Origin of the sequence: Chelativorans sp. (assembly GCF_031180965.1) — a bacterium.
Taxonomy (GTDB): domain Bacteria; phylum Pseudomonadota; class Alphaproteobacteria; order Rhizobiales; family Rhizobiaceae; genus Chelativorans.
On the sequence record NZ_JAPSLH010000008.1, the window covers coordinates 111,892 to 156,660 of the forward strand.

A 44,769-nucleotide genomic window follows, 5' to 3' on the forward strand; every position below is an offset into this window, starting at 1 on the left:
ATCGGCCGCGCTTTCCGAAGCCTCTACGGATCGCAAGACTGCGGAAAACGAAATCCGCTTGCTCATGCGGGAGGTGGCGCATCGTGCGAAGAACCAGCTCACCGTGGTCTCCTCCATGGCGAAGCAGACGGCGCGCAGCTCGCGCTCGCTGCCGGCCTTCCTCGACTCCTTCCAGAAGCGCCTCTATGGGCTCGCGCGCTCGACCGATCTTCTGATTGCCGGCGGCGCAACCGGCGTCGAACTGCGCGAATTGCTGATGGCGCAGATAGAACCCTTCAGGCCCGAGGATTTGAAGCGGCTCGATATCTCCGGGCCTCCCTTCCGCCTGTCAAACCAGGCGGCACAGACTATTGGCCTTGCTGTTCATGAGCTCGCCACCAATGCCGCCAAATACGGCGCCTTTGCCTCGCGGACGGGGCGTCTTTCGGTCGACTGGGCAGTGGAAGGCGAGACGCTGGTGCTTACATGGCGCGAGCACCTGGCCCTGCTACGGCGCCGACCCGCCAAGCGGGGATTTGGCACGGAGATCATCGAGCGCATGCTGGGCGGCACGCTGGATGCGGAGATTTCGCGGACGTTCCATCGCGACGGGCTGGAATGTGTCTTCCGGATCCCGCTGAAGCGCCTCGTGCCCGAGCGGACGCATTCCCTCGCTTCGGTCTGATTCGCCTTTTATCTGGCAATCCCCTCCGGGATGCACTATATGCGCCCGATCATTGCGGTTTCGCGCGATGTGCGGGCCCTGGCTGGACGACATCCCGGCTATGGGCGGCTGTGCCCTCTATGTTGAAGAGAAAGGACACCCGATGTCGATTACTGCCGAGCGCAAGCAGGAGATCCTGAAGGAATTCGCCACCGCCAAGGGTGACACCGGTTCGCCGGAGGTCCAGGTGGCACTCCTCAGCGAGCGCATCAAAAACCTGACCGAGCATTTCAAGGGCCACCAGAAGGATAACCATTCCCGCCGTGGTCTGTTGAAGCTTGTTTCGCAGCGCCGCCGTCTGCTTGACTACGTCAAGCGGAAGGATGAGAGCCGCTACCAGACCCTCATCGAGAGGCTCGGGCTGCGTCGCTAGTTCTGGCGGCGGGCTCTCCAGGCGGGAGCCCGCCACCAGCATAGCGCCTGCTGAGCGGGCGCTTCGGCTCCGGACAGATCCGGATGCCGCCGATGGACAGGTCATGGGGCAGGATTGCAGGATGCTTGCGGGCCGCGAGAAGCGGCGCATTCCAAGCCTCCCGTTGTCTTGCCCATGGCTCGTCCTACAAAGAAGAGAAAGCGAATGCGCGCGGCACTGCCGCGCGGCCTTCGAGATTAGGACCAGACATGTTCAAGCAACACAAAGTGGAAATCGAATGGGGTGGGCGTCCGCTCATCCTGGAGACCGGCAAGATAGCGCGTCAGGCCGATGGCGCGGTGCTCGCCACCTATGGCGAGACGGTTGTGCTCGCCACAGTAGTCTCCGCCAAGGAGCCGAAGCCCGGCATCGACTTCTTCCCACTCACCGTCAACTACCAGGAAAAGAGCTTCGCTGCCGGCAAAATCCCCGGCGGCTACTTCAAGCGTGAAGGGCGCCCGAGCGAGAAGGAGACGCTCGTCTCCCGCCTCATCGACCGCCCGATCCGTCCCCTCTTCGTCGAGGGCTACAAGCACGACACGCAGGTGATCGTCACCGTCCTCCAGCACGATCTGGAGAATGATCCCGATATCGTCGCCATGGTCGCCGCCTCGGCCGCGCTCACCCTTTCCGGCGTCCCCTTCATGGGCCCGGTGGGTGCTGCCCGCGTCGGCTATATCGGCGGCGAATACGTCCTCAACCCGCATCTCGACGTGATGCCCGAGACCAAGCTCGACCTCGTCGTGGCGGGCACGCAGGACGCCGTCCTGATGGTGGAATCGGAAGCCCAGCAGCTTCCCGAGGACGTCATGCTCGGCGCCGTCATGTTCGGCCACAAGCATTTCCAGCCGGTCATTGATGCCATCATCAAGCTCGCGGAAGTGGCGGCCAAGGAACCCCGCGACTTCCTGCCCGAGGATCTTTCCGGCCTCGAAGCCGAGATGCTGAAGGTGGTGGAGGCCGACCTGCGCGAGGCCTACAAGATCATCAACAAGCAGGAGCGCTACGCTGCCGTTGACGCGGCGAAGGTCAAGGTCAAGGAGACGTTCCTCCCCGAAAGTGCCGAAGAGTACAAGTGGACGCCCGAGCAGGTCGCCACCGTGTTCAAGGCACTGCAGGCCAAGATCGTGCGCTGGAACATCCTCGACACCGGCAGCCGCATTGATGGTCGCGACCTGAAGACAGTCCGGCCGATCACCGCGGAAGTGGGCGTGCTTCCCCGCACGCACGGCTCTGCGCTTTTCACCCGAGGCGAGACGCAGGCGATCGTAGTTGCCACGTTGGGCACCGGCGAGGATGAGCAGTATGTCGACTCGCTCACCGGCACCTATAAAGAGACTTTCATGCTCCACTACAACTTCCCGCCCTATTCGGTGGGTGAGACGGGGCGCATGGGCTCTCCCGGCCGCCGTGAGATCGGTCACGGCAAGCTCGCCTGGCGGGCAGTTCATCCGCTGCTGCCAGCGCCGGATCAGTTTCCTTACACCGTCCGCGTCGTTTCCGAGATCACCGAGTCCAACGGCTCGTCCTCGATGGCGACGGTCTGCGGTACCTCGCTGGCGCTGATGGATGCGGGCGTCCCCCTGGCCAAGCCCGTTGCCGGTATTGCGATGGGCCTCATCAAGGAGGACGACCGCTTCGCCGTGCTGTCGGACATCCTCGGCGACGAGGATCACCTCGGCGACATGGACTTCAAGGTCGCGGGCACCGACGAGGGCGTGACCTCGCTGCAGATGGACATCAAGATCACCGGCATTACCGAAGAGATCATGAAGGTAGCGCTCGAGCAGGCCAAGGAAGGCCGGCTCCACATCCTCGACGAGATGTCCAAGGCCCTGTCCCAGAGCCGCAGCGAGCTCGGCGAGTTCGCCCCGCGCATTGAGGTCATGCACATCCCCACCGACAAGATCCGCGACGTGATCGGCACCGGCGGGAAGGTCATCCGCGAGATCGTGGAGAAGACCGGGGCCAAGATCAACATCGAGGACGACGGCACGGTGAAGATCGCTTCGTCCAATGCGAAGGAGATCGAGGCTGCCCGGAAGTGGATCCACTCCATCACCGCCGAGCCGGAAGTTGGCGAGATCTACGAAGGAACCGTGGTGAAGACCGCCGATTTTGGCGCGTTCGTGAACTTCTTTGGTCCGCGCGATGGCCTGGTGCACATCTCGCAACTCGCTCCCGAGCGCGTCCAGAAGACCACCGATGTGGTCAAGGAAGGCGACAAGGTCTTCGTCAAGCTGATGGGCTTTGACGAGCGCGGTAAGGTGCGGCTCTCGATGAAGGTCGTCGACCAGAAGACGGGCAAGGAAATCGTCCGCGAGAAGAAGGAAGAAAGCGAAGAGGTCGACAACTGATTTCTTCCGCCTGATGGCTTACATACGGGCGCGGCTATGCTGCGCCCGTTTTGCTTCCGCCTGGGATTCCCGCCCGTGAATGAAGCCCTTCCAACAATGCTTTTTCCGTTCGAACGAGGCCTCATCGAGATGCCGCGTTCCGGAGAGCGGCTTCTCCTCTTTGGCGCTTCCACAGGGCTGAGGCTGCCTTCCGAATTCCGGGCCGAGCTGAAGGTGGTGCAGGATTTCCGCCCCGATTTCCTGGCGCTTGAGAAAGCGGGTTTTACGGTGGCACCGTGGGCGGAGGGCCACGGCTTCGACACGGCGCTTCTCCTTCTCGGCCGTCATCGGCGTGAAAACGAGGCGCGTTTTGCCGAAGCGATCGAACGCGTTCGCCCAGGCGGCCTCATTCTCGCCGCTGGCACGAAGAGGAATGGCGCGCCGAGCTTCCGCAAGCGGATATCCGAGCTTCTGCCGATCGAGGATCACCTGTCCAAGCATCATGGGACGGCCTTCTGGTTGCGGCGCCCCGGCAGAGTGGAAGATGGCGTGCTTGCCTCGCTCTCAGCGCCTGCGCTGGCCTCTTCCGAGGGGTTCGAGACAGCCGCAGGCGGTTTTTCCGAAGGCGCGGTCGATCCGGGTTCAAGGCTTTTGGCGGAATGCCTGCCGCAGGATATCTCGGGCGAGGTGGCAGATTTTGCCGCCGGCTGGGGATACCTGTCGGTACAGGTTGCCCGGCGATTTCCGGTTTCGAGGGTGGATCTCTACGACGCGCACTACTCCTCAATCGAGGCTGCGCGCCGCAATCTTGCCAAGCATGCGCCAGGCGCAGGCTGCCGCTTCTTCTGGCACGATCTGCTGAGCGAGCCGGTTGCGCATCGCTATGATGTGATCGTTATGAATCCGCCCTTCCACCGCAGCCGTGCCGCGGAGCCGGATATCGGCCGCGCTATGATCGGGATAGCGGCGAAGACTCTGAAGCAGCGCGGTCGGCTTTTTCTTGTCGCCAATCGCGGCCTGCCTTACGAAGCGGTGATGCAAACCGCATTCGCGCGGCACGGGGAATTGCGCCGCGACGGGACCTACAAGGTCCTCTGGGGCCAGCAATAGCTATTTTGCCTTTGCCGCTTCGCGTTCGGCTTCGACCTTTTCGGAGGCTTCGCCCGAGCGCTTCAGCTCGTCCAGTGCTGGCATGGAAACGATGTTGTAACCCGAATCCACATAGTGGATTTCGCCCGTCACGCCGGATGAAAGGTCAGACAGAAGATAAAGGGCTGAGCCGCCGATCTCGTCGATGGTGACGGTGCGGCGCAGTGGTGAATTGCGCTGCTGATAGGAGAACATATGGCGGGCGTCGGAGATTCCCGCACCCGCCAGCGTGCGCACCGGGCCGGCGGAAATCGCATTCACGCGGATGGCGCGCGGGCCATAGTCGTTGGCGAGGTAGCGAACGCTCGCCTCAAGCCCGGCCTTGGCGACGCCCATGACGTTATAATTGGGCATGACGCGGGTGGAACCTGCATAGGTGAGCGTAAGCAAGCTGCCGCCATTCGGCATCATGGCTGCCGCCTTGCGCGCCACCTCCGTGAAGGAATAGCAGGAGATCACCATCGTGCGGATGAAGTTTTCCCGCGTCGTGTTGGCGTAGAGGCCCTTGAGCTCGTTCTTGTCGGAAAAGCCGATAGCGTGGACCAGGAAATCGAGCGAGCCCCATTCCGAGGCAAGCGTCTCGAAGACCTTGTCGATCGAGGCGCTGTCCTCCACGTCGCAGGGCAGGAGGAATTTCGAGCCGACCTGCTCGGCCAGCGGTTTGACGCGACGGCCGAACGCCTCGCCCTGATAGGTGAAGGCCATCTCGGCGCCATGGGCGGCGAGCTTCTTTGCAATCCCCCAGGCGATCGAGTGGTCGTTCGCGACGCCCATGACGACGCCGCGCCTGCCCTTCATCAGAGGTTCCATCTTCCGTCCCTCACCCCGCGTAGCGCTGAAACACCAGCGTCGCATTGGTGCCGCCGAAGCCGAAGGAATTCGACAGCACCGTGTCTATCTTTGCATTGTCGATGCGCTTGCGCACGATGGGCACGCCCTCGAACTCGGGATCGAGTTCGTCGATGTGAGCGCTTTCGCCGATGAAGCCTTCCTTGACCATCAGGAGCGAATAGATCGATTCCTGCACGCCGGCAGCGCCCAGCGAATGGCCGGTCAGGGACTTCGTGGAGGCGATATAGGGCATGTTGTCGCCGAAGACCTCGCGGATGGCGCCGACCTCGCGGGAATCGCCCACCTCGGTGGCCGTTCCGTGGGTGTTGACGTAGTCGACGCGCTCCTTCACGGTGGAGAGCGCAAGCCGCATGCAGCGCGCTGCCCCCTCGCCCGAGGGCGCGACCATGTCGTAGCCGTCTGACGTCGCGCCGTAGCCCACGACCTCACCATAGATGTTGGCGCCGCGCGCCTTGGCATGCTCCAGCTCCTCCAGGACCAGCACGCCGGCGCCGCCGGCGATGACGAAGCCGTCGCGGCGGGCGTCATAGGCGCGGGAGGCGACCGCCGGCGTCTCGTTGAACTTGGAGGACATGGCGCCCATGGCGTCGAAGAGGTTCGACATGGTCCAGTCGAGATCCTCGTGGCCGCCGGCGAAGACGATGTCCTGCTTGCCGAACTGGATGAGCTCGTAGGCATTGCCGATGCAGTGCGCCGAGGTGGAGCAGGCCGACGTAATCGTGTAGTTCACACCATGGATCTTGAACCAGGTGGCGAGTGTGGCCGACGCCGTGGAGGACATGGCCTTCGGCACGGCAAACGGGCCGATGCGCTTGGGCGAGCCCTTTTCGCGGGTCGTGTCGGCGGCGTCCACGATGGTGCGCGTCGACGGGCCGCCCGAGCCCATGATGATGCCCGTGCGCTCGTTTGTGATGTCTTTTTCTTCGAGGCCGGAGTCGGCGATCGCCTGCTCCATCGCCACATGGTTCCACGCGCCGCCCTTGGAGAGGAAGCGCAGGGCGCGCCTGTCTACGAACTCCGTGGGATCGAGCGTGGGCGCGCCCCAGACCTGGCAGCGGAAACCGTGTTCGGCGAAATCCGGCGAAAAGCTGATGCCTGACTTGGCCTCGCGCAGCGAGGCCGTTACTTCCTGAGCATTGTTGCCGATCGAGGACACGATGCCAAGGCCGGTGACTACGACGCGTCTCATATGGCTCTCCCTGGGGCTCAAGGCGGCCGCCCGCAATTTCCCTGGTGGATTTTGGTCAGCTTCCTAAGAGGCCGCGGCTTCCTGTTTGAAAAGACCGACACGCAGGTCGCCGGCCCTGTATATGGTCTCGCCGTCGGCTTTCAGCCAGCCGTCGCCGGTACCGAGCACGAGGCGGCCGCGCATAACGCGCTTGAAGTCGACGCCATACTCGACCTTCTTCACGCTAGGCGTGACCATGCCGCTGAACTTCACCTCGCCCGTTGAGATGGCGCGCCCCTTGCCGGGCTCGCCCAGCCAGCCAAGGAAGAAGCCCGTCATTTGCCACAGCGCATCCAGGCCGAGGCAGCCGGGCATCACGGGGTCGCCGATGAAGTGGCAAGGAAAGAACCAAAGATCGGGCTTGATGTCGAGCTCGGCGCGGATGAACCCTTTCCCGAACTCGCCGCCATCCGCGCTCACTTGAGTGATCCGGTCGAACATCAGCATGGGAGGTGCTGGAAGCTGCGCATTGCCGGGGCCGAATAGCTCGCCACGGGCACAGGCCAAAAGGTCTTCGTAGTCGTAGCTCGATTTCGTCTGCGCCATGTATTCCCATTCTCGTTCGCAGGCCGCCCGAGGGCCCATTGCCGATTTGGGGACTCTCCCTATCACAGCTTGTTTGGCGTAGGAAACAGCCCGCAGCAATTTCCCGATCATCGCCCCGCATGGGCGATCTCGCAGACGTTTTGCCGCTATTGATCGGCAAAACCCATCGGAATATATGTGAGACTGATAAATACGGCTCTACGCCGAGAAGAAAGTCGAAAGCGACAGGAAAGGGTTCCTTGACCGCTGCCCAGTTCAACGCTTCAGCGCTAGATTGTCGTGTGCGCGCGGCCGGACTTCGTCCGACGCGCCAGCGCATTGCGTTGGCGGAACTCCTGTTCAAGGCCGGCGATCGACACGTGTCGGCTGAGGAGCTGCACGAGGAAGCTTTGAGCGCCGGAGTGCGCGTCTCGCTCGCTACGGTCTACAACACCCTGCACCAGTTTACCGAGGCGGGCATGCTGCGCATCCTGCCCGTGGAAGGGTCGAAGACCTATTTCGACACCAATACCTCGGACCACCACCATTTCTTCCTGGAAGGGGAGAACCGGCTGATGGATATTCCCGAGGGGCCCGTGAGCGTCACCAATTTGCCCGCACCGCCGGAGGACATGGAAATCTCCCATGTAGACATCCTCGTGCGCCTTCGCCCTAAATCCAACCGGGTGCGCTGACCCGTCAGGCTGCCATCTGGTGCGGACGCGCGGCTAGTCCTGAACAGCTTCGCCGGGATAGACGCCCCAGAGGGAATCTTGGCGGATCCAGCCTTCATGGCCCGCGAAGGTCATCCGGCACCAGTCGCCATTGCACACGGTAACCTCGCCGATGACACCCGGCTCCAGCTGCGCCACCGCGCGAGCACCTTCATTGGGCTCCGCCATCAGCGGCAAGGCTGCCTTCCCCTTACCCTTCAGCCAGGGCGCTACGATGCCGGTCCGCTGGCCGGACAGGAGCGCCTGGTTGATCCAGCCTTCCGCCCCGTCCATATCTCGGACGCGGCGCCAGTTGTCATATTCCTGGATGATCTCCACAGGCAGCCCGGGCTTCAAATAGAGCCACTCGACGGCATATTGCGTTCCAGGCCCCACACGCATGTTGACGCGTCCTGATTTGAGGCTGACGAAGCGGGGCAGTGGAAGCCCGCTCGGCCCTCTCTTCAAGACCTGCGCGACGGCACCTTCCGTTTGTGTGTAAGAGGGGCTCGACGCCAGCAAGGCGCCAAGCAGCGAAAGAGCGAGCAAGCCACGGCTCTTCGTGAATGCAGGCATCTTCTTTCCCCACGTCCCGAACCTGCTGAAGGTTGCCGCGTCGGCGGCATCATCTTCGGCCATTCCGCTACGCCTCCATGCGGCGCATCGCGGTCTTTTTCTTTGTCTTCGCCACGCCTGCTTGTTAGACATCGCACCTGAGACTTCGAAGCAGGAAGGCGCCTCTTAATGTCGCTCTTCTTGGTTAACGAGGCCTCAACGCGGGGGAGGTATCGAACCAATGACCGGGCGGAAAAAACCTCTCGTCGTCATCACAAGAAAGCTGCCGGACCAGGTCGAAACGCGCATGCGCGAGCTGTTTGACGCCAGGCTCAATGTGGACGACCGCCGGCTCGCCCAGCCGGAACTGGTGGCGGCGGTCAAAGAGGCGGACGTGCTTGTGCCGACCATAACCGACCGCATCGACGCAGCCCTGCTCGCCCAGGCGGGCGAGCGGCTGAAGCTGATCGCTAATTACGGCAATGGAGTCGAGCATATCGACGTCGCCGCAGCGGCGGAGCGGGGCATCACCGTCACGAATACGCCCAATGTGCTCAATGAAGACACGGCTGACATGACGATGGCGCTGATCCTCGCGGTGCCGCGGCGCCTGGTGGAAGGCGCGGAGGTGCTGAAGCAGGACGGCAAATGGGCGGGGTGGTCGCCCACCTGGATGTTGGGACGGCGCATCTGGGGCAAGCGGCTCGGCATCGTCGGCATGGGCCGCATCGGAACGGCGGTGGCGCGCCGGGCCAAGGCCTTCGGCATTTCGATCCATTATCATAATCGCCGCCGCGTTGCGCCGATGATCGAGGACGAACTGGAAGCAACCTATTGGGATAGCCTGGACCAGATGCTCGCCCGCATGGACGTCATCTCCGTCAACTGTCCGTCGACGCCGGCCACTTTTCACCTGCTGTCGGCGCGCCGGCTCGCTCTCATGCAACCCTCCGCCTACATCGTGAATACGGCCCGCGGCGACATCGTCGACGAGGATGCCCTGATCCACATGATTGAGGAGGGAAAGCTTGCGGGCGCCGGTCTGGACGTCTTCGAGCACGAGCCTGCGGTCAACAAGAAGCTTCTCAAGCTGGCGGCCAAGGGCAATGTGGTCCTCCTGCCGCATATGGGCTCGGCCACGATGGAGGGCCGCATCGACATGGGCGAGAAGGTGATCATCAACATCCGCACCTTCTTCGACGGCCACCGGCCACCGGATCGCGTGCTCCCGCGCAGGGTGTAGGGCGCGCCGACCTGATGCATGCCCGTCGGCGGATCAGGGCAAAATGCCTAGTGCGCCTCTTCCCAATTGTCGGCCGCGCGTGCGTCCACCTTCAGCGGCACCGAAAGAGAGCGGGCCGGCCAGGCCGCGCCTTCCATTACCGTGCGGATCACCGGGATGGCGCGCTCCACAGCATCTTCCGGCGCCTCGAATACAAGCTCGTCGTGTACCTGCAGCAGCATCTGGACATCGCCGAGCCCCGAATCGGCGAGCGCCGCATCCATGCGCATCATGGCGCGGCGGATGATATCGGCGGCCGAACCCTGGATGGGCGCGTTGATGGAGGCGCGTTCGTTGAAGGCGCGGATGGAAGGGTTGGAGGAGCGGATCTCCGGGTAATGGGCGCGGCGGCCGAAGATGGTCTCGACATAGCCCTTTTCGCGGCAGAACGCTTTCGTCCGCTCCATATAGTCGCGGATTCCCGGAAACCGCTCGAAATACCGTTTGATATAGGCACCGGCCTCCTCGCGCGGAATGCTGAGCTGGTTCGCGAGGCCGAAGGCGGAGATGCCGTAGATGATGCCGAAATTGATCGCCTTGGCACGGCGGCGGACCTCCGCCGGCATGCCTTCGACCGGCACGCCGAACATCTCGGACGCCGTCATGGCATGGATGTCCACGCCCTCCGCAAAAGCCTTCTTGAGCTCCGGGATTTCTGCCACATGGGCAAGCACGCGCAGCTCGATCTGGCTGTAGTCGGCCGAAATCAGCTTCCGGCCGGGCGCGGCGATGAAGGCGGTGCGGATTTTCCTGCCTTCCGGCGTGCGCACGGGGATGTTCTGGAGGTTCGGCTCGGAGGAGGAGAGCCGCCCCGTCGTCGTGGAAGCCAACGAATAGGATGTGTGCACCCGTCCCGTATCGGGGTGGGTATAGCCGGGCAGCGCATCCGTGTAGGTGGATTTCAGTTTGGTGACCTGCCGCCAATCGACGATCTTACGCGGCAGTTCGTGACCTGCGGCAGCGAGTTCTTCAAGCACCTGCGCGGACGTGGACCATTGGCCCGACTTCGTCTTCGCCCCGCCCGGCAGGCCCATCCGGCCGAAAAGGATATCGCCCAGTTGCTTCGGCGAGCCGATAGTAAAACGCCCGCCGGCGAGCTCGTAGATCTCCTCCTCCATCCGCGCCGCCGTCTGCGCGAAATCGCCGGACATGCGGGAGAGGATCTGGCGGTCCACCATGATGCCGCGGTGCTCCATGCGGCAGATCACTGAGATCATCGGTCGCTCCAGCCGCTCATAGACGGAGACGAGGCCTTTTGCGGCCAACTGCGGCTTCAGCACCTTCCACAGGCGCAGCGCGATATCGGCATCCTCGGCGGCATAGATGGTGGCGCGCTCGAGATCGACCATGTCGAAGGTCACCTTGGAGCGTCCGGAGCCCGTCACCTCCTTGTAGGAAAGCGGGGTATGGCCGAGCCATCGCTCGGCCAGCGCGTCCATGCTATGTGCCTGCGTCCCCGCTTCAAGCACGTAGGAGATCAGCATGGTATCGTCATAGGGCGCGATCTCGATCCCATGCCGGTAGAGGAGCAGCCAGTCATATTTCAGGTTCTGGCCGATCTTCAGCACCGCAGGATCCTGGAGTGCCGGCCGCAGGACGCTGAGCGCCGCTTCCACCGCAATCTGGCCGTCCATCATCCCGCCGCCGAGCAGGTCTTCTTTCCCGTTCTTGTGCGACAGGGGCACATAAGCCGCGCGCCCGGGAGCAGTGGCGAGAGCGATTCCGCACAGTTCCGCCTGCATTGGATCGAGCGAGGTCGTCTCTGTATCGAGGGCTAGGATGCCCGTCTCGCGTGCTTCCGCTGCCCACTGGTTCAGCGTTTCCAGGTCTCGGATGCAGACATAGCGGGAGTGGTCGAATTTCTCGGCCGACGCCGCCTCGGCAATCTTGCGCGCGAATTTTTCCGGCGTCTCCGCCTCATCCGTGCGGTCGGGCGCTATCTCGCCCTCGGCGCCGGGCTCGCCGATGCCGGTTGCAGGAACCGTGAGATCGGGTCCGTGCGCCTCGGCCCCCGCCTGTACTGCCACGTAAGCGGACTCGATCGCTGACGGATCGGTTCCTGTCGCCTCCGCGACCCGGCGGGTGAGCGAGGAGAACTCCATCGCCTTCAGGAAGGCGATCAGCTTCGGTCCGTTGGGGGGATTAAGCGCCAGAGCATCGAGGCCGAGCTCGACCGGCACGTCATCCTTGAGGCGGACCAGTTCGCGCGAGATGCGGGCATTCTCCGCGTGCTGAAGCAGGTTTTCGCGTCGCTTGTCCTGCTTGATCTCATGCGCCCGGGCAAGCAGCGTATCGAGATCTCCATACTGCTCCAGAAGCTGAGCTGCCGTCTTCGGACCTATGCCTGGCACGCCCGGCACGTTGTCGATCGTGTCGCCGGTCAGCGCCTGCAGGTCGATCATCTTTTCGGGCGGAACGCCCCATTTCTCGATGACCTCGGGGACTTTGATCTCCTTGTCCTTCATCGGGTCGTACATGGCCACCGTGGGCCCGACGAGCTGCATCAGGTCCTTGTCCGAGGAGACGATGGTCGTATCGCCTCCCGCCTCGCAGGCAAGCCGCGCATAGGTGGCGATCAGATCGTCGGCCTCGTAGCCCTCCATCTCAATGCAGGGCAGGTCGAAGGCGCGCGTCGCCTCCCGGATCAGGCCGAATTGCGGAATGAGATCCTCTGGTGGCTGGGTCCGGTTGGCCTTGTATTCAGGGAAGAGTTCATTGCGGAACGTCTTCGATGAATAGTCGAAAATGACCGCGAAATGGGTCGGGGTGATACCGACATCCGTGTTGCGGGCGTCGCGCAGGAGCTTCCACAGCATGTTGCAGAAGCCCGATACGGCGCCGACCGGCAGCCCGTCTGACTTGCGCGCGAGCGGCGGTAGGGCGTGATAGGCCCGGAAGATATAGCCCGAGCCATCGACGAGGAAGAGATGATCGCCTTTTTTCATGGCCGAACGGGTAGCGCGACCTCTTCCGCCTGTCCATCAGAAAGCCTCGCCGCCGATGAGGCTCCGGACAGGGTATGGCAGTGGCGCGCAAAGATTAACGAGGTGTAATGTTTCAGCCCTTGAATAGCCATTTTGGTGAACAACATAACAGTCATCGGCAATACTCCGCCGAGTCCGGCAAGGCTCGTCCCCCGCCTGAACCGGACACCAGCGGCAGCCTACCCCCTCTCCGGGCTGCCGCACATAATAAAAGGCCGCCGTGGTTCCCCTCCACCACGGCGGCACTTTTTATCCTCTGTTCCAGTTCCCGTGGTGATTTCCCTCGCGGTCGACGCGCTCGAAGCCATGCGCGCCGAAGAAATCGCGCTGCGCTTGGATGAGATTGGCCGTGCCTCGGGCACGGCGAAACGTGTCGAAATGGGCGAGCGCGGCTGAAAGCGAGGGCGCAGGCAGGCCGGCCTCGGCGCTTTGTGCCACTACGCGCCGCAGATGCGGATGCGCAGTCTCCATGAAGGCCGAAAAGGCGGATGTCATCAGCAGGTTTTCGGTTTCGGGCGCCTTGTCGAAGGCATCCGCGATCTCGCCGAGGAATTGCGAGCGGATGATGCAGCCTGCGCGCCAGATGCGCGCGACCGTGCCGAGCGGCAGGTTCCAGCCAAACTCGCGCGAGGCCGCGGCCATGACCGAAAAGCCTTGCGCATAGGCGACGATCTTCCCGGCAAAGAGCGCAGCCTCCAAATCGGCGAGTGCCGATTCGCCTGGCTTTCCAGCGGAGGGTACCCGGATGCCGAAGCGCTTCTCGGCTGACTCCCGCTCCGCTTTCATGGCGGAGAGGCTGCGGGCCGCCACTGCCGCTTCGATTGCCGTGGCGGGAACGCCCAGCGACTGCGCCTCGATCGCCGACCAGCGGCCCGTGCCCTTCTGGCCGGCGCGGTCGAGGATAACGTCAACGATCGGCTTGCCCGTATCCATGTCGATCGCCGTCAACACCGCGCCGGTGATCTCGACGAGGTAGGAGTTCAATCGGCCTTCGTTCCACCGCGCGAAGATCGGCGCGATCTCCTGTGCGCTCAATCCATGCCCGTCACGCAGGATGCCGTAGATCTCGGCGATCATCTGCATGTCGGCATATTCGATGCCGTTGTGAATGGTTTTGACGAAATGCCCTGCACCATCGGGGCCAAGCCAAGCCTGGCACGCCTCGCCCTTGTACCGCGCGGCGATCGCCTCCAGGACCGGCTCTATGCGCCGGTAGGAATCCTGCGGGCCGCCCACCATGATCGACGGCCCGTGCCGTGCCCCCTCCTCGCCTCCCGACACACCCATCCCGATGAATCGCGGGCCAGTCTTCGCGAGCGCCTCCATGCGCCGGCGGGTATCGCGGAAATTGGCGTTTCCTGCATCGATGATGATGTCGTCGCGGGCAAGCAGCGGATCGAGCGCGGCGATCTGTTCGTCGACGGCCGGGCCTGCGGGCACCATCAGGATGATCGGGCGGGGCGCGCCGATCGCATCCACCAGCGCCTCGAGCGTCTCGCACGGCACGATATTGTCCGCGAGGGGGCCGGCTTCCTCCACAAATTCACGTGTACGCGCCGTGGTGCGGTTGAAAACGGCAATGCGAAAGCCTTTTTCCGCTATGTTGAGCGCCAGATTGGCGCCCATCACGCCGAGGCCGATCAGGCCGATGTCAGCTTTGGTCATGAGTGAGCCCCATCATGATGCACGAGCGCGTCTCCTCCACCTGTCTGGTTCAACGCCGCCGCCTTTTCCTGCCATAGAGTTCCAGGCGGTGGTGCACGATATCGTAGCCGAGCGATCGGGCGATCTCATCCTGCAGGGCCTCGATCTTTGTCGAGTGGAACTCGATGACGTCGCCTGTGTCGATATCGATGAGATGGTCGTGATGCTCGCTGCCCGCCTGCTCGAAGCGCGCGCGTCCGCCCTCGAAGGCGTGACGGTGGATGGCGCCCAGCTCCTCCAGCAGCTTCATGGTGCGATAGACGGTGGAGAGCGAGATGCTGGGATCGATCTCGGATGCGCGGTTGAAAATCTCCATCGCGTCCGGATGGTCCTCCGTCTGCGCGAGGATGCGCAGGATCACCTGCCGCGGCCGCGTGATTCGCACGCCGGCGCGGCGCAGCCGCTCCTCGTATTTCGTGCCGTTCGGCGCCGTTTCGCTCATGGGCAGGACTATGCTTCAGAACGCATCTTGTTGCAAAGTGCGGGCCGGCTCTCTACCACGACAGGGCGAGTGCGCCAAAGCCCTGTTGACAGCTGCTGCCGATCATCCACCTTCTCTTGGAGAGTGGAACGATCCGCCGGAAGGAACCATGAGACCCGTATTCGTTCAGTTGCGCTGCCAGCCCGGCAAGACATATGACGTCGCCGACGAGCTCTACAAACGGGAAATCGCCTCCGAACTCTACTCGACGAGCGGCGAATACGACCTGTTGATGAAGGTCTATATCGACGAAGGCGTGGATATCGGCAAGTTCATCAACGAGAACATCGCTAACGTTCCTGGCATTGTGCGCTCATTGACGACGCTGACATTCAAGGCTTTCTGAGCTGGGGTTCTTCACCCGCCGCGTCCGTGGCGAAACGTCTGACCGCTTTCCGAGGAGGAGCTTTGCGATGAAAAGATCGAAGGTGAACGATATTCTGCGCGAGGGCGCAGGCTTTATCCGCTCGTTCGGCTATGTGCTCCCGCCCTTCGCCGACTGGACCCCGGCCGAAATGAAAGCACGTCGCGGCGAGATCGACGGAGTGGTGAATGCCCGCCTGGGCTGGGACATCACCGATTACGGCGTCGGCGATTTCGCCAATAAGGGGCTGTTCCTCTTCACGGTGCGCAACGGCGATGCGGCAGCCCTGAACGAGGGCAGGGGCATGCTCTATGCGGAAAAGATCATGATCTCGCGGCGCGACCAGATATCCCCCATGCACCGTCATGTGGTGAAAGCAGAGGACATCATAAATCGTGGCGGCGGCAGCCTGTGCATCAAGCTCTATGCCTCGGCTCCCGATGGCAGCATCGACTACGGCGCGCCGGTTTCCGTGCCGACCGACGGCATCATGCGCCGGTTCGATGCCGGCGGGATCCTGCGGCTCTCGCCGGGCGAGAGCGTCACGCTCATGCCGGGCGTCTGGCACGAGTTCTGGGGCGAGGGTTCGGACGTGCTGATCGGGGAGGTATCGACGGTCAACGATGACCTGACGGACAATATCTTCGCCGAGCCCATCGCCCGCTTCTCCAGCATCGAGGAGGATGAGGAGCCATATCGTCTTCTTGTCTCCGATTACCCGCAGTGGCTGGAGGCCTGATCGGCGCAGGCATGGGCACCCTTCCCGTCGATGCTCTCCTCAGATGCGCGGCTGGTGCCGAGCGCTTCATGGTTGCGATTGCGGGTCCTCCCGGGTCGGGCAAGTCCACCTTGGTGCAAAGGTTGGCGCAGGCGCTGAAGGAACGCGGAGAAAAGGCGGCGGTCGTGCCGATGGACGGGTTCCACTATGACGACGTCGTATTGAGGGAGCGCGGGCTTTCAGACCGGAAGGGCGCGCCCGAGACCTTCGATTTTCCCGGTTTCAAGAATTTGCTTCAGCGCTTGCGTGCCTGCGAGCCAGAGGTGGCGATCCCGCTTTTCGACCGCTCGATGGAACTCTCGCGCGCTGCTGCCGCCGTGGTGGGCAGCGATGTGCGCCTGGTGCTCGTAGAGGGGAACTATCTGCTTCTCGACGAGCCGCCCTGGAGCGGGCTGGAAGAGCTGTTCGATTACTCCATCTATCTCGACGTTCCTCGTGCAGAACTGCAGCGCCGATTGCTTGAACGCTGGCACCACCATGGCCGAGATGCGGAAGCGGCCCAGCGCTGGGTGGAAATGAACGATCTCGCCAATGCCGACCGGGTGGCAACGCGGCGTCGCAATGCAGACATGATCCTTTGAAAGGGATTGGGCGGCCGGGATCGGCTTCGTGGAACCGCCTCCACATCCCTGCCGTTTCGGCCTGCGTTGCTATTGAAGTGATTGCCGGGAGAACAAAGATGTATTCCGCTGCTTTCCGCCCCGCGATCAGGGGCCCTTACGACAATGCCGTACTCCTTCTAGCGATGATAGCCTTCCTGCTTGCGCCGTTGGCGCAGGGCCCTCTCCTTGCCCAGGGCCTGCAAAGCGAGGAGGCAATCGACGCCATTGTCGGTTCGGACGTGAAGACAGAGGAGAGCACGAAGGACAATCAGGTCGACCGTATTCTCACGGCCATCGAGAGCGCGCAGCAAAGCGCGGATCGCGTGCGCAAGACCTTTGCTCTCGACACCCTCGAGATAGTCTTCCTGCCGGATCTGGGCGATGAGGCCGGTGCTATCGAGAAGGCGATCGAAGAACACCAGCCACAGATCGAAGCGTTGCGCGATGCGATCGAAGGCAGCGCGATGTTTTACCACGCCATAGACTCCCGGCAGATTCTGTTGCCGGACGTCGTGGCGGTCGAATTCGCGCAGGATGAAAGCGTGACTATTTTCGTCGACGGCGGCGAGCGATAAGAAGACTTGCCGCCCCACCCCAATTCAAGTCATATGCAGCCAAGGAACAAGGCGAGCTATCCGCGCTTCCGGCATAGGCCGACAACGATGGGAAGCCGTGAACGCTAAAGGGCATATTGGTGCAAGCCGAACAACAGGCCGACTCGATCGGCAAAACCATCCTCGAGAAGATAAGGGGTCGCGCCGAGGGCGATCCGTCGGGGATATCCTTTTCCACTCCGCTCGATGAGCTGGGTATCCATTCGTTGGAACTTACGGAGCTCATCTTCGACCTGGAGGATGAATTCGGCGTCGAGGTTGAGATGAACACGGCCCAGGCTTGGGAAAAGCTCGGGACTGTCCAGGATCTTGTGGACGCAGTTCGGGCGCTGGTCAGTGCCAAGAGCTGAGATGGCCTCCGGCCGCATCGTCATAACCGGGCTTGGCGGGATCTGCTCGCTCGGCTCCAATGCCGGCGCAATCTGGCAGGCCATGCGTGACGGCCGCGTGGCGATCGGCCCGATCGAGAATGCGGATCTGCGCGAAGTGAAGGTCCGGATAGGAGCGGAGATCAAGGCTCTGCCCGACCACGCTATTGATCCCAAGCGGCTGCCGACGATGGATCGCAATGGTCTCCTGGCAGCGGTGGCGGCCGGAGAGGCGATCGCCCAGGCCGGGCTCGCGGTGAGCGCCTCCAATGCGCACCGGATTGGGGCCGTCGTCGGGGTGGGCGTTTGCGGCTGGCATGCCGTCGAGGAGGGGTATCGCGCGGTCTTCCTGGAATCCAAGAGCCGCGTGAACATCTTCACCGTGCCGCGCATCATGCCGGGGGCGGCGGCGGCGCAGGTCAGCATGGTGCATGGTCTCACCGGGCCTGTGTTTGGCGCCACGTCTGCCTGCTCGTCGTCGAATCATGCGATCTCGCTCGCCATCGATCAGCTCCGCCTCGGCCGGGCCGACGTCATGCTTGCCGGCGGCGCCGATGCACCTCTGATCTACGGCATCTTCAAGGGATGGGAGATGCTGCGCGTGCTCGCGCCGGACACTTGCCGGCCCTTTTCGGCCGACCGGCAGGGGCTGGTTCTTGGCGAGGGCGCCGGCATGGCGGTGCTGGAGACCTATGAGCACGCCATGGCCCGGGGCGCCCCGATCCTGGCTGAGCTTGCAGGGGTCGGCATGTCCGCCGATGCTTCCGACATCGTCGCACCGACGCTGGAGGGGCCGATCCGTGCCATGCAGGCCTGCCTGGCGGATGCCGGCCTCAGCCATGAGGATATCGATTACGTGAATGCGCACGGCACGGGCACGAAGGCCAACGACCGGCTGGAGACGGAGGCGATCAAGCACGTTTTCGGCCGCCACGCCTCGGCGCTTTCTGTGTCGTCGACCAAATCCATGCACGGGCACTGCCTCGGCGCGTCCGGCGCCATCGAGCTCATCGCCTGCGTGAATGCGATCCAGGAAGGAGTGGTTCCGCCGACGGCGGGCTATCGCGAGGCGGATCCCGACTGCGACCTGGATGTGACCCCGAACGAGGCGCGGCGACGCCCGGTCCGAGCCGCGATCAGCAACAGCTTTGCCTTCGGCGGCACGAATGCGGTGATTGCGGTCCGCTCGATGAGCTGAGCCAACTCGCCGATCGGCTCCGCCGCGCGTGGTTCAGTTGGGCCTGCGGTAGCCGGTCGGCCTTCCGTAGAGAGGCTCGATCCGACGCATGGCCTCGGCCAACGGCTCTTCCCATACGGTCATCGTGTAGCCATTTGCATGTATGATGTGGTCGGCATCGGTCATTATGGCGACATGGCCGCGCCAGAAGACGAGATCGCCGCGCTGAAGACCAGCTTCCGGTTCCACCGGGACACCGATGGTGGCCTGCATGTCGGTATCACGCGGAACGTTCCGGCCGGCCATGAACATCGACAGTTGCACCAGGCCCGAACAATCGATGCCAAAGCCGCTCGTGCCGCCCCAAAGATAAGGGGTGTGGAGGAAACGCTCCGCAATGGAGACAAAATCCGAGCAAGGTTTGCCGAGAGGGCGCAGATGCTTCGCGATCATCGAGCCCCCGGAGCCAAGGAGGGCGTAGACCGTGCCGTGATTTTCCACCTCCTCAACAACAGCCACGCGTGCCCCCATGCTATGGGCCATGATCGGCGGCGTTTTCAGCTCTGATTTCGGATATGTGAAACTTCGCGCAGCAGAAACTACATGCGTTGGTGAGTGCGTATCCTCGCCCAGCGCCTCTTCCGGCACATACCCCACATAGCCGTCGCGCTCGCCCTGCACCCATGCCCAGCCCTCCCTGCGCTCGAAGACGCGCACGCTCTCCCCATAGAGGAACTGAGTGTCGATGCCTGCCATCGGACTTGGCGCCGAGTGCACATCTGCCACCGGCGCAGCAATGACAGTCGGCTCTCCGGCCACGAAGCGGGCCGCATCAACGCGGCCTTTCAGCCGCTCGTCGGCGAGGTCGGCTCGGAATGCGTTGAGACGGCTGTCGAGAGTGCTCACAATGAAAGCTCCGCAGCTTTTGCGACGGCGACGTCGCCGAAGCGCTCCACGAAGAGAGCGCCCTCCACCGTGCGCCGGATCAGCACATTGCGGCGGTCGCACTCGTCGCGATGGCGGGTGACGAGCTTGAGCCCGCCCATCGTGTCCAGCGCGCGGGTGATCACCGGCTTCGTCACCTTCAGCTTTTCGGCCAAGCCCCGCACTGTGTGCGGCGGCGGATCGAGGTAGATGGTGAGCAGGATAGCCAACTGCCTCTCCGTAAGGTCCGGCATGTCACTGCGCACCTCTGCAACGCATACCTGCTGCCACAGCCTCAGCGCCTGGCTCGGCCGTAAAATGACGGGCATTGCACGAACCGAATCGTTTCGTGCCCGTGTCATTGCGCGGCGACTCTGGCCTTTTCAAGACTTTCCGGCGCCATAGCGGTCACGCAGCAGGGCTTCGATGGCGCGGATGGCCTGCGCCTCGCCGCCGACCGGGCAGGTGGGCTTCTCGTTCGGGCTCCACCCGAAGATGTCGAAATGCGCCCAAGTCGCCGCCTTCTCGACAAAACGTTCCAGAAAGAGCGCCGCGGTGATCGATCCGGCAAAGCCGTCGCTCGTTACGTTGTTGATGTCGGCCACCTTGGAGCGCAGCTTTTCCGCGTAGGGCTTCCACAGCGGCATCCGCCACAAAGGGTCGGCGGTTTTCTCCGATGCCGTCGCGACGGCGGAAGCGAAACTATCGTCGCGCGTGTAGAAGGGCGGGACATCCGGCCCGAGCGCCACGCGCGCGGCGCCGGTCAACGTGGCCATGTCGATCATAATGTCGGGCGCTTCCTCGTCGGCCAGGGCGAGCGCATCGGCGAGCACGAGCCGGCCTTCCGCATCGGTGTTGCCGATCTCCACTGTGATCCCCTTCCGGCTGCGCAGGATATCGCCGGGACGGAAGGAATTGCCCGAGATCGAATTCTCTACAGCCGGAATGAGCGCGCGCAGCCGCACCGGGAGCTTTTGCGCCATGATCATGGAGGCAAGCCCCAGCACATTCGCCGCTCCGCCCATATCCTTCTTCATGAGAAGCATTCCGCTGGACGGCTTTATGTCCAGGCCGCCGGTGTCGAAACACACGCCCTTGCCGACCAGCGTCACTTTCGGCGCGGATTGGGGCCCCCACCGCATGTCGATGAGCCGCGGCGCGATGGCGCCCGCTCGACCGACCGCGTGGATCATCGGAAAATTCTGCGATAGGAGATCCTCGCCGAGGATCACCGAGACGACCGCGCCATGCGCTTCGGCAAGCCTTCGCGCGGCCTCCTCCAGCGCGTCGGGACCCATATCATTGGCGGGCGTATTGATGAGGTCGCGCGCCAGGAACACGCCCTCCGCCGTCCGGCGAACCTCCTCCGCATCAGCTCCATCCGGCGCGGCAAATTGGATCTCCGGCGTCGGCTTCGTGCCATAGCGGGTGAAGGCATAGCCGCCGAGAAGAAGTGCCAAGGCGGCGAGGTCGGGATTTTGCGGCAATGTAGCGAAGTGCCAGGAGCCGGCGGGCAGAGCGCGCGCGAGTTTTCCATAGGCAAGAGGCGATGCCGCGCTGGCTCCGATGCCGAAGAACGCGCCGGCGAGCGCGCCCTCGCGACCAGGAATGGTCAGAACCGAACCCTCCGATCCGTTGAAGCCGTTCGCGCGAGCCCAGGCACAGGCAGCCCCGTCGGCGCCTGTGTCCTCAAGCGATGCTCCAGCAGTGAGATAGACTGGAAGCGAGCCCGCAGGCTTTCTGTCGACCAGAGTGAGCGGCATCGGCGGCTTGTCCTCGCTTCCGGCAGTTTAACGCTCCGTTAGGGTTAACAGATTACTTCTGCACATGGAAAGTGTCGGGGTGCGGGAAGGACAATGCGGGTTCCAGCGCGCGGAAGAAGGTTTGCAGTGACGGCGGTGGTGCTTTTGCTGGCCGCAGCTTTGGCCGGTTGCTCGCAAGGGGCACGGAACAAGGTCAGCAACATCACCACCGGCTCACTCGGCACAGGCGCAAGTCAGAACGTTGCTGCCATGTCTACCGCCGAGCTGCAGGCGACGTCGCAAAGTCTGGGGAAGGTTTATGCCGGCGACCCCAAGGACAAGGGTGTCGCGCTGCGCTACGCCAATGTGCTGCAGATGAGCGGGCGCGCGGATCAGGCACTCGCCGTGATGCGCAAGCTGGCGATCGATCATCCGAAGGACCGCGACGTGCTTGCGGCCTATGGCAAGTCGCTCGCGGCTGCAGGCGAACTGGAACTGGCGCTCGATGCCATCCGTCGGGCCCAGACCCCCGAATACCCTGATTGGCGCCTGCTTTCGGCCGAAGGCGCGGTACTCGACCAAATGGGCCAGCCCGATGCTGCGCGTGCGCTTTACCGGCGCGCCCTGGATCTCCAGCCAGACGAACCGTCGGTGCTTTCCAACCTCGGCATGTCCCATTTACTGCAGGGCGATCTCAAGGCCGCGGAAAGTTTTCTGGCCAAGGCCGTCGCGGCACCGGGAGCAGACAGCCGTGTGCGCCAAAACCTGGCCCTCGTGGTGGGGCTGCAGGGCCGGTTCAAGGAGGCCGAGAGTATCGCTCGCCAGGAGCTTTCGCCCGAGCAGGCGCAGGCCGATATGGCCTATCTGCGCACCATGCTCGCCCAGAGCGACAGCTGGTCCGAGATCGCCAGCGAGGATGCCGCTCGGAGGAATTAAGTTCCGGCTCCCCAGGTGTGGACAAGCACGAAAGGGACTGGATCGGCCCCATTCGCCTGCTAACAAGCCGCCGTAGCGAAAGGACATCCCATGTCTCGAAATTTCCGGGCGGCTTGCCTACTGCTTGTCGCATATATTTGTGCCGCCTGCGCAAGCGGCCCGATGCAGAACAACCCGGTCGAGCCGGTCGCAAATCCCGCTGCTGCGCGCGAGCGGGCGCTCTCCCTCGCCAATCAGGCTCGCCGGCAAAGCGGTGTGCCGGCGCTGCGCATGAGTGCTGCGCTCAACGCCGCCGCCCAGGCCCATGCGGAGGACATGGCGCGGCGTGGCTTCTACAACCACCGCTCGCCCGAACGGCAGGATGTGGCCGATCGTTACCGCGCCGCCGGGGGCGGACTTTGGGCGGCCATCGGCGAGAACATCGCCAGCTGCATTTCCTGCACGGCCGGGATGGGGCAGGTCGACGCGTTCCAGGCTCAGTGGATCCGTAGCTCCGGGCACCGGCGCAACATCCTCGACCCGCGCTTCTCCGAATTCGGCTTCGGCATGGCTGCGGGTGGGGGCAGGGTCTACGCGGTGCAGACGTTTATAAGCAGGCGCTAGCGCGCGAGGACAACGGGCGACGCTCCGGACACGCATCATTCGATGTGCGGCAAAGTATGTGAGCGAACTTCGGCGGGGCTAGCAGGCTCATTCACGACGCATGTCGCGCATCCCGAAGGATGCGCGACTGCATCGCAGCCGTCCCTGGCCGCCGCGGTGCGGGGATCGGACATCTCCGCACCGGGACCAATCTAACGTTTCGCCGCGTCGGATTCCGTGGCCTCGCGCATGAGATAGGCTTGCGTGATCTGCGGGATATTCTCCGTTATCCAGGAGGCCATCGTCTCCTCCTCACGCAGTATCTCCTCGCAAACGCGCGCCGTCTCCGCGTCGCCGGCCGCTTGCGCCCCGGCGACCAGGATCCGATAGGAGCCGATCTCGAAGTGCTCGAAGGAATAGTTTGCGAGCACGCCCTTCATGACTTCGTCGCTGGCGAACATGCCGCCCACGGCCTGCATCATTGCTGTGAACTGGCCAGCCATATCCTTCATGCCGGACCAGGTGGTCCCGCGCCTTTCCATGCAAGCCTCGAGCCGCTGTCTCTGCGAACGGGTCTCGGCGATGTGCTGCTCCATGCGCGCCTTGAGCTCGGGATAGTTCTCGATCCGGCGCGACTGCGCATCGAGCATCTGCTCGGCTTGTTGCTCCATGGCGTGCGCATCGCGCAGCCACTGGTTCAATCTTTCATTCATGTCAGCCATTCGGTCTGTCTCCTGTGGCTACTGCGAAAGCTGCTGCGCATGCGTCAGGTGCTCCTGCAGCTTGGGCAGCGTGGTCTCGGCAAAGTCCCCAAGGGCGCCTTCCTGCTGTGAATAGCTCTGGAAAAGCGCCACCGCCTGCTGGTGCGCGCCAACCTGCATCTGGATGTAGGCGGCGTCGAATTGTTCGGCGGGAAGGCCTTGGAGCTGCGTGACCATTTGCTGATGCTGCCCGGTAAGCGCCTGCGGCACGTTGGTGACGCCGTCCGCCTGGGCCGCCTGCGTCAAGGCCTGTGAGGTTGCGGTGTGGTCATCGATCATGTGCTGGGCGAACTGGCGCACCTCCTCGCTCTGGGATTTTTCCAGGGCGATCCGGCTGGACTCGATCTCCAGCAGGTCGGTCATGGCCGCCATGGTGGCGAATTCCTGCGGCGTGGAAGCAGTCGCTGCCTCGAAACCAGCCGGCAGATCGTTCTGGTCAGAGGTCTGGGGCTCTGTCGGCGTAGCGGTGTTCGCGTTCGTATTGGTGTCCTGCGCGTAGGCAGGCCCCGCCAGCAAAACGGCCAGTGAGGCAGCTGCGAGAAGCGATTTGCGGTGCATCGGAAGTCCTCCGTGGAAAAGCGCGGCGTTGCGCCCGGCCACCGAACCGCGAATGCCGCTCCATGTTCCCTCGGGCACGCAAGGCAGGCATGAACGCGGCTATGAGCGGCCCGCGAGCTCCATGACGAATCCGCTGCGCGGCAAGGCCGGCAGCCGGTCCATGGGTACGGTAAGGTCCTGCTCCGGCACCGTGTAGTCCATGGCAAGCAACTGCCTCGTTGCCTCGCCCATGAGCGCGATGGTGAGCCATTCGCCAGGGCAACGATGGTCCGTCTCGAACGGCCCCCCACCTTGCGGGATGAGGCTGTATGGGTCTCCCGCCCATCGCAGGAAGCGGCTTGGATCGAACCGGTCCGGATCAGGCCAGGAATCTTGGTGGCGATTGGTCCCGTAGATGTCGAGCAGCACCCAGTCGCCAACCGAGAATTGGTGTCCCAACCAGGAAAACTCCTCAAGCACCCGGCCGCCGATCATCGGGAAGAAGGGATAGAAGCGCCGCACTTCCTGGATGAAGGCCTCTATCTCGGCGTCCGCCGCACCGGCGGAGAGGTGGCGTACCGCTTCGCGATGAACATGCAGCGCATGGCCGGCAAAAGCGATAAAGCGACCGACCGCTACGGTGGGGCGCAGAAGGTTGATGAGCTCCACGGCGGCCAGGTCCGGCGGGAGGAGGTTTCCGGAGATCTCGGAGTAGAGGGCGATGCGCCCGGCCGGGCTCTCCCGGCTGACCTCAAGCCTGCCCTCCCGTATCGCCCGGACCACCTCTGCCGCCCATTTTTCGCATCGCCGTCGCAGCATGCGGGCCCGGACATGGCCGGGGCCGAATCCGCCGGCGCCCTCGATCATTGCCGCCAATTCCTTGGCCCGGCGCTCGGGCTCCACGTGCTCGAGCGGAAGCCCACACCAAAGAAGCGCCGTGCGCGCAAGCGCTTCGCGGGAGAGGTCGTGCAGCGAGACGTGCTTTGGCGCACGGCTCGCAGCCGCCTGCCACTGGGCGCGGAAAATGGCGGCCGCGCTGGCGATACTTCGGGATGCATCATATCCATGAACAGCCGCTTGCGATGCCGGTGCGCTTCTCCGTCGAGTGTCTGCACGCTTCCCCAGTCCTGCAGCAGCGCCAGCGCCGTGCGCGGGATCGCGTTACGCCGGGTGAAGCGGCCGGGCTGATAAAACTGCTCGGCGGCCGCTCGTCCGCGTATGCAAACGACCTCCTTCAGCATGATGCGGGTGCAGAAGGCATCGCTCCCAAGCGCCTCGCAACGGCTCGAGACGAATGTGTAGCCTTCGCGCCAAAGAGCGAAGCTGCTGTCGAACGCGGAGAGAGCCGGAATGGAGGAAGGATGCCGCATGACGTTGACCTTATCCCGGCTTCGATTGCCGGCCGAACCTATGGTTGATCGGCCCGCTCGATGGTCGGCGCCGCCTCGCGAGCGGCCGCCGCCTCCGGCGGCCGGCTCTCGATAGAGTCGTCGGTGACAAGCCGGGCACCGCGTTCAAAGGTGATGTAGCGCCAGAGCCACTGGAGCGAGACCATTAGCCGGTGCTGAAAGCCCACAAGCAGATAGACGTGGATGACCGCCCAGAAGAGCCATGCGATCCAGCCCGTGAGCTTGGTGCGGCCCTGCTCGAAGACGGCGGCATGCCGGCCGACAATGGCCGTGTTCCCGCGGCCGCGATAGATGAATGGCTCAAGCGGCGCACCGTCGCGGAAGTGGCGGGCGAGACTGCGCCCGAGATGCCGCCCCTGCTGTTTGGCGACTTGGGCAAGGCCGGGCAGCGGCTTTCCGTCCACCCCCACGAAATGGGCCGCATCGCCCATCACGAAGACCTTGTCCAAGCCTTTCGCCCGCATCGCCTCGTCGACGAGGACGCGTCCGGTGCGGTCGGTTTCCGCGCCAAGCTGAGCGGCAAGAGGCGATGCGGCCACCCCCGCCGCCCAGAGCACCAGGCCAACTGGGACGGTGCGGCCGTCGAAGGTGATCGAGCGCTTTTCGATCTTTTCGACGCGCGTACCGACGAAGACCTCCACGCCGAGCTTTTCCAGGCGTCTTTTGGCATAGTCGGAGATTTTCTCTGAGAACGCCGCCAGGATGCGCGGTCCCGCCTCGATGAGCATGATTCTCGCCGCCTCGGGCCTGGCGCTGCGAAAATCGCGCGCCAGGGTATAGCGGCTGAGCTCGGCGAGCGAACCGGCCAGTTCGACCCCTGTCGGACCGCCGCCGACGATCGCAATCGTCATATGCCGCGCCTGCTCCTCGGGATCAATGGTGCGTTCGGCGCGCTCGAAGGCAAGCAGCGATTGCGCTCGTATCTTGCGCGCGTCCGCCAGCGTCTTCAGGCCAGGTGCGATGCGGCCCCATTCCGGGTGGCCGAAGTAGCTGTGCGTGGCGCCGGTGGCGAGGATCAGGTAGTCGAACGAGACCGAGGAGCCGTCGGCCAAGTGAAGCACGCGGCCGGCCATGTCGATGCTCGTCACTTCGCCCAGAAGCACCTGGACGCTCTCGTAGCGGCGCAGGATCTTGCGGATCGGCTCGGCGACGTCGGTGGCCGAGAGGGCGGCCGTCGCCACTTGGTAAAGGAGCGGCTGGAAGAGGTGGTGGTTTTGGCGGTCGAGCAGCACCACCGCCAAGCCCGCCTTGCCGAGCTCCTTGGCCGCCTCAAGGCCGGCAAAGCCGGCCCCAACGATGACAATTCGGGAGGCGCGCGAGGCGACCGGCTCTGCCGGAGGCATGTCTTTCAAGGCGCTCACAAGCACGCTCCAAGTTCTGTTGCGCTACAGCGGTCCGCGGGTCCCTGTCGGTCTGTGGAGGTCCCGGCGGCAAACGGCCGCCCCGCCCCGCTTGTTCCGTCGCATCTTGGGATTGGAACAGCCTGCGGTCTCGAGAGTTCGCGCAGAGGTTCTCACCTGAGGCGGAACGGCAAATGAGCACGGCACGATATGCGCTTTACAGCGGAACAATGGCGGGTCTGGCCTCTCTCCTGGCCGTTATGGCCTCCGCAAAGAGCGAGGGCCGGGGAGTGCTGCAGCCGGTGAACGCCACCAGCCACTGGCTACATGGCGACAAGGCGGGCGCGGTCGCCAATCCCGATATCCGTCACACCGGCGTCGGCTTCGTCACCCATGCGCTCTCGGCCATGTTCTGGGCGGTGCCCTTCGCCATCTGGCTGTCGCGGCGCTCGCCCCGCAGTCTGCCGCGGCTTATCGGCGAGGCATCGGCGCTTTCGGCCTTTGCTGCCCTATTCGACTATGGCGTGGTTCCGCGCCGGCTCACGCCGGGATGGGAGCTTGCGGTTTCCAAGCGCGCCGTTGCCGGGGCTTTCGTAGCGATGGCTCTCGGGCTTGCCGCCGGCGCCTGGGCCGCTCAGCGTAGAAGCTGACGCAGCCCAGAACCATAGCTCGATGGGCGTAGGGAACCATTCGCAAGCGCGGTGAATTGACATTCCGCTCAAAGCGGAAGCAAGGACACCGATGCAGGCTCCTCCCGTTCGCGACGACGGCTTACAGCTAGACGAAAGACGGCATCTCCAGCGGGCTTTCTGGTCCGTCGAACGGTTTGCCTGGGTCGTCTTCGCCCTGGTGCTGCTCCTGGCAATTGCAGGCTTTACCGGCTCAGGCGGCTACTTCTCCAAGGCAGAGGCGGCCTTCCCGGCCGGGCAGATTGAGTATCCGCGTGTGGCGCGGTGGGAGGCGTCCGACGAGGTCTCCGTCAGCTTCAATGGCGGCGCCGACAGGCACCGGCTGACCTTCGATCACACCTTCTTCGAATATTTCGAAGCCGAAGGCATCCACCCCGAACCTGAACGTATGACGACCGGACCCGACGGAGTCGTGATGGAGTTTGCGGCTGAGGAGCAGGCACCCGTCAAGGTGATCCTTTATCTGCGCGCAATGCATCCCGGCCTTGCCCAATACCGCGTGGGTCTGGACGGAAGCGCCGCCGGTGCCTCGACCCTGGTCCTGCCATAGGAGAAGCGGATGGACTCCGTCATTCGCGGTATCGTTATCTACCTCTTTCTTCTCGTGGTCGTGCGGCTTTCAGGACGGCGGACGCTTGCCGAAATGACGGCCTTCGATTTCGTTATCATCCTTATCGTTGCAGAGACGACGCAGCAGGCGCTGTTGGGAGACGACTTTTCGCTCACCAACGCATTCCTCCTGATCCTGACGCTGTTTGTCACGGATATTGCCTTCTCCTATTTCAAGCAGTGGTCTCCGAGGTCGGCGGAGCTGATGGACGGGGTTCCGACGGTGCTGATCAGCCTAGGAAATGTAGACGAGGAGGCGCTGACGCGGGCGCGGGTGAGCCTTGAGGACGTGCTGGAGGCAGCCCGCGAACAGCACGGGCTGGAGCGGCTCGATCAGATCAAATTCGCCGTTCTTGAGGTGGGCGGCAATATCAGCATCATACCTGCCGAAGCGAAGTGAGGCATCGAGGTGCGACGTTGACACAGCCTCGTCCGCACTCCAGGGCGGGAAGTCTCAACTGCCCGCAAGCAGTGCCTCGACTTCGGCCAGGCTCGGCATCGACGGCGCAGTCCCCGGCCGGGTGACGGAAATCGCGGCCACCGCGCAACCGAAACGGACCGCTTCTTCCGGCGAACGACCGCTTGCGAGGCCAACCGCAAAGCCGCCGTTGAAGGCGTCGCCCGCGCCCGTGGTCTCCACGACCGGGCCGGCGTTAAAGGCCGGCACATGGCGCGCTTGCCTGCCGTCGTGAAGCAGCGCGCCTTTCTCGCCGAGCGTTATGACCGCCGCGCCGACGCCCTTGTCCAGCAGTGCCGCGGCGGCACGTTCGGCATCGGCTTTGGAGACCACCCTGATCCCGGTCAGTTGCTCGGCCTCGGTTTCGTTCGGCGTCGCATAGTCGCAGAGGGCGAAGATCTCCGCCGGCAGCTCGGCGGCCGGCGCAGGGTTGAGGATGGTGGTGACGCGCGCCTCGCGCGCGATCCTGAGCGCGCTCAGCGCCGCCTCGATCGGCTGCTCCAGCTGGGTCACGAACACCCCTGCCGAGCGAATGAGATCAGCCTTGGCGTCGATATCCTCCGCCGAGAGCAGCATCGCTGCGCCCGGGCAGACGATTATAGCGTTGTTGCCGGTCCCTTCCTCGACAAAGATGTAAGCGGCGCCGGTATAGCTTTCCGGCGTCTCGATCACCGCCGGCACAACGCCCGCCTCACGCCAGGTCTTCAGCGCCATCTCCGCAAAAGGGTCCCGGCCAAGCCGGGTGATGAAGCTGACCTCGCAGCCCAGCCGCGCGGCGGCCACCGCCTGGTTGGAGCCCTTTCCGCCGGGGCCAAGCTTGAAGCCGGAGCCCAGAACGGTCTCGCCCATGCGCGGGGGGCGTTGGGCGCGATAGGCGGTGTCGGCTACGAACACGCCCAGAATGACGATCGGCTTGCCCATGGGAGGTCAGTCTCGTTCCGGGGGAATGACACCCTTGCGGAAGGCGAAGCAGCCATAAAACCGGCGCTCGCCGGTCTGGATCACGCAATAGGCTTTCTTCGCCCTTTCATAAAAGGCATAGCGCTCCACCCCGATAAGCGGCCAGGAGCGTCCTTCCGCGGCGTCGACGACCTGCTGCACCTCCTGCTGGACGGGCAGGATCTCGTCCGGCTTGCCCACAACCTCCATGCGCGCGGCAGCATCATCAACGAACGTGTCGAGCGGGTATACGGAGAGTACCGCCGCAGCGGCTTCCGCTGCCGTCACATTGTCGATGCGCAGGAGTTTTCCGAGCCGCGTCTGCCGGGCGATCGAGTCGGACGGGAAGTTGGTGTCGGCGATGATGAGGTCGTCCCCATGTCCCATCGCCCTCAGCGCGAACAGGACCTCCGCATTGAGAAGCGGGCTTATTCCCTTGAGCATCTCTCCCCTCCCAAAGAGCGCCTGCCGGCGCTGCATCCTCCCGGCGCTGGTTGCGCCGCGGCCGAAGAACAGACGAGCGGCGGCGCGATGTCAATTGCAAAGACCGCTTAGGCCAATGGATTTCCCTCCCGGCCGGCGGCCCGTTTGTTGACTTTGCTCCAGCTTGGCTCATACTCCATAGAGGCTTGAAATGTCGGGAGGAATATACGGGGAGGGGGCGCGGGCCGCAGCAGGGCGGAGCCTGTCTGAGCGCCGCACGGAAGCCATATCCAGATCCTCGATCCGCATAATCGCAAGCCGAAACAAGGCAGCGTGAGGGAGGAGTTATCGAATGAAGGTGCACATCTATGAGCGGCTCATGGCCATGCAGGCGAGCCGCCGCCGCATATTGAAAGGCGCCGCCGGAGCGGGCGCCCTGGCGCTGGGAGCGAAGGGTGGCCTCGGCGCCCTTATGACGCGGGCCTCCGCGCAGGAAAATCTTCGCGCCGAGATCCTGAAGATTCCCGGCGTGGGAGCGGGATCGCCGACGGATGCGGATTGGCAGCGTGTAGGCGAACTGTGCCTCGGCGGCACCCGCCAGACGGTTCAGGAGGGGGAATTCCAGGGCGTGGAGCTTACCTTCATGGGGCTCAACAACCAGAACCTGCACAACTTCCTCTTCCGCGGCTTCCTGAAGCCCTGGGAGGCCTATACCGGCGCCAAGATCAACTGGATCGATCTTGCCCAGGCCGACTACAATGCCCGCCTGCAGCAGTCGATCGCCACCGGCACGGTCGATTTCGACGTGCTCGAGATGGGCGCGCCCTTCGAGGGAGACGTGTGCGGAAAGGGGCTCGCCTCGGAGGTACCGGATTGGGTCAAAAGCCTGATCGACATGGACGACTATGTCGATTACCTCAAGGCCCCGGTCGGCACGTGGGACGGCAAGCTTTACCGCATCTCCATCGACGGCGATTGCCATACCTTCTGCTACCGCACGGACTACTACGACAATCCCGAATTCGCTGCCGCCTGGAAGGAATCGGGCGGGCAAGGCGAATGGGCGCCGCCGAAGACCTGGGCCGAAGTTCAAGCCCATTCTGCCTTCCTCAAGGGGAAGAAGGACCCTCTAACCGGGCTCGACGCCCATGGTTTCCTGGATCCGCTTAAGGGCTGGGGCGGCTTCGGTTTCTATTTCCTGGAGGACCGAGCGACCGCCTATGCCAAGCATCCGGACGATCCGGCCTGGCTTTTCGACCCCGATACGATGAAGCCGCGCGTCAACAATCCGGCATTCGTACGGGCGATCCAGGAGGTCATGGACAACATGGCCAACCAGCCGCCGGACCAGATCAACGCGGACCCGAACACGACCGCCTTCCAGCAGTTCCTTGCCGGCACCGGCGATATGCTGACCTGGTGGGGCGATGTCGGCGCGAGCGCCCGGACTTCCGACAGTTCCGTCATTGGCGACGTGATCGGCTTCGACATCCTGCCCGGCTCGGAGGATGTCTACAACTCCAAGACCGGCCAGTGGGAAAAGCTCGCCTCCGGCGCGAACTATGCACCCAACATGGCCTATATCGGCTGGGGCGTTTATGTAATGGCGCGCGTCGACGGCGACGAAAAGAAGAAGAAGGCTGCATGGTCCGCCGCGGCGCATCTGGGCGGCAAGGACATTTCCCTCTGGATGTCCGCTTATCCTTCCGGATTCCAGCCCTACCGCAACTCCCATTTCAACTACGACGAATGGGAGGCAGCGGGTTACGACCGCGCCTTCATCGAAGATTATCTCGGCTCCAATCTCGACAGCTACAATCATCCGAACGCTGCCATCGAGCCGCGCATCCCCGGCATCTTCCAATACTATTCCGTGGCGGAGGACGAACTGGCGAAGGGCTATGCCGGTCAATACAAGTCGGCTCAGGAAACCGCCGACGCCATTGCCGCGGCATGGGAGAAGATCACGGACCAGATTGGCCGGGAAAGCCAGATTCAGCTCTACAAGGCCTCGCTCGGCCTTTAGCGGAGCAGAACAGGCGTGTGACGACCGGCGGCCGGCATGGCCGCCGGCTGCCGTAGAGCCGTCCGAGAGGTGCTTCCTTGAACGTGACAAAGGCCTTGTATGGATAACGCGGCGGCGCTTCCTCTCGTTCTGGACCAGGTCGTCCGGTCGGACCCGGTGTCGCACGGGCGGCGGCGGCTGGGGGCGGCCATCTTAGCCGCCGGCTCGCTCATCCTTGCTGCAATTCTGATCCTGCAGATCCTCTATAAAGCCGACGCAATAGCCTTCGGCTTCGTGACATGGCGTCCCGTGCTCTATGCGTATCTTCTCTGGGCCGTCACGCTCGGCATTTCGCAGGTGCTGCGGCGGGGCGAGGCGGGCGCCCGGGCCCTCTTCGTATTGCCCGCCATCCTGTTCATCATCTCGATGGTGGTTTTTCCGCTTCTCTTCGGCCTCTACATCTCCTTCACGGATTGGAATCTCTCCTCCACCATGGGCCGAAGATTGAACGGCTTCGATAATATCCGCCAGATGTGGCGCGATCCGTTCTACTGGAACGCCCTCTACAACATGGTGCTGTACACGCTTGCGGTGCTGGTGGAGTACGCCATAGCCTTCGGCCTGGCGCTGTTGCTCCACTCGCAGATCCGGGCGCGGAAGTTTTTTCGCGTGGTCTTCCTCCTGCCGCTGATGCTTTCGCCGGTGGCCGTGAGCTGGATGGTCGGCAAATCCATGATGGAGATACGCTTTGGACCGGTGGCGAACTTCGCCCGCTGGCTTGGCTGGGACACGCCCGCCTTCTTCACGGATCCCTGGTTCGCCAGGATCTCTATCATGGTGATGGATGCGTGGACCTTCATCCCGCTCATGATGATCATGCTTTTGGCCGGCCTGCAGGCGGTTCCGAAGGAGGTTACGGAGGCCGCCAAGGTCGATGGCGCGAATTCCTGGCAGACCTTTTGGCGCGTGGTCTTTCCGTTGACCTTGCCGGTCTCCATCACGGCGATCCTGATCCGCATCATCTTCAAGCTGAAGATCGCCGACATCATCATCAACGTCACCTCCGGCGGACCTGGTGGAGCCACGGATTCGGTAACGAGCTTCATTTTCCGCGAGTACCGCGATCGGTCTAACGTCGGTTACGGGACGCTGCTGGCGATGGTCTATCTCGTGATGATCGTGGTCTTCCTGACCGTGCTCCTCAACCTGTTCGGGCGCTGGATGCGCGGCTACGACCAGCAGGAGGCTTGAACGATGGCCGTTCTCGGAAGTCGCTTTGAGGATGCGGTGCCGATGGAAACGGGCCAGGATCGTCTCCGCCGGATCCTCGTGCGCACGATCGTCTACGGCATCCTGGCAGCATGGGCCTTCATCTGCCTGTTCCCGATCTACTGGACGGTCACGACCTCCTTCAAGCTCGCGCCCAATGTCATGCAGGGCCACCTGATCCCCTTTGTGGATTTCACGCCGCAATGGCGCGGGTGGCAGTCCCTCGGCCTTTCGCCGGACTCCATCTTCCAGACGTCAACGGTGCGCGCGGAATTCGTGAAGCGCTTCATGAACAGCGTTGTCGCCTCGCTCTCCGCCTCCTCGCTCGCCCTCATCTTGGGTTCGACGGCGGCCTATGGGCTCACGCGTTTCAACTACCGATTCCTCTGGATGGGGAACAAGGACATTTCCTTCTTCTTCCTTTCGCAGCTGATCCTGCCGCCGGTAGTCCTGGCGCTCCCCTTCCTGGTCCTCTACAAGGAACTGGCGCTGCTCGACTCCCTCGTCGGACTGATCCTGCTCTATACGCTGATGGTGCTGCCCATCGTGATCTGGATCATGCGCGACCAGTTCCGCGGCATTCCCGTGGATTTGGAAGAGGCGGCGCTGGTCGACGGGCTTTCCACCTGGGGGGCGTTCCTGCGCATTGTCGTGCCGATCGCGCTTCCGGGCATGGTGGCAGCCTTCATTCTCTCGCTGATCCTCTGCTGGAACGAGTATTTCTTTGCAGCACTGCTCACGAGCACGGATGCCAAGACGCTGCCGGTGATGGTGGCGAGCCAAACGGGCAGTCAGGGCATCAATTGGTGGTCGATGGCGGCGCTCTCGACGGCAGCGATTGCGCCGCTCGTCATCGTCGGCATTCTTCTCGAGCGCTATATCATCGCCGGTATGGCAACGGGCGCGGTGAAGTAGGGCCACCCTTCATTGGATCGATCGGCGAAACAGGTCCGGATGGCGGCGGCGTAAGCCTCTGCGCTCGAGGGCTCAAGCCGGCCGTGACAGCGTCGCCATCAAGTCGCGCGTCTGATCATAGATGCGGCGGAACACACCGTACTGCCGCTCATACGCCGCCGCGTGCTCTCTGCGTGGCGAGATCGTCCGCACAGCTGGATTCCAGGCCGCAATCTCTTCCTTCCTTGCATCGCCGACCGCCACCGCCGCGAGAAATGCATCGCCATACGACGCGCCGATCGTCCTGGCGCGGATGATCTGGTCCACGCCGGAGATATCTGATGTCGCCTGCGCCCAGACCTCGTTCCTGGTGCCTCCGCCCACTGCATAGATGGCCTGCGGCGGCCAGCCGAGCTCGCGATAGGTATCGATGATATGGGTCGTCCCGCAGGCGATCCCTTCGAGCATTGCCCGGTAAATGTCGCCGCGCGTATGCGTGAGGTTCAGCCCGAATATGACGCCCTTGGCGTCCGGGTCGTGGATCGGCGTTCGCTCGCCCGAAAAATAGGGCAGGAATACGAGCCCGTTCGCGCCGGGCGGTGACGCCGCCGCCTCGCCGGCCAACGCCGCGAAAGCTTCCTCCTCCGGCAGCTCCCCAGCGAAATGGTCGCGGAACCAGTGCGTAAGCGTCCCGCTCGTGGCGAGCCCCCCCATCGAGGCATGTTCGTTTGCAAACAGCCATGGCGCGTACCAGAGCCGCCCATCGCGGATGCGCTCCGCGGAGAGCATGATGGTGAAGATGGTCGAGCCGTACATGATCATCATGTCGCCCGGCGAAAGGACGCCGACGCTGAGCGCCTCCGCAGCCGCGTCGATCGTGCCGGCCGTCACAGGCGTGCCCTCCGCAAGGCCGGTTTCGCCCGCAGCTTTCGGGGTCACCTTGCCGGCGATTTCGGTCGTCCAGAGAAGATCGGGAAGTTGGTCCCGGCGGACGATGTCAGGCGCCAGGTCGAGCGTCCAATCCTGCTTCTCGACATCATAGAGCGGGCTGGAGCTCGCCGCCGAGTAATGGTCCAGGACGAAGTGCCCTGTCAGGCGGTAGTTGATATAGCTCGTCGAATTGAGAAACTTTGCCGACCTCTCGTAGAGCTCCGACCGGTTGTTCTTGAGCCACAGGATTTTCGGCCCGACCGACTGCGAGGTGAGGGAATTTCCGCAGCGCCCAAGGATGGTCTCGGTGCCGATCCGCGCGTTGAGGAGCTCGATCTCGCGCGCAGCCCGCGTGTCGACGCCGTAGAGGATGGCGTTGCACAGCGGCTCGCCCGCGGCATCGACCGGCAGCATGCATGGGCCGATGGCGCTGCAACCCACCGCGCGGATGCTCCTAGGATCGATGCCTGTATCGCCAAGCAGCTTGCGCGTCACGAAGACGAAGTCACCCCACCAGTCTTCTCGCGCACGGTGCTCGGCCCAGCCTGGCTGCGGCACGAGCATCTTGTGTGGCCGCGCAGCACTTGCGACGATCGCGCCTGTCTCGTCCACGAGCACGCCTTTGGTCTCGAACGTGCCGATGTCGACGCCGAGATAATGGTTCATGGGAGTTCGTCCCGATCGAGACTGAAGGATGGTCCGATGGAGCCGATGGCGGCGACCAGCAGCGTCGTCAGCTGCTCAAGGTCGCCGAGGTCGCATATCTCGAGCGCCGAATGCGAGTACCGCATGGGGAACCCGACATCGATCGTCGCCACCCCGCCGCCGACAAGCTGGACGTAGGACGTTTCGGTCAGCGCTCCGACATGGGCGCTGCGCTGCAGCGGCAGCTTTTCCCGGGCGGCAGTGGTCTCGAGCAGCCGCACCAGCCCCGGATGCGGAATCGTGCCGTTGAGCGTGCCGCGACCGTGGAAGGAATAGAGGCTCATGGCCGGCCCGCCGCCAAGCTTCACGTTGCCGCGATAGCCCATATCCGGCGTATCGGTGGCGAGCAGCAGGTCGATCTGGATGGCAATGTCGGGCTTCAGCACCTGCGCCGCCGTGACCGCACCGCGCAGGTTGAACTCCTCTTGCACCGAGAAGACGAGATGCACGGTTGGGCGCGGATGGAGGTTGCTTATCTCTCGTCCCACCTCCAATACCACGGCACAGCCTGCACGGTCGTCGATCGCCGTGCCGGCGATGCGGTCACCAGCGAGCGCGATAGCGCTCGGGCGGTAGACGACGGGCGTGCCGATATCGACGCCGGCAGCCACAACCTCTTCGGCGGTCGAGAAGCCTGCGTCGATATGGAGGTCTTGGTATGGCACGACGCGGTATTTCTCCTCGGGCGTCGTCGCATGGTGGCTCTTGTTGGCGATCACGCCCGGCCGATCCTTCTCCGGCGCGACACAAAGGAGCACGGGCTGAGCGGCAAGCGCCCGCTCCGGCACGCCCCCCAGACGCTCGATGCGGATGAAGCCGCCGGCCTCAATCTTGCGGACGATGAAGCCGAGCTGGTCCATATGGGCAAAGAGCATTACGCTCGGCGCATCCTTGTCGCCCTCGATCGTGGCGATCAGGTTGCCGAGCATGTCCGTTCGGGAAACGATGCTGAGCTCCGCAAGCCGCTCCTTCAGATAGCGCCGCACGCGGTCCTCGTAGCCGGCAAGTCCGGGGATGAGCATCAGCTCCGTGACGAGCTTGCGCAGGCGGTCTTTCATCAAGGCTCCATCCGGCTGGATCGGAAAAGGGTCATTCGCCGCGTGCGGTGCGCACAAGGCGCATGAACTCGGTCGCGCGCTCGGGATCGACAGGGTTCCAGGTGTTGCCGTCCACCTTGAGCGAGGAGCCGACGATGCAGCCGTCGGCGATTTTTAGAACATCGGCGACCGTCGCATGCTTCACGCCCGTATTGGCAAGCACGGGCGTGGTGGGCAGCGCCTTCTTCACGGCTTCGAGATCGCTGAGGGCGGCCGCCTCGCCGGTGATCTGGCCGGAAACGAGCACCGCATCCGGAATGCTGGAGAAAACCGTGCTGCGCGCGCGGTCGACGAGGCTCCGCTGGTCCAGCGAATGGGCGAATTCGGCGGAAATGTTATAGAGCATGGCAAGGTCTGAGCGGCCGAGCCGATCACGATAGCGCATAGCCTTGCCGGCGTCGGGCGTCCACGGTCCCATGTCGGAGGCATAAGTGCCAGTAAAGATCTCGCGCACGAAAGAGGCTCCCGTCGCAGCGGCAAGGGCGATGGTGCTCACGGGGTCCCAGAGCACATTCACGCCGAAGGGAAGGCTGATGCGCTCGTGCAACCGGCCGATCACATAGGCCATCGTGGCCGTCGAAGCGGTGTCGACCTGGAACTCGTAAGGCCGGTCGTTCTCGTTCCCGAACATAATGGCGTCGAAGCCCGCCTTCTGCAGCGCGTCGAGATCCCGGGCCGCACCTTCGACAAGTGCCTCGATCCCGCCTTCCTCGTCATGAAGAGGCGATCCGGGCAACGCGCCCAGATGCACCATGGCGATGACCGGTTTGGCGGCCTTGAAAACGCGTCTGAACTTTTCCGTCATTCCCTCCCCCGATCTTTTCCGGCGGATGCTATCAACCGGCAAAATGCAAGTCCACGCTTCGACGTGCCTTCCGCCAAATGGTGGCTGTGCTAGTGTCCCGCCGGTCACAACGGAGAGGCGGACGTGAAGACGCGGCAATACGATCGGATTGGCAATGGCGGCATCTCCTTCACCGAGCTCGGCTTCGGCACGGCGCCGCTCGGCAATCTCTACAAGGCGATTTCCGACGAAGAGGCGCATTCCGTGCTGGAAGCCGCGTGGGAGACCGGTTGCCGCTATTTCGATACGGCGCCCCTCTATGGGTTAGGACTGTCCGAGACCCGCCTCAACCGTTTCCTGCGCGGCAAGAAGCGGGACGAATATGTTCTCTCCACGAAAGTGGGACGCCTTCTGCAAGTCTGCGCGCCGGAGGAGCGCACCGGCATCGGCAAATTCTTCGAAACGCCCACGCGCCGGGAGGTCTACGACTACACCTATGACGGCGTCATGCGCTCGATCGACTTCTCGCTGGAACGCCTGGGCGTGGACCGTCTCGATATCCTCTATGCGCATGATCTCGACGTGTTCAATCACGGCTCACAGGAAGCGCTGGATGCAAAGCTGGGCGAGCTGATGCACTCAGGCTATTACGCGCTGCTCTCCCTGCGCGACCAGGGAGTGATCAAAGCCTTCGGCGCCGGCGTCAACGAATGGCAGCCCTGCCAATGGATGGCCGAGCGCGGAGACTTCGACCTTTTCCTGCTTGCAGGCCGCTACACGCTCCTGGAACAGGAGGCGCTCGAAAGCTTCCTGCCATTGTGCGAAGAACGCGGCATAGGCATCATCCTCGGTGGACCGTACAATTCAGGGATATTAGCCACCGGACCGGTACCCGGTGCCCATTACAATTATTCGGAGGCGCCACCGGAAATCCTCGATCGCGTAACGCGCATCGAGGCGGTCTGCGCGAGGCACGGCGTCAAGCTCATCGAGGCGGCGCTGCGCTTCCCGCTTCTGCATCCTGTCGTCTATTCCGTGATCCCCGGCGGGCAGAGCGTTGGGCAGGTGAAAGCGAACCGCGAAATCCTCAATAAGGACATCCCGGCGGCGCTCTGGACGGCTCTCAAGGAAGAGGGCCTAATGCGGCACGACGCGCCAGCGGGAGCTTAGGCGGGCGGATCAGCCCTTAGCCGGCAGAGTATTTATGTAGGCGAGCGCGAGCTGAAGCCAGCCGCGTAGTCCCTCATCGTCGATCTGGTCCGGATCGACATAGAGGTAACCCTTGAGCCAACGGCCCCGCATTTCCATCGGCTTTGTCCCTGGATGCTGCATTGCGCAGAAGTGGTTCTCCTTGCCGACGCGAAGGAGAAGCCCATTGCGGGAGGAGGCGGCCATCATATTGCCATTCAACATGAAGCCTATGCCGCCGAACATCCGTCTTTCGACGAGAGCTTCTCTCGGCAGCGCTGCGCGAACCCTTTCTGCTAGAGCTTCGACCTGCAAATTCGATCGCTTTTCAACGGCGGCGGGAGAATTCATCGACCGTGATCCTGGCGAGGTCATCGAGCATGCAAGATGCTGGGCGAGCTGCTCCTGAAAGCAAGACCGAATTTTTTAGAGCGGATGGCGAAACGCGAGATACGCGAGGAACACCGTTCCCCCGCTGGGGTAGGGCCGGCGACTTTCCGTGGCACCGACAAGAGGCCGTGGCGATGGACCGGGCGTCCCGCATCCAACTGCGCACCGGCAGGCCGATGCCTCTGCTTGGCCTTGGCACGTGGCAATTGACCAGCACACGGCAGAGACAATCGCGGCTGCCCTGGCAACCTTGGCGAAGAGGACCTTGCCGCGCTGGATGGGCTGAACGAGCATTTCTCATCGCTGGGTGAATTGCCTTATCCGTGAGCCAGGCCGACCATCGACTCCAGCCACTTCCGCCGCTATGCGAGGAGGAAACTGCGGACTGGAAGGGGCTAGGCATGCGGCTTTCCACCATCGGCTTTGATGCTGACGATACACTCTGGCAGCACGAGCAGTTTTACAGGCTGACGCAGGAACAGTTTGCCGCACTTCTTGCCGATTATACCGACCCGGAGGAGCTCTCGACCCGCCTCGTGGAGGCAGCGATACGGAACCTCAAAATCTACGGTTTCGGGGTAAAAAGCTTCACCCTAACCATGCTGGAAACAGCCATCGAAGTGACGGATGGCCGTGTTCCGACGGCGACACTCGCGAAGATCATGCAATTCGGCCGCGAGATGCTCGCCCACCCCATCGAGCCGCTGCCGCATGCGGCCGAAACTCTGGAGGCTCTGGCCGGTCGCTACAAGCTCGTCCTGGTGACCAAGGGCGATCTGTTCGACCAGGAGCGTAAGCTCGCGCAGTCGGGGCTCGGCAACTTCTTCGACGGCGTGGAGATCGTCAGCGAGAAGACGGAGGCGACCTATGCACGCGTCTTCGCGCGCCACGGAGACGGCCCGGAGAGGAGCATGATGGTGGGCAACTCCCTAAAATCGGACGTGGTCCCGGCGATCCGCTCCGGCGCCTGGGGCGTCCTGGTTCCGCATGAACTCACCTGGACCTACGAACAGCAGAAGCCGCCCCTCGGCGAGCTGCGCTTCCGCGAGATACCCCATCTCGGAAAGCTGCAAGACCTGTTGGAGGAGATCGAGGCAGGAGGGGCTTAGTCGGGCCAGTATCAGGGCCCGGAATGCAGGCGTTAAACGCCAGTGTGCGGTATGGACGAACAGCCAGCGACGAGACCTTGGCCATTGATGTACCGGACAGGCCTGCCGACGGGTCTTCACCTGCTCACCGAGGAACGAGGTTCTAGCCGCCCTAGGTCTTCTCTTCCGCCGGCCGGTTTACTTTCCCAGCCGCTTCCAGCACCAGCGGCTTGAGGGCGCCCCCGCCGCGCTCTACGATCTCAAAGAAGTGCCGGCGCATGCGCGGCTCCCAGAACTTGTTGATGTGGTCCGCCACGCCTTCCACCGCTTCGGCATGTGGCATGGTCTGGAAGAAGGTCGCGATCTGGTTGGCCATATAGATCAGCTTTTCCTCGCCGGACTTGAATCCCGCCTCATGCGACATGCTTGGCCGCTCCTATCTCGATGCGTTCGGGGTGAGTGAAGATATCAAACTCATCGCCGCGAACCAGCGCCACCAGTGTCATTCCGCTCTGCTCGGCCGTGCGGACGGCGAGCGCCGTGGGCGCGGATACGGCAATGAGAATAGGCGCGCCGACGGATGCGGCTTTCTGCACCATCTCGACCGAAACACGGCTGGTGATCGCCACAGCGCCCTCTGATCCGCTGATCCCCGCCTTAGAGAGCGCGCCCGCCAATTTGTCGAGCGCGTTGTGCCGTCCGACATCCTCGCGCGCGGCGGCGATCCCCTTGCCGGCAATATAGAGTCCGGCAGCATGCACTGCGCCGGTCTCCTTGTGCAGCTTCTGCCGCTCGGATAGAAGTTGCACCGACCGGACGACGTCCCCGGCTGTGAGCCTCAGTGCGTTTTCGGCGACGCTGCGCACCTCCCGCATCGCTTCCTCGATCGACTCGATGCCGCACAGGCCGCAGCCGACCGGCCCCGCAAGCCGCCTGCGTCTCTGCTCGAACCGCTGGTTTGCCGCGTCCCTGAGCCGGATCTGCACGTCAAAGCCCGCGCCCAGATTTTCGACCGAGATGGCCTCAATCTCATCAGGCGAGGAGACAATGCCTTCCGTCAGGCTGAAGCCGAGGGCGAAATCCTCCAGATCGGCCGGCGTAGCCATCATGACCGCATGGGTGGTGCCGCCATAGGAAAGCGCTATCGCCGCTTCTTCCGGTATGACCCGCGCAGAAACGCGGGTCCCGCTGAGTCGCTGGGCGGTTCGCAGCACCTTGTCGAGCGCGGCTGTCATGGAAGCGGACGGCGGCGCGCTTTCGCGCAAGACGCTTGCACACCGAGCATCGCCCTACTCCGCCGCCTCCACATGCACAACGCGCCGGCTCCGGCGGGCGAGCTCCTGATAATCCTCTTGCCACTCCGTCGGCCCGTTGGAGGGGGTCACCTGCACCGCCGTCACTTTGTATTCCGGGCAATTCGTCGCCCAGTCGGAGAACTCGGTGGTGACGACATTCGCCTGGGTGTCGGGGTGGTGGAAGGTGGTGTAGACCACGCCCGGCGCCACGCGGTCGGTCACCCTCGCGCGCAAAGTCGTCTCGCCCGCCCGGCTCGCAAGCTTCACCCAATCGCTGTCGCGGATGCCACGGTTTTCGGCGTCGAAAGGATGGATCTCCAGCAGGTCCTCGTCGTGCCAGACGACATTTTCCGTGCGGCGCGTCTGCGCGCCGACATTGTATTGCGACAGGATGCGGCCGGTGGTGAGCAGCAGCGGGAAGCGCGGGCCGGTCTTCTCGTCCGTCGCCACATAGGCGGTGCGGATGAACTTGCCTTTGCCGCGCACGAACCCGTCCATATGCATGACCGGCGTCCCGAGCGGCGCCTTCTCGTTGCACGGCCACTGTACAGAACCCTCGCGATCGAGGAGCTCGTATGTAACGCCTGTGAAGCTTGGCGTCGTGGCGGCGATCTCGGCCATGATCTCGGCGGGGTGCTGGTAATTCCAACCTATTCCCAGCGCCTGAGCGAGCTTCTGCGTCACCTCCCAATCGGCATAGCCGTTCTTGGGAGCCATCACCTTGCGCACGCGGTTGATGCGCCGCTCCGCATTGGTGAACGTGCCGTCCTTTTCCAGGAAAGTGGAGCCCGGCAGGAAGACGTGGGCGTAGTTGGCCGTCTCGTTCAGGAAGAGGTCGTGCACGACGACACATTCCATCGCCGCGAGGCCGGCGGCTACATGCTTCGTGTTTGGATCCGACTGGAGGATGTCCTCGCCCTGGATGTATAGTCCCTTGAAGGAGCCTTCGACAGCAGCGTCGAGCATGTTGGGAATCCTGAGGCCCGGCTCGTTGTCAAGCTTCACACCCCACAGCGACTCATAGATCGCGCGCGTCGCATCCTCCGAGATATGGCGGTAGCCCGGCAACTCGTGCGGGAAGGAGCCCATGTCGCACGAGCCCTGCACATTGTTCTGACCACGCAGCGGGTTCACGCCGACGCCGGGCCGGCCGATGTTACCGGTAGCCATGGCGAGATTGGCGATGGCCATCACCGTCGTGGAGCCTTGGCTGTGCTCCGTCACGCCCAGGCCGTAATAGATGGCGCCATTGCCGCCCGTGGCGTAGAGCCGGGCGGCGCCGCGGATGAGCTCGGCCGGAACGCCGGAGACCTTCTCCACCGTTTCCGGACTATTCTCCGGCTGCAGGACAAATTCGGCCCAGTCCTGGAACTCGTCCCAGTCGCAGCGCTCGCGGATGAAGGTCTCGTTCATCAGCCCTTCGGACACGATCACGTGAGCGAGCCCCGTGAGCACCGCCACATTCGTGCCGGGGCGGAGGGGGAGGTGGTAGGCCGCCTCTACATGCGGCGTGCGCACGAGGTCAATGCGGCGCGGGTCAATGACGATGAGCTTGGCACCCTGCCGCAGCCGCCGCTTCAGACGCGAGGCGAAGACCGGGTGGCCGTCCGTCGGATTGGCGCCGATCACCACCACCACGTCGGCGTGCTCTACGGAATCGAAGTCCTGCGTGCCTGCGGAGGTGCCAAAGGTGGTCTTGAGACCGTAGCCCGTGGGCGAGTGACAGACGCGCGCGCAGGTATCGACATTGTTGTTGCCAAAACCCTGCCGCACGAGCTTCTGGACCAGATAGGTCTCCTCGTTCGTGCAGCGCGAGGAGGTGATGCCGCCCACTGCATTGCGGCCATACTGATACTGAATGCGCCGGAACTCCTTTGCCACATGGGCAAAAGCTTCCTCCCACGTGACCTCGCGCCATGGATCCGTGATCTTTTCGCGGATCATCGGATTCAGGATGCGGTCCTTGTGCGTTGTGTAGCCATAGGCGAAGCGGCCTTTCACGCAGGAGTGGCCGCGATTCGCCTTGCCGTCCTTCCAGGGGACCATGCGGACGACTTCCTCGCCCTTCATCTCCGCCTTGAAGGAGCAGCCGACGCCGCAATAAGCGCAGGTGGTCACCGCCGACCACTCCGGCATGCCCTTCTCGATCACTGATTTCTCGCGCAGGGCTCCGGTTGGGCAGGCCTGAACACAGGCGCCGCAGGACACGCACTCCGATTCGAGGAAGGGCTCGTGCATGCCGGCGGAGATGCGGCTTTCGAAGCCGCGTCCTTCGACGGTCAGGGCGAAGGTCCCCTGCTGTTCCTCGCAGGCGCGCACGCAGAGCGAGCAGACGATGCATTGCGAGGCATCATAGGCAAAATACGGGTTGGAGAGGTCAGGCTCCATGAAATGCGGATTGGCGGCGCCGTCATGGGCCTGCCAGATATGATTGTCGCCATCGCGGCCGTAGCGGATCTGCTTGAGCCCGACCCTCTCGGCCATCTCTGCCATCTCGCAGTCGCCCGCAGCACAGGCCGGGCAGTCCTCCGGATGGTCGGACATGTAGAGTTCCATGACGCCGCGGCGAATGGCCTGGACCCGCTCCGTACGGGTGGAGACCTTCAGGCCCTCGGCCACCGGCGTCGTGCATGAAGCCGGCGTGCCGCCGCGTCCCTCGACCTCGACAAGGCAGAGCCGGCAGGAGCCGAAGGCCTTTACCATGTCGTTGGCGCAGAGCTTTGGCACCTCGATGCCGGCCATGCGCGCCGCGCGCATGATGGACGTACCCTCCGGTACGGTGACCTCCATCCCGTCGATCGTCAGCGTGACCGTCCTGTCCGACTTTGAAGCCGGCGTGCCGTAGTCGATCTCGTTTACGAAACACATGGTTCTTCCTCCTACTCCGCCGCTTCCCGCACCGGCTGCCGGCGGAGTAGGAGGAAGAACCATGTGTTTCGTAAACGAGAT

46 protein-coding genes (1 of these 46 only partly in view) are annotated in these 44,769 nt (G+C 63.4%); 23 read left to right on the forward strand and 23 right to left on the reverse strand.

The features are described from left to right. The 4 genes from RIN79_RS08780 to RIN79_RS08795 all read left to right on the forward strand — a co-directional run. Nucleotides 1-664, forward strand: partial view of an HWE histidine kinase domain-containing protein gene (locus RIN79_RS08780; protein ID WP_309084266.1) — the 3' portion only. It extends 1,061 nt beyond the left edge of the window; 664 of the gene's 1,725 nt are visible here — the last part of the coding sequence; its start codon lies off the left edge, out of view; its stop codon occupies nt 662-664. A gap of 142 nt (nt 665-806) precedes the next feature. After that, on the forward strand, nt 807-1,076 hold the full coding sequence (gene rpsO, locus RIN79_RS08785; RefSeq protein WP_309084267.1) for a 30S ribosomal protein S15: 270 nt from the start codon (nt 807-809) through the stop codon (nt 1,074-1,076). Nucleotides 1,077-1,324: 248 nt separating this feature from the next. After that, nucleotides 1,325-3,472 carry a polyribonucleotide nucleotidyltransferase gene (gene pnp / locus RIN79_RS08790; RefSeq protein WP_309084268.1) on the forward strand — a complete coding sequence of 716 codons (2,148 nt, stop codon included), beginning with the start codon at nt 1,325-1,327 and terminating at the stop codon, nt 3,470-3,472. 129 nt (nt 3,473-3,601) lie between these two features. Continuing rightward, nucleotides 3,602-4,561 (forward strand): class I SAM-dependent methyltransferase, encoded by a 960-nt coding sequence (locus RIN79_RS08795; protein ID WP_309084269.1) that lies wholly within the window; start codon nt 3,602-3,604, stop codon nt 4,559-4,561. Here RIN79_RS08795 and fabI read toward each other — a convergent pair whose 3' ends face one another. The 3 genes from fabI to fabA all read right to left on the reverse strand — a co-directional run bounded on the left by fabI (nt 4,562) and on the right by fabA (nt 7,226). Next, nucleotides 4,562-5,410, reverse strand: coding sequence for an enoyl-ACP reductase FabI (gene fabI, locus RIN79_RS08800; protein ID WP_309084270.1), 849 nt, complete (start codon nt 5,408-5,410; stop codon nt 4,562-4,564). A gap of 10 nt (nt 5,411-5,420) precedes the next feature. Next, nucleotides 5,421-6,641, reverse strand: a complete 1,221-nt coding sequence (fabB, locus tag RIN79_RS08805; RefSeq protein WP_309084271.1) for a beta-ketoacyl-ACP synthase I — start codon at nt 6,639-6,641, stop codon at nt 5,421-5,423. Nucleotides 6,642-6,704: 63 nt separating this feature from the next. Continuing rightward, nucleotides 6,705-7,226 carry a 3-hydroxyacyl-[acyl-carrier-protein] dehydratase FabA gene (gene fabA, locus RIN79_RS08810; RefSeq protein WP_309084317.1) on the reverse strand — a complete coding sequence of 174 codons (522 nt, stop codon included), beginning with the start codon at nt 7,224-7,226 and terminating at the stop codon, nt 6,705-6,707. Nucleotides 7,227-7,465: 239 nt separating this feature from the next. Here fabA and irrA point away from each other — a divergent pair, with 239 nt between their 5' ends. Continuing rightward, nucleotides 7,466-7,900: an iron response transcriptional regulator IrrA gene (gene irrA / locus RIN79_RS08815; protein ID WP_309084272.1), complete on the forward strand. Its 435-nt coding sequence runs from the start codon at nt 7,466-7,468 to the stop codon at nt 7,898-7,900. 33 nt (nt 7,901-7,933) lie between these two features. On the opposite strand, the gene RIN79_RS08820 is transcribed toward irrA, so the two are convergent. Next, nucleotides 7,934-8,494 carry an SH3 domain-containing protein gene (locus RIN79_RS08820; RefSeq protein ID WP_309084273.1) on the reverse strand — a complete coding sequence of 187 codons (561 nt, stop codon included), beginning with the start codon at nt 8,492-8,494 and terminating at the stop codon, nt 7,934-7,936. A gap of 220 nt (nt 8,495-8,714) precedes the next feature. On the opposite strand from RIN79_RS08820, the gene RIN79_RS08825 reads away from it, so the two are divergent. Further along, complete coding sequence (locus tag RIN79_RS08825; protein ID WP_309084274.1) at nt 8,715-9,716, forward strand: D-glycerate dehydrogenase; 1,002 nt, start codon at nt 8,715-8,717, stop codon at nt 9,714-9,716. A gap of 47 nt (nt 9,717-9,763) precedes the next feature. Here the strand turns inward: RIN79_RS08825 and polA are convergent, their stop codons facing one another. From polA to RIN79_RS08840, 3 genes are all read right to left on the reverse strand, one after another. Beyond that, complete coding sequence (polA, locus tag RIN79_RS08830) at nt 9,764-12,700, reverse strand: DNA polymerase I (RefSeq protein WP_309084275.1); 2,937 nt, start codon at nt 12,698-12,700, stop codon at nt 9,764-9,766. A gap of 288 nt (nt 12,701-12,988) precedes the next feature. Next, nucleotides 12,989-14,404, reverse strand: a complete 1,416-nt coding sequence (gndA, locus tag RIN79_RS08835; protein ID WP_309084276.1) for an NADP-dependent phosphogluconate dehydrogenase — start codon at nt 14,402-14,404, stop codon at nt 12,989-12,991. 49 nt (nt 14,405-14,453) lie between these two features. Continuing rightward, the gene (locus RIN79_RS08840) at nt 14,454-14,885 is read right to left on the reverse strand and encodes a Fur family transcriptional regulator (protein WP_309084277.1); all 432 of its coding nucleotides are present in this window, start codon (nt 14,883-14,885) and stop codon (nt 14,454-14,456) included. A gap of 148 nt (nt 14,886-15,033) precedes the next feature. Between RIN79_RS08840 and RIN79_RS08845 the strand changes: the two genes are divergently transcribed. The 6 genes from RIN79_RS08845 to RIN79_RS08870 all read left to right on the forward strand — a co-directional run bounded on the left by RIN79_RS08845 (nt 15,034) and on the right by RIN79_RS08870 (nt 18,848). After that, on the forward strand, nt 15,034-15,270 hold the full coding sequence (locus RIN79_RS08845) for an Lrp/AsnC ligand binding domain-containing protein (protein WP_309084278.1): 237 nt from the start codon (nt 15,034-15,036) through the stop codon (nt 15,268-15,270). A 67-nt stretch (nt 15,271-15,337) separates the two neighbouring features. Then, entirely contained in the window at nt 15,338-16,027 is a 690-nt protein-coding gene (locus tag RIN79_RS08850; protein WP_309084279.1) for a D-lyxose/D-mannose family sugar isomerase, read from the forward strand. A gap of 11 nt (nt 16,028-16,038) precedes the next feature. Further along, nucleotides 16,039-16,647 (forward strand): nucleoside triphosphate hydrolase, encoded by a 609-nt coding sequence (locus tag RIN79_RS08855; protein WP_309084280.1) that lies wholly within the window; start codon nt 16,039-16,041, stop codon nt 16,645-16,647. Beyond that, entirely contained in the window at nt 16,644-17,243 is a 600-nt protein-coding gene (locus RIN79_RS08860) for a hypothetical protein (RefSeq protein WP_309084281.1), read from the forward strand. Before RIN79_RS08855 ends, RIN79_RS08860 begins: the two co-directional genes overlap by 4 nt. 119 nt (nt 17,244-17,362) lie before the next feature. Then, nucleotides 17,363-17,632 carry an acyl carrier protein gene (locus RIN79_RS08865; RefSeq protein WP_309084282.1) on the forward strand — a complete coding sequence of 90 codons (270 nt, stop codon included), beginning with the start codon at nt 17,363-17,365 and terminating at the stop codon, nt 17,630-17,632. A 1-nt stretch (nt 17,633) separates the two neighbouring features. Next, nucleotides 17,634-18,848: a beta-ketoacyl-[acyl-carrier-protein] synthase family protein gene (locus RIN79_RS08870; RefSeq protein WP_309084283.1), complete on the forward strand. Its 1,215-nt coding sequence runs from the start codon at nt 17,634-17,636 to the stop codon at nt 18,846-18,848. A 33-nt stretch (nt 18,849-18,881) separates the two neighbouring features. Here RIN79_RS08870 and RIN79_RS08875 read toward each other — a convergent pair whose 3' ends face one another. The 3 genes from RIN79_RS08875 to RIN79_RS08885 are packed head-to-tail and all read right to left on the reverse strand — an operon-like array spanning nt 18,882 to nt 21,514. After that, nucleotides 18,882-19,733, reverse strand: a complete 852-nt coding sequence (locus tag RIN79_RS08875) for a C40 family peptidase (RefSeq protein WP_309084284.1) — start codon at nt 19,731-19,733, stop codon at nt 18,882-18,884. Continuing rightward, nucleotides 19,730-20,080, reverse strand: coding sequence for a MarR family transcriptional regulator (locus RIN79_RS08880; protein ID WP_309084285.1), 351 nt, complete (start codon nt 20,078-20,080; stop codon nt 19,730-19,732). The genes RIN79_RS08875 and RIN79_RS08880 overlap by 4 nt, the downstream gene beginning before the upstream one ends. Before the next feature lie 54 nt (nt 20,081-20,134). Further along, nucleotides 20,135-21,514, reverse strand: a complete 1,380-nt coding sequence (locus RIN79_RS08885; protein ID WP_309084286.1) for a leucyl aminopeptidase family protein — start codon at nt 21,512-21,514, stop codon at nt 20,135-20,137. 93 nt (nt 21,515-21,607) lie between these two features. Here RIN79_RS08885 and RIN79_RS08890 point away from each other — a divergent pair, with 93 nt between their 5' ends. Both RIN79_RS08890 and RIN79_RS08895 read left to right on the forward strand, forming a co-directional pair. Then, nucleotides 21,608-22,429, forward strand: coding sequence for a tetratricopeptide repeat protein (locus tag RIN79_RS08890; protein WP_309084287.1), 822 nt, complete (start codon nt 21,608-21,610; stop codon nt 22,427-22,429). 162 nt (nt 22,430-22,591) lie between these two features. Then, nucleotides 22,592-23,032 (forward strand): CAP domain-containing protein, encoded by a 441-nt coding sequence (locus RIN79_RS08895; RefSeq protein ID WP_309084288.1) that lies wholly within the window; start codon nt 22,592-22,594, stop codon nt 23,030-23,032. A gap of 191 nt (nt 23,033-23,223) precedes the next feature. Here the strand turns inward: RIN79_RS08895 and RIN79_RS08900 are convergent, their stop codons facing one another. The 3 genes from RIN79_RS08900 to RIN79_RS08910 form a co-directional block, all read right to left on the reverse strand. Beyond that, nucleotides 23,224-23,733 carry a ferritin-like domain-containing protein gene (locus RIN79_RS08900; protein ID WP_309084289.1) on the reverse strand — a complete coding sequence of 170 codons (510 nt, stop codon included), beginning with the start codon at nt 23,731-23,733 and terminating at the stop codon, nt 23,224-23,226. A gap of 18 nt (nt 23,734-23,751) precedes the next feature. Further along, nucleotides 23,752-24,330, reverse strand: coding sequence for a DUF4142 domain-containing protein (locus RIN79_RS08905; RefSeq protein WP_309084290.1), 579 nt, complete (start codon nt 24,328-24,330; stop codon nt 23,752-23,754). Nucleotides 24,331-24,429: 99 nt separating this feature from the next. Then, a complete protein-coding gene (locus RIN79_RS08910; protein ID WP_309084291.1) occupies nt 24,430-25,176 on the reverse strand; it encodes a cytochrome P450 in 747 nt (248 codons plus the stop codon). Nucleotides 25,177-25,361: 185 nt separating this feature from the next. On the opposite strand from RIN79_RS08910, the gene RIN79_RS08915 reads away from it, so the two are divergent. Next, a complete protein-coding gene (locus tag RIN79_RS08915) occupies nt 25,362-25,727 on the forward strand; it encodes a hypothetical protein (RefSeq protein WP_309084292.1) in 366 nt (121 codons plus the stop codon). On the opposite strand, the gene RIN79_RS08920 is transcribed toward RIN79_RS08915, so the two are convergent. Continuing rightward, entirely contained in the window at nt 25,718-27,079 is a 1,362-nt protein-coding gene (locus RIN79_RS08920; protein WP_309084293.1) for an NAD(P)/FAD-dependent oxidoreductase, read from the reverse strand. The two genes, RIN79_RS08915 and RIN79_RS08920, sit on opposite strands and share 10 nt — an antisense overlap. Nucleotides 27,080-27,252: 173 nt before the next feature. Between RIN79_RS08920 and RIN79_RS08925 the strand changes: the two genes are divergently transcribed. From RIN79_RS08925 to RIN79_RS08935, 3 genes are all read left to right on the forward strand, one after another. Beyond that, nucleotides 27,253-27,708, forward strand: a complete 456-nt coding sequence (locus RIN79_RS08925) for a hypothetical protein (RefSeq protein WP_309084294.1) — start codon at nt 27,253-27,255, stop codon at nt 27,706-27,708. A 91-nt stretch (nt 27,709-27,799) separates the two neighbouring features. Then, nucleotides 27,800-28,297, forward strand: coding sequence for a hypothetical protein (locus RIN79_RS08930; protein WP_309084295.1), 498 nt, complete (start codon nt 27,800-27,802; stop codon nt 28,295-28,297). A gap of 9 nt (nt 28,298-28,306) precedes the next feature. After that, on the forward strand, nt 28,307-28,756 hold the full coding sequence (locus RIN79_RS08935; RefSeq protein WP_309084296.1) for a YetF domain-containing protein: 450 nt from the start codon (nt 28,307-28,309) through the stop codon (nt 28,754-28,756). A gap of 54 nt (nt 28,757-28,810) precedes the next feature. Here the strand turns inward: RIN79_RS08935 and rbsK are convergent, their stop codons facing one another. Together rbsK and RIN79_RS08945 are read right to left on the reverse strand one after the other, a co-directional pair. Beyond that, nucleotides 28,811-29,734, reverse strand: coding sequence for a ribokinase (rbsK, locus tag RIN79_RS08940; RefSeq protein ID WP_309084297.1), 924 nt, complete (start codon nt 29,732-29,734; stop codon nt 28,811-28,813). 6 nt (nt 29,735-29,740) lie between these two features. Beyond that, on the reverse strand, nt 29,741-30,196 hold the full coding sequence (locus RIN79_RS08945) for an RbsD/FucU family protein (RefSeq protein WP_309084298.1): 456 nt from the start codon (nt 30,194-30,196) through the stop codon (nt 29,741-29,743). A 331-nt stretch (nt 30,197-30,527) separates the two neighbouring features. Between RIN79_RS08945 and RIN79_RS08950 the strand changes: the two genes are divergently transcribed. The 3 genes from RIN79_RS08950 (at nt 30,528) to RIN79_RS08960 (ending at nt 34,364) form a co-directional block, all read left to right on the forward strand. Beyond that, a complete protein-coding gene (locus tag RIN79_RS08950; protein WP_309084299.1) occupies nt 30,528-32,201 on the forward strand; it encodes an extracellular solute-binding protein in 1,674 nt (557 codons plus the stop codon). Between the two features lie 99 nt (nt 32,202-32,300). Continuing rightward, nucleotides 32,301-33,431 carry a sugar ABC transporter permease gene (locus RIN79_RS08955; RefSeq protein ID WP_309084300.1) on the forward strand — a complete coding sequence of 377 codons (1,131 nt, stop codon included), beginning with the start codon at nt 32,301-32,303 and terminating at the stop codon, nt 33,429-33,431. 42 nt (nt 33,432-33,473) lie between these two features. Further along, nucleotides 33,474-34,364 carry a carbohydrate ABC transporter permease gene (locus RIN79_RS08960; protein ID WP_309084318.1) on the forward strand — a complete coding sequence of 297 codons (891 nt, stop codon included), beginning with the start codon at nt 33,474-33,476 and terminating at the stop codon, nt 34,362-34,364. Nucleotides 34,365-34,436: 72 nt separating this feature from the next. On the opposite strand, the gene RIN79_RS08965 is transcribed toward RIN79_RS08960, so the two are convergent. Genes RIN79_RS08965 through RIN79_RS08975 form a run of 3 tightly spaced genes read right to left on the reverse strand, consistent with a single transcriptional unit; the run spans nt 34,437 to nt 37,880 of the window. After that, on the reverse strand, nt 34,437-35,939 hold the full coding sequence (locus RIN79_RS08965) for an FGGY-family carbohydrate kinase (RefSeq protein ID WP_309084301.1): 1,503 nt from the start codon (nt 35,937-35,939) through the stop codon (nt 34,437-34,439). Further along, the gene (locus tag RIN79_RS08970; protein ID WP_309084302.1) at nt 35,936-37,036 is read right to left on the reverse strand and encodes a M42 family metallopeptidase; all 1,101 of its coding nucleotides are present in this window, start codon (nt 37,034-37,036) and stop codon (nt 35,936-35,938) included. The genes RIN79_RS08965 and RIN79_RS08970 overlap by 4 nt, the downstream gene beginning before the upstream one ends. A gap of 31 nt (nt 37,037-37,067) precedes the next feature. After that, nucleotides 37,068-37,880, reverse strand: a complete 813-nt coding sequence (locus RIN79_RS08975) for a BtpA/SgcQ family protein (RefSeq protein ID WP_309084303.1) — start codon at nt 37,878-37,880, stop codon at nt 37,068-37,070. Between the two features lie 123 nt (nt 37,881-38,003). Here RIN79_RS08975 and RIN79_RS08980 point away from each other — a divergent pair, with 123 nt between their 5' ends. Continuing rightward, the gene (locus tag RIN79_RS08980; RefSeq protein WP_309084304.1) at nt 38,004-39,029 is read left to right on the forward strand and encodes an aldo/keto reductase; all 1,026 of its coding nucleotides are present in this window, start codon (nt 38,004-38,006) and stop codon (nt 39,027-39,029) included. Between the two features lie 9 nt (nt 39,030-39,038). Here RIN79_RS08980 and RIN79_RS08985 read toward each other — a convergent pair whose 3' ends face one another. Continuing rightward, the gene (locus RIN79_RS08985; protein ID WP_309084305.1) at nt 39,039-39,422 is read right to left on the reverse strand and encodes a TfoX/Sxy family protein; all 384 of its coding nucleotides are present in this window, start codon (nt 39,420-39,422) and stop codon (nt 39,039-39,041) included. Nucleotides 39,423-39,838: 416 nt separating this feature from the next. On the opposite strand from RIN79_RS08985, the gene RIN79_RS08990 reads away from it, so the two are divergent. Next, the gene (locus RIN79_RS08990) at nt 39,839-40,546 is read left to right on the forward strand and encodes an HAD family hydrolase (RefSeq protein ID WP_309084306.1); all 708 of its coding nucleotides are present in this window, start codon (nt 39,839-39,841) and stop codon (nt 40,544-40,546) included. A 151-nt stretch (nt 40,547-40,697) separates the two neighbouring features. Here RIN79_RS08990 and RIN79_RS08995 read toward each other — a convergent pair whose 3' ends face one another. The 3 genes from RIN79_RS08995 to fdhF are packed head-to-tail and all read right to left on the reverse strand — an operon-like array spanning nt 40,698 to nt 44,688. Next, nucleotides 40,698-40,949 (reverse strand): formate dehydrogenase subunit delta, encoded by a 252-nt coding sequence (locus RIN79_RS08995; protein WP_309084307.1) that lies wholly within the window; start codon nt 40,947-40,949, stop codon nt 40,698-40,700. Next, a complete protein-coding gene (fdhD, locus tag RIN79_RS09000) occupies nt 40,939-41,760 on the reverse strand; it encodes a formate dehydrogenase accessory sulfurtransferase FdhD (protein WP_309084308.1) in 822 nt (273 codons plus the stop codon). Before fdhD ends, RIN79_RS08995 begins: the two co-directional genes overlap by 11 nt. A gap of 54 nt (nt 41,761-41,814) precedes the next feature. After that, the gene (gene fdhF / locus RIN79_RS09005; protein ID WP_309084309.1) at nt 41,815-44,688 is read right to left on the reverse strand and encodes a formate dehydrogenase subunit alpha; all 2,874 of its coding nucleotides are present in this window, start codon (nt 44,686-44,688) and stop codon (nt 41,815-41,817) included. Nucleotides 44,689-44,769 lie beyond the last annotated feature (81 nt).

What these genes read in the sequence shown, in the direction of transcription:
- gndA (WP_309084276.1), bottom strand. Translation starts at nt 14,404, where the DNA reads ATGACCAAAGCTGACATCGGCCTGATCGGCCTCGGCGTGATGGGCGCC.
- RIN79_RS08910 (WP_309084291.1), bottom strand. Translation starts at nt 25,176, where the DNA reads ATGATCGAGGGCGCCGGCGGATTCGGCCCCGGCCATGTCCGGGCCCGC.
- RIN79_RS08840 (WP_309084277.1), bottom strand. Translation starts at nt 14,885, where the DNA reads ATGAGCGAAACGGCGCCGAACGGCACGAAATACGAGGAGCGGCTGCGC.
- RIN79_RS08985 (WP_309084305.1), bottom strand. Translation starts at nt 39,422, where the DNA reads ATGACCTCGCCAGGATCACGGTCGATGAATTCTCCCGCCGCCGTTGAA.
- RIN79_RS08970 (WP_309084302.1), bottom strand. Translation starts at nt 37,036, where the DNA reads ATGAAAGACCGCCTGCGCAAGCTCGTCACGGAGCTGATGCTCATCCCC.
- RIN79_RS08895 (WP_309084288.1), top strand. Translation starts at nt 22,592, where the DNA reads ATGCAGAACAACCCGGTCGAGCCGGTCGCAAATCCCGCTGCTGCGCGC.
- RIN79_RS08885 (WP_309084286.1), bottom strand. Translation starts at nt 21,514, where the DNA reads ATGCCGCTCACTCTGGTCGACAGAAAGCCTGCGGGCTCGCTTCCAGTC.
- RIN79_RS08990 (WP_309084306.1), top strand. Translation starts at nt 39,839, where the DNA reads ATGCGGCTTTCCACCATCGGCTTTGATGCTGACGATACACTCTGGCAG.
- RIN79_RS08915 (WP_309084292.1), top strand. Translation starts at nt 25,362, where the DNA reads ATGCATCATATCCATGAACAGCCGCTTGCGATGCCGGTGCGCTTCTCC.
- pnp (WP_309084268.1), top strand. Translation starts at nt 1,325, where the DNA reads ATGTTCAAGCAACACAAAGTGGAAATCGAATGGGGTGGGCGTCCGCTC.
- RIN79_RS08795 (WP_309084269.1), top strand. Translation starts at nt 3,602, where the DNA reads ATGCCGCGTTCCGGAGAGCGGCTTCTCCTCTTTGGCGCTTCCACAGGG.
- RIN79_RS08960 (WP_309084318.1), top strand. Translation starts at nt 33,474, where the DNA reads ATGGAAACGGGCCAGGATCGTCTCCGCCGGATCCTCGTGCGCACGATC.
- RIN79_RS08845 (WP_309084278.1), top strand. Translation starts at nt 15,034, where the DNA reads ATGAGACCCGTATTCGTTCAGTTGCGCTGCCAGCCCGGCAAGACATAT.
- RIN79_RS08825 (WP_309084274.1), top strand. Translation starts at nt 8,715, where the DNA reads ATGACCGGGCGGAAAAAACCTCTCGTCGTCATCACAAGAAAGCTGCCG.
- RIN79_RS08905 (WP_309084290.1), bottom strand. Translation starts at nt 24,330, where the DNA reads ATGCACCGCAAATCGCTTCTCGCAGCTGCCTCACTGGCCGTTTTGCTG.
- RIN79_RS08995 (WP_309084307.1), bottom strand. Translation starts at nt 40,949, where the DNA reads ATGTCGCATGAGGCGGGATTCAAGTCCGGCGAGGAAAAGCTGATCTAT.
- fabB (WP_309084271.1), bottom strand. Translation starts at nt 6,641, where the DNA reads ATGAGACGCGTCGTAGTCACCGGCCTTGGCATCGTGTCCTCGATCGGC.
- fabI (WP_309084270.1), bottom strand. Translation starts at nt 5,410, where the DNA reads ATGGAACCTCTGATGAAGGGCAGGCGCGGCGTCGTCATGGGCGTCGCG.
- RIN79_RS08945 (WP_309084298.1), bottom strand. Translation starts at nt 30,196, where the DNA reads ATGCTCAAGGGAATAAGCCCGCTTCTCAATGCGGAGGTCCTGTTCGCG.
- RIN79_RS08890 (WP_309084287.1), top strand. Translation starts at nt 21,608, where the DNA reads ATGCGGGTTCCAGCGCGCGGAAGAAGGTTTGCAGTGACGGCGGTGGTG.
- RIN79_RS08925 (WP_309084294.1), top strand. Translation starts at nt 27,253, where the DNA reads ATGAGCACGGCACGATATGCGCTTTACAGCGGAACAATGGCGGGTCTG.
- RIN79_RS08975 (WP_309084303.1), bottom strand. Translation starts at nt 37,880, where the DNA reads ATGACGGAAAAGTTCAGACGCGTTTTCAAGGCCGCCAAACCGGTCATC.
- RIN79_RS08900 (WP_309084289.1), bottom strand. Translation starts at nt 23,733, where the DNA reads ATGGCTGACATGAATGAAAGATTGAACCAGTGGCTGCGCGATGCGCAC.
- RIN79_RS08850 (WP_309084279.1), top strand. Translation starts at nt 15,338, where the DNA reads ATGAAAAGATCGAAGGTGAACGATATTCTGCGCGAGGGCGCAGGCTTT.
- RIN79_RS08935 (WP_309084296.1), top strand. Translation starts at nt 28,307, where the DNA reads ATGGACTCCGTCATTCGCGGTATCGTTATCTACCTCTTTCTTCTCGTG.
- RIN79_RS08880 (WP_309084285.1), bottom strand. Translation starts at nt 20,080, where the DNA reads ATGCCCGTCATTTTACGGCCGAGCCAGGCGCTGAGGCTGTGGCAGCAG.
- rpsO (WP_309084267.1), top strand. Translation starts at nt 807, where the DNA reads ATGTCGATTACTGCCGAGCGCAAGCAGGAGATCCTGAAGGAATTCGCC.
- RIN79_RS08855 (WP_309084280.1), top strand. Translation starts at nt 16,039, where the DNA reads ATGGGCACCCTTCCCGTCGATGCTCTCCTCAGATGCGCGGCTGGTGCC.
- fdhD (WP_309084308.1), bottom strand. Translation starts at nt 41,760, where the DNA reads ATGACAGCCGCGCTCGACAAGGTGCTGCGAACCGCCCAGCGACTCAGC.
- RIN79_RS08965 (WP_309084301.1), bottom strand. Translation starts at nt 35,939, where the DNA reads ATGAACCATTATCTCGGCGTCGACATCGGCACGTTCGAGACCAAAGGC.
- fabA (WP_309084317.1), bottom strand. Translation starts at nt 7,226, where the DNA reads ATGGCGCAGACGAAATCGAGCTACGACTACGAAGACCTTTTGGCCTGT.
- RIN79_RS08820 (WP_309084273.1), bottom strand. Translation starts at nt 8,494, where the DNA reads ATGCCTGCATTCACGAAGAGCCGTGGCTTGCTCGCTCTTTCGCTGCTT.
- fdhF (WP_309084309.1), bottom strand. Translation starts at nt 44,688, where the DNA reads ATGTGTTTCGTAAACGAGATCGACTACGGCACGCCGGCTTCAAAGTCG.
- RIN79_RS08950 (WP_309084299.1), top strand. Translation starts at nt 30,528, where the DNA reads ATGAAGGTGCACATCTATGAGCGGCTCATGGCCATGCAGGCGAGCCGC.
- RIN79_RS08930 (WP_309084295.1), top strand. Translation starts at nt 27,800, where the DNA reads ATGCAGGCTCCTCCCGTTCGCGACGACGGCTTACAGCTAGACGAAAGA.
- rbsK (WP_309084297.1), bottom strand. Translation starts at nt 29,734, where the DNA reads ATGGGCAAGCCGATCGTCATTCTGGGCGTGTTCGTAGCCGACACCGCC.
- polA (WP_309084275.1), bottom strand. Translation starts at nt 12,700, where the DNA reads ATGAAAAAAGGCGATCATCTCTTCCTCGTCGATGGCTCGGGCTATATC.
- RIN79_RS08870 (WP_309084283.1), top strand. Translation starts at nt 17,634, where the DNA reads ATGGCCTCCGGCCGCATCGTCATAACCGGGCTTGGCGGGATCTGCTCG.
- RIN79_RS08955 (WP_309084300.1), top strand. Translation starts at nt 32,301, where the DNA reads ATGGATAACGCGGCGGCGCTTCCTCTCGTTCTGGACCAGGTCGTCCGG.